The organism is Kribbella sp. NPDC051770, from assembly GCF_040681455.1.
Lineage (GTDB): Bacteria > Actinomycetota > Actinomycetes > Propionibacteriales > Kribbellaceae > Kribbella.
Map to the genome: position 1 here is coordinate 1 of NZ_JBFAYT010000022.1, position 57186 is coordinate 57186.

Here is a 57186-nt window from a genome sequence, read left to right on the forward strand (position 1 = left end):
ACCCCGGCCGGTGTCCCCCCGGCCGGTGGCCCCCGGCGCGGTGTAGCCCGGCGGGCGGCCCCCCCGGCCGCTGGATCCCCGGCCGCGTCAGGCGAAGCCGACGCGCCGGCGGCCGGCCCCCTCTCCCCCGCCCTTCTCCAGCGCGATGGCGCCGAAGGCGCCGAGCCGTCGGCCACCCGCGTGCTCGCCGAGCAGTTCCGCGCCGAGATCGTCTCCCTGCGGCGAGCGCTGCACGAGGTGCCGGAGTACGACCTGGAGCTGCCGAAGACCCAGGCGCTGGTCCTCGCTGCTCTCGAGGGGCTCGACCTGGAGGTGACGGTCGGCAAGGAACTCTCGTCGGTCACCGCGGTGCTCCGCGGGACCGCACCGACTGACGGCTCAACCCGCCCGGTCGTCCTCCTGCGCGGCGACATGGACGCCCTCCCGGTGACCGAGCGCACCGACGTACCGTTCAAGTCCCAGCACGACGGCATGATGCATGCCTGCGGCCACGACCTGCACGTCGCCGGCCTGGTCGGCGCGGTGAAGATCCTGCACGCGATCCGCGACCAGCTCGCCGGTGACGTCGTCTTCATGTTCCAGCCCGGCGAGGAGACCTCCGGCGGCGCTCCGATCATGATCCGCGAAGGCGTCCTGGAAGCCGCCGGCCGCCGCGTCGACGCGGCGTACGGTCTGCACGTCGGCTCGGCCGGCCAGCCGTTCGGCATGTGGAGCAGCAAGCCGAACTCGTTCATGGCCGCCGCCGACCAGCTCCACGTCCGCGTCGTCGGCGCGGGCACGCACGGCTCCACGCCGTACCGGGGCAAGGACCCGATCCCCGTCGCCTGCGAACTGGTCACCGCGCTGCAGACGATGATCACCCGGCAGTTCGACGTCTTCGACCCGGTCGTGCTCACCGTCGGCCGGATCGCCGGCGGCACCAAGGAGAACATCATCCCCGACGACGCGTTCTTCGACGCGACGATCCGGACGTTCTCCGAACAGACCCGCAGCAAGGTCCAGCAGGCGTCGACCCAGCTCGTCGAGCAGATCACCGCGGCGCACGGCCTGGTGGCCGAGGTCAACTACCTGATCGGCTACCCGGTCGTCGTCAACAACCCCGACGAGTACGCCTTCGCCCGCGACACCATCGTCGACCTCTTCGGCCCCGACCGCTTCCACGAACGCGCCAACCCGCGCTGCGGCGCCGAGGACTTCTCCTACGTCCTCAACGAGGTCCCCGGCGTCTACCTCAACCTCAGCGCCTGCGCAGGCGACGACCCCGACGCGGCCGCCGACAACCACTCGCCGCTGGCGAACTTCGACGACACGGTCCTGCCAGACGGCGCGGCCTTGCTTGCGGAGCTCGCCGTACGCCGGATCGCCCGCGGGGTCTAACCCACGGGCTTGCGTGGCCGCCGACTCGACTCGGCGGCCACGATCGCGCCGAGCAACCCCGGGTGGACCTGCTCGAACTCCTCGTCCCGCAGCGAGTTCATCCGCGACGTGCCCACGTAGTACTGCCGGATCAGCCCGGCCTCGCGCAGCACCTTGAAGTGATGGGTGGCGGTCGACGCACTGACGTCGAGGTCGAATCCCCCGCACTTCACGTCCTCCGCCGCCTGCGCGAGCTGGGTGACGATGCTGCGGCGGACCGGGTCGACGAGCGCCTCCAGCACCTGTTGGAGCGCGATCTCCGCGGGGTCGGGGTGCGCTGGGATCCGGTTCACGACCTCATAGTACGACAGCCATCATAGTTTGACAGCCATCAAACTTGCAGGGTTCACTGTCGGGATGACAGCTGAGCAGGCGACGGTCGTGCGGTTCCACTCGCTCGGTGGGCCGGAGGTGCTGCAGGTCGAGCAAGCGCCGATCGGCGCGCCCGGCGCGGGCGAGGCACGGATCCGCGTCGAGGCGATCGGCGTCAACCGCGCCGAAGCGCTCGTCCGCAGCGGCCACTACATCGAGCCCGTCCGTGAGTTCCCCGCCGGCCTAGGCTCCGAGGTCAGCGGCGTCATCGACCTCGTCGGCCCCGGCGTCACCGGCCTCGAACCCGGCGACCCGGTCAGCGTCGTCCCCGCGTTCTCCCAGAACGACTACCCCGTGTACGCCGACCGCGCGATCGTCCCCGCGGCTGCCGTCCTCCCCCGCCCGGACGGCACCGACGCCATCACCGGAGCCGCCACCTGGATGGCCTACCTCACGGCGTACGGCGCCCTCGTCGAACCCGGCATCATCCACCCCGGCGACACGATCGTCCTCAACGCCGCCTCCAGCAGTGTCGGCCTGGCGCTCATCCAGATCGCCAACCACCTGGGCGTCCACACCATCGCCCTCACCCGAACCGCCACCAAGGCCGCCGCCCTCGCAAACCACGGCGCCACACACGTGATCACCACTGGCCCGGAAACAGACGCCGGCTCACAATTCCCCGCGGCTCCCGGGCGCCGCGGCGTGGAAGTCGGCACGGGACTACCTGCGACCGCCGGGCAGCCCGGCCTCGAAGCGGGCGCGGGACTCCCGGCTGCCGGGCAGCATGGGCTGCATGTCGGCGCGGATGCACCTGCCGCTCCCGGGCAGCGCGGCGTGGAAGTCAGCGCGCGACCAACTGCAACTGCCGGGCAGCGCGGCCCCGATGGCAGCGCGGGTCTCGGCGCCGTCCCGTCCGGGGACCTGGCCGCCCAGGTCAAGGCGCTGACCTGCGGCCGCGGTGTCCCGCTCGTGCTCGACGCCGTTGCTGGCCCCGGGATCTCCGACCTCGCCCAGCTCGTCTCCCCCGGCGGCACGCTCCTCGTCTACGGCGCCTCCAGCGGGCAGCCCACGCCGTACCCGGGTGTGGACCTCGGTCTCCCCGCGCTCACCATCCGGTCGTACACGATGCACGAGCTCAGCCGCGACGCCCGGCGGCTGGCCCGGGCGGCGGCCTTCATCACCGCCGGGCTGCGGAGCGGCGCCTTCCGACCGGTGGTGGCTGCGACCTATCCCCTGAGCGACGCGGTTGCCGCACACAAGCACCTGGAGAGCAACTCGCACCTCGGCAAGCTCGTCCTGACCGTCCCGTGAACGACGATCAGGTGACGCGCTCCTCCAGCCACCGCATGAACGCCGCGTAGTCCGCCCGCACCGACATCGCGATCTCGATGCCCTCGGCATCGATCCGCATCCGGGCGAGCTCGTCCAGCGCGACCCGCTCGCGCACGAACCGCACCCCGGGCCAGAACATCGCCGCGGCCAGCGTCAGCGCGTCGTGCTGCATCGAGCCCGGGTAGCGCTCCATCCAGCGGTCGAAGTGCGCTTTCAGCACCGGCCCCCACGGCGGACTCCCCGGCGCGGCCCACTTCTCGTAGATCGCCGACCCGGGCAGCAGCTCCATCGCCGGGTTGAACGTCACGTCCGACACCACGAACGACGGCACGGACAGCTCCAGCACCGGCAACATCCGGATGACCGCGGCAGGGTCCATCCGGAAGTTGTGCTCGGCCCGGGAAGGATCGCGATAGTTGATCGCACCCCCCATCTGCGTCACCACCATCTTGGCGACCAGCTCCGGCCGGGCCTCCTGCAGAGCCGCGAGGTTCGACAACGGTCCGATCCCCACCCACCGCACCGGCCCCGGCGTCGAAGCACACACCGCAGCCACCGCGCCGATCACGTCGTCACTCTGCTTCGGCACGTCCGCAGGAAACAGCCCGTCCACGAAGTACAACCGGTCATTCCCCAGATCCGACCCCGCGACGACCGGAACCTCCGGCCGCCCCGCCAGATCCAGCAGATGCCGAACGAACCGCGCCCGCTCCCCGCCGTACTCGTCGGACGTCACCACCAACCCCAACTCAGGCACGGCCCGAGCCGCCACCACCAGCGCCACATCATCATCCGGATCCCCACCCGCATCCGTGTCGATGATCATCGGCGCCCGCGCCACCACCTGCGGCCCGAGCCCAGGCGGCGGCCCGCCGACCGCGTCCGCGGGCTCGCCGAGCTCCTCAAAGCTCTCGCTCATCCCCACGATCGCCAGCCACTCGTCCGTCGGGCTCTCGTCGCCCCGTTCGCCGCCCATCCGAACCTCCGCCTGTCTGCTCCGCGTTGAGGACATTCTGTACGAACACCGCTTTGTCTCCGTCGGCGCAACGGTCGTACGCCGCCCAGATCGCCGCCGCGCGAGCCTCCGGCACCCGCGACCTGTCCAAGGCCTGCCCGAGCGCCTCGGCCTCCTGCTTGTCGGCCCGGTGCACGAACCCGTCGAGGAACTCCTTCAGCCGCGGCTCGACCGCCTCGCCGCCGATCCACGCCCGGATCTCCTGCCGGAACCGCGCAGCGCCGTGCTCCAGCCCGGTCCGGTAGTCCTTGCCCGTGTCGCGCAGCACGGCAGCATGACGCGCCCGATCCGCGACGGCGTACAGGTTCACCACCTTGACGCCTTCCCGCACCGGCAGCGACCGGAGCCGGTCGGAGATCCGTCCGCGGCTCAGACCGACCAGCATCTCCGGGCGGTGCCGCTGCCCGGTCTGCTCCGGCCGGCCATCGGCGATCCTGATGGAGGTCGCCATCGGCCCGTCCAGCAGCTCCTCGACCGCGTTGATCCCGAGCTGGTGCGCGAACGTCTTCGACTCGTCCGCGGGAAGCTCGTAGAACGGACGTCCCTGCCGCGTCTCGTCCGCACTCAGATGGACCTCGTAGCCACGCTTGCTGCCCGGATGCGGATCGTACGGCGACTCACCGAAGAAGGCGTACCGCCCGTTGAACGTCGTCTCCGGATACACCGCGGACAGCAGCTCCTGCACCGTGCCCTTGAAGCTCGTGTCGAACACGGTCACCCGGCTCCCCGGCCGGTCGACCGGCACGCGCCCTGCGTGCAGATACTCGGTCAGCACCCGAAACCCAGCGACCGTGTCGCCCGGATCCACCCGCGGCGCGACTCGCCGATAGCCGTCCACCTGAGGGAACTGCAACTTCAGATGATGCTCGAGATCCTGCAGAGCGTTCTCCACCAGCGCACGCGAAACCACCAGGTTCGACACGTGCTGCTGGTAGAAGTCCGGCTCGAGCCGGCGCATCGCGATCGCCAGACTGTGCCCGTCCCGCCCGAGCGCCAGCACCCGATCCGTACGCCGCGACCCGACGTCGGCCCGCAGATCGGCCAGCATGTCGTCGGCGATCCTGACCATCAGCGGCGCCGAGAACTCGTACGTCACGGCGTACGCGTCGGCGAGCGTGCTCAGGTCGCACTCGTCGTGCAGCCCGAGCTTCGCTCCGAAGTGGCGGGCGACCTCGAGACCGCGGCGGCGAATCGCATCCGAAGGTTCCATCCACCAAGTAGCTCACATTCCGCGCGATCGCCGCGGAAGATATCCACAGGCGCCGCCCCAGGTGGAGCGGCGCCTGTGAACTGTCCTACGGGGTGAGGGCTGACTCGTCCTCGTCGTCGGCCAGGAGTTGCGCCGTGGTGGGGACCGGTGGGACCGGCGTGGGAGCCGGGGCGCCGGTTGCGTCGTGGTCGACGACCGCGGCGGTGAACTGGGCGTTGTAGAGCCGGGCGTAGGCGCCGTCGACGGCCAGGAGTTCCGTGTGGTTGCCCTGTTCGACGATTGCGCCGTTCTCCATCACCAGGATCAGGTCGGCGTCGCGGATGGTGGAGAGGCGGTGGGCGATGACGAAGCTGGTGCGGTCGGACCGCAGCGCGGCCATCGCGCGCTGGACCAGGACCTCGGTGCGGGTGTCGACCGAGCTGGTGGCCTCGTCGAGGATCAGCAGCTGGGGGTCGGCCAGGAAGGCGCGGGCGATGGTGAGGAGCTGCTTCTCACCGGCGCTGACGTTGCTGCCTTCCTCGTCGATCACCGTGTCGTAACCGTCGGGGAGGCTGTGGACGAAGCGGTCGACGTACGTCGCCTTGGCCGCGGCCAGCATCTCCTCCTCGGTGGCGTTCAGGTTGCCGTAGAGGATGTTGTCGCGGATCGTGCCGCCGAAGAGCCAGGTGTCCTGCAGCACCATGCCGATCCTGGACCGCAGGTCGTGCCGGGTCAGTTCGGTGATGTCGATGCCGTCGAGGGTGATCCGGCCGCCGTTCAGCTCGTAGAACCGCATGATCAGGTTCACCAGCGTGGTCTTGCCGGCGCCGGTCGGTCCGACGATCGCGACCGTCATCCCGGGTTCGGCGACCAGCGACAGGTCGGTGATCAGCGGGACGTCGGGCTTGTACGAGAACGACACGTGCTCGAACTCGACCCGCCCGCGGGCCTGCGTGACCTGCTCCGGCGTCGCGTCCTCCGGGACCTGCTCCTCGGCGTCCAGCACCTCGAAGACCCGCTCGGCCGAAGCGACTCCGGACTGCAGCAGGTTGGCCATCGACGCGACCTGAGTCAGCGGCTGCGTGAACTGCCGCGAGTACTGGATGAAGGCCTGTACGTCGCCCAGCGACATCGTGCCGGACGCCACTCGCAGGCCGCCGATCACCGCGATCACCACGTAGTTGACGTTCCCGATGAACATCATCGACGGCATGATCAGCCCGGAGATGAACTGCGCGCCGAACGACGCCTGGTACAGCTCCTCGTTCTTGGTCGCGAAGCTCGCCTCGATCTCCTTCTGCCGGCCGAACACCTTGACCAGCTCGTGGCCGGTGAAGGCCTCCTCGATCTGCGCGTTCAGCGCGCCGGTGTGCCGCCACTGGGCGACGAACCGGGTCTGCGACCGCTTCGCGATCGCCGCGGTCAGGATCATCGAGACCGGGATCGTCACCAGCGCGATCAGCGCCAGCAGCGGCGAGACCACGAACATCAGCGTGATCACGCCGACCACTGTCAGCAGCGAGGTGAGCAGCTGGCTCAGGGTCTGCTGCAGGCTGGTCGACACGTTGTCGATGTCGTTGGTGACCCGGCTCAGCAGTTCACCGCGCGGTGCGCCGTCGAAGTAGCTGAGCGGGAGCCGGTTCAGCTTGTCCTCGACCTCGGAGCGCAGCTCGAAGACGGTCCGCTGGACCACGCCGTTCAGGATGTAGCCCTGCATCCAGGAGAGCAGGAACGCTCCGACGTACAGGCCGAGGACCAGCAGCAGCACGTTGCGCAGGGCATCGAAGTCGATGCCGACGCCCGGGATAAGATCGATCCCGGTGATCAGGTCGGCGAACCGATTGTTGCCCTGGGCCCGCAGGCCCTCGATGGCCTGCTCCTTACTGACGTCGGCCGGCAGCAGCTTGCCGATCGCACCGGAGAAGATGATGTCGGTGGCCCGGCCGAGCATCTTCGGCCCGAGCACGGACAGACCGACGCTGGCGATCGCGAGCAGGATCACGCCGAACACCTGGACGCGGTGCGGCCGGAGCCGGCGCAGCAGGCGCTTGGCCGACGGGCCGAAGTTCATCGACTTGTCGCCGGGGATCCCGCCGGGCGGACCGAACGCGCGGCCACCGGTCGGCCGCTCGGTCGCCTTCACCGTCGCCGTACCCTCGGCCGGCTCGTCGGCAGCAGCAGTGGTGGTCTGGTTGTCACTCATGCTGCCTCCTCCGCGGACCGCTGGGACTCGACGATCTCGCCGTACGTCGGACAGGACTCGAGCAGCTCCTCGTGCGTCCCGCGGCCGACGACCGCGCCGTCCTCGAGCACGATGATCTGGTCGGCGTCGATGATCGTGGACACCCGCTGGGCGACGATCACCACGCACGCGTCGGCGGTGACCGGCGCCAGCGCGGCGCGCAGCCGCGCGTCGGTGGCCAGGTCGAGCGCCGAGAACGAGTCGTCGAACAGGTAGATCTCGGGTTTGCGGACCAGCGCCCGCGCGATCGCCAGTCGTTGCCGCTGGCCACCGGACACGTTCGTCCCGCCCTGGGCGATCGGCGCGTTCAGCTGCTCCGGCATCGCCTCGACGAAGTCCTTGCCCTGGGCAATCTCCAGCGCGTGCCAGAGCTCCTCGTCGGTGGCGTCGGGGTTCCCGTACCGCAGGTTGCTGGCCACGGTCCCGGAGAACAGGTACGGCCGCTGCGGCACCAGGCCGATCCGCTTCCAGAGCGCCTCCGGGTCGATCTCCCGGACGTCGACGCCGTCGACGAGCACCCGCCCACCGGTGGCGTCGAACAGCCGCGGCACCAGCGAGAGCAGCGTCGTCTTCCCTGCGCCCGTACTCCCGATCACAGCCGTCGTCTGCCCCGGCGACGCGGAGAAGCTGAGGTCGCGCAGGACCGGTTCGGCGGCTCCGGGGTACTGGAAGCCGGCGTTCTCGAAGACCAGCTCGCCCTGACCGGTGAACGCACCGATCGGCGTCACCGGCGGACGGACCGAGGATTCGGTGTTCAGCACCTCGGTGATCCGGTCGGCGCAGACCGCGGCCCGCGGCACCATGATCATCACGAAGGTCGCCATCATCACCGAGAACAGGATCTGGATCAGGTAGCTGATGAAGGCGGTCAGCTGACCGACCTGCATCGCGCCGCTCTCCACCCGGGACGCCCCGAACCAGAGCACCGCCACGCTGGAGGCGTTCAGGATCAGCATCACCACCGGGAAGACCAGCGCCATCAGCCGGCCGGCCCGGATCGCGGTGTCGGTGACGTTGGCGTTGGCCTCGCCGAAGCGCTCTGTCTCGTGCGGCTCGCGGACGAAGGCGCGGACCACCCGGATACCGGTGATCTGCTCGCGCAGCACCCGGTTCACGCTGTCGATGTTGACCTGCATCTTGCGGAACTGCGGCACCATCCGGCTGGCGATCAGCCCGATCGACGCGGCCAGCAGCGGTACGGCGACCGCGACCAGCCAGGACAGACCGGCGTCCTCGCGGACCGCCGCCACGATGCCGCCGACCATCGTGATCGGCGCGGCCACCAGCATCGTGCAGGAGGTGACCACCAGCATCTGGACCTGGGTGACGTCGTTGGTGCTGCGCGAGATCAGCGTCGGCGCGCCGAACTGGTTCACCTCGCGGGCCGAGAAGCTGCCGACCTGGTGGAACACCGCGGCCCGGACGTCGCGGCCGAACAGCGCCGCGGTCTTGGCGCCGAAGTACACGGCGAAGATCGTGCAGAGGATCTGCACCAGGCTGACGCCGAGCATCCAGCCGCCGGTGCGCACGATGTAGCCGGTGTCGCCGGTGGCGACACCGTTGTCGATGATGTCGGCGTTCAGGCTCGGCAGGTAGAGGGAGGCGATCGTCCCGACGAACTGCAGGACCACCACCAGGGTCAGGTTGCCGGCGTACGGACGCAGGTGCGTGCGTAACAGGCGAAGTAGCATCAGTTGTCCCCAAGGTCGTGAAGGCGGACACCGTCGAGTGCGAAGTCGACGATCTCCTCGGCGGTCATCGGCCGACCGTCCGAAATCATTGGGTGGGTCGCGGAGAAGGTGATCATCCGGATCCGGTGCGCGACGTCCTCGGGCGAGAACCGCAGAGCGTGCGCGTCGGGCCGGATCAGGTCGACGAAGACGGCGCTGGCCGCCTCCGCCTCGGCCTTGCGGCGCTTCTCCTCGGCGGGATCGCTCTTCCAGTCCGGTGGCCGGTGCATCCGCATCGTCAGCAGCAGCCGGAAGACGCTGCGCAGCCGGCTCTGGCTCACCTCGACCGAGGCGATCAGGCGTTCGCGCAGCGGCAGCGACGGGTCGATCTGGTTCAGGGCTGCGATCAGCGGCCCGGACTCGAAGGCCGACCCGATCGCGGCGTCGATCAGCGCGTCCTTGCTGCCGAACGCGCGGAAGATGGTGCCTTCGGCGACACCGGCCGCCTCGGCGATTTGCCGGGTGCTGACATCGGTGCCGTACTCCTCCAGCAGGGGCAGCACGGCGGCGACGATCGCGGCACGGCGCTCGTCGGGCGGCATCGGGGTCGCTCGTGGACTCACCCGGCCGAGATTAACTGAGTGAGTACTCACTCACAACTGTTTTGTGGCCAGCAGCGCCGCGATCCCGTCCAGCACCCGGTCCAGCCCGAACGCGAACCCGTGCTCGGAGTCGTACGCCGCGTCGAACTCCTCGCCGACCGCGGTCCCCACCCGGCTGGCGAGCGGGAACTTCTGCGCGTCCCCGATCTTCTCCAGCAACGGCTCGTGCGCCAGCCACCAGTCCTTGTCCGTGATACCAGACGACTGGATCACCAGCTTGGCGTCGACAGCACTTCGTACGGCGCCGTGCACGTACCCGTTGACCAGCGCGATGGCCGCGTCCATCTCGACGTCGGTCAGCCCGATCCCCTCGACCGCCTCCAGCTCGTACTCGTACTTCGCCATCAGCCCCGGTCCGAGCGGCGGGCGGCTGCTGGCGACGTACAGCATCCACGGGTGGGCCAGGTAGAGCTCGCGGTTCTCCAGCGCGACCTCGCGGAGCTTGGCCCGCCAGTCGCCGTCGACCGGGCGGCGCGGGAACTCGGCGTACACGCTGTCGAGCATCACGTCGAGCAGCTCGGCCTTGCCGGGCACGTACCGGTACAGCGTCATCGCACCGACGCCGAGCTCGTCGGCGACCCGGCGCATCGACAGCGCGACCAGGCCCTCCGCGTCCGCGATCCGTACGGCGGCCGCGCAGACACCGTCGACGGTGAGCGCGGGTTTCGGCCCGCGGGTCGGCTTGGACTGCAGCCCCCAGAGCAGCTCCAGGCTCTTCGCGGGGTCGCCGGCACCGCTGTACTCGGAATTCATGAGCGTGATTCTCTCCGACCGGTTATACTCCGTACATCGTACCCAGTTTAAATCCTGTTGACCTCTAGTTAAGTCGAGGTCCTACGGTCGTCGGAAAGTGTCGGTGGTCCGCGAGACCATCGCCACACCCTGGCCCACGATCGACCTCCGGAGCACAACCGTGAGTATGGAAATGACCGCGTGGAACTCGCTGTACCACGCGATGAACGCGCAGGAAGAGAAACGTCCGTTCTCCAAGGCGACGCTGAAGCGGATCCTCGCTTTCGCACGTCCGCACCGGCGGTTGCTGGTCGCGTTCCTGGTGCTCAGTACGGCGGCCGCCGTGCTCGCCGTCGCGACCCCGATCCTGGCCGGCGAGGTGGTCGAGGCGATCGTCGACGGCAAGGCGGTCGGCATGGTGCTGTGGCTGGCCGGGCTGATCGCGGTGATCGCGGTCGCCGAGGCCGGGATCAGCCTGTTCACCCGGTGGCTGTCGGCGCGGATCGGTGAGGGGCTGATCCTCGACCTCCGGACTGCGGTCTTCGACCACATCCAGAAGATGCCGATCGCGTTCTTCACCCGGACCAGGACCGGCGCGCTGGTTTCCCGGCTGAACAACGACGTGATCGGCGCGCAGCGCGCCTTCAGCGACACGCTGTCCGGGGTCGTCAGCAACCTGGTGATGCTCGTCCTCACGCTCGTGGTGATGCTGAGCCGGTCGTGGCAGATCACTGTGCTGGCGCTCATCCTGCTGCCGGTGTTCGTGATCCCGGCCCGGCGGATGGGCGCGCGGCTGGCGTCGCTGGAGCGCGAGGCGGCGAACTACAACGCCACCATGAGCACGCAGATGACCGAGCGGTTCTCCGCGCCCGGCGCGACGCTGGTGAAGCTGTTCGGCCGGCCGGTGCGGGAGTCGAAGGAGTTCGCCGACCGGGCGCGCCAGGTGCGCGACATCGGTGTCCGGACCGCGATGGTGCAGTGGGTCTTCGTGACCGCGCTGACGCTGGTCTCCGCGCTTGCGCTCGCCGTCGTCTACGGGCTCGGCGGGTTCTACGCGCTGCGCGACCAGCTCGATGCGGGCACGGTGGTGGCGATGGCACTGCTGCTGACCCGGCTCTACGCGCCGCTGACCGCGCTCGCCAGCGCGCGGCTCGAGGTGATGACCGCGCTGGTCAGCTTCGAGCGGGTCTTCGAGATCCTCGACCTCAAGCCGCTGATCCAGGACAAGCCGGACGCCGGGCGGGTGCCGGAAGGGCCGGTCGCGGTCGAGTTCGACGACGTACGGTTCGCGTACCCGTCGGCCGACAAGGTGTCGCTGGCCTCGCTGGAGGAGGTCGCGAAGCTCGACACCCGCGGTGGTGAAGAGGTGCTGCACGGGATCTCGTTCCGGGCCGAGCCCGGTCAGATGATCGCCCTGGTCGGTACGTCGGGAGCGGGCAAGTCGACGATCGCCCAGCTGATCCCCCGCCTGTACGACGTGGACTCGGGCGCGGTCCGGCTCGCGGGCGTCGACGTACGGGACGTGACGGCCGAGTCGTTGCGGGACACGCTCGGGATGGTCACGCAGGACGGGCACCTCTTCCACGACTCGATCCGGGAGAACCTGCTGCTCGCGCGGCCGGAGGCTTCGGAAGAGGAGCTGTGGGACTCGTTGACGCGGGCTCGGCTGGGTGACCTGATCCGGTCGCTGCCGGACCAGCTGGACACCGTGGTCGGTGAGCGCGGGTACCGGCTGTCGGGTGGTGAGCGGCAGCGGCTGACGATCGCGCGGTTGCTGCTCGCGCAGCCGCGGGTCGTGATCCTCGACGAGGCGACGGCGGCGCTGGACTCGACGTCGGAGGCCGCTGTGCAGGCGGCGCTGGCGGAGGCGCTGGACGGTCGTACGGCGGTCGTCATCGCGCACCGGTTGTCGACGATCCGGGCGGCCGATCTGATCCTGGTGATCGAGGCCGGCGTTGTGGTCGAGCGGGGAACTCACACGGAGCTGCTGGCGTTGGGTGGGCGGTACGAGGAGTTGTACCGGACGCAGTTCGACCAGCCGACGGCCGAGGACGAGGTGGTGGTGGCCGGGAGGTCGTGACGCGCAGGGGTGGGTGTGAGTGCTGCTGGTGGCGAGGGAAGGTACGGGGTTGGTAGTAGCGGTGGGAGTTTCGGCCGAGGTTGCTCAGTTGGTGGCGGTGTTCCGGCCGGCTGATCCACCACGGTCGGGGACCGTGGCGTTCTGGTCGCCCGACGGGGAGGCGCTGCCGCTGGGGATCGGTGAGCATGTCGATCTCCAGGTGGTGGCGCCGGTCGACGGCGTTGTGCGACCGCAGGTTGTCCGGGCGATGGAGCTGCCGGTGGGTGAGGCGGTTCCGTTGCTCGGGCGGGCGCGGAAGTCGGCCGAGGCTCATCCGTCGGTGGGGTTCTGGGGTGCGGTGTCCTTGGTCGCGCTGCAGCTGGTCGCGCGAGGGCGGTTGCTGCCAGGAGTTTCGGCCGGTGGGCATGACGCGTGGCGGGTTGGGCCGTACGACCAGCCGGATGTCGAACGGGTGCTGCAGTTGGCTGAAGCGATGCCTGCTGAGGCACGTGCAGTACCTGATGAGAACCTTCGGCTTCCTGTTGCCGAGGATCTTGTTCGGGCGTTCCTCGACGCGGTTGCCGATGGCATGCCCCGGTCGGCGGCTGCCGCCAAGGCTCATGGGACTGATCTGTTCACCGCGAAGGCACCGCAGCGTGTCGAGCGGTTGCGGTCCTGGGCGGACGAGGTGTCGGCGGGGCTCGACACCGGCGTACGGATCTCCCTGCGGATCGACCTGATCGAAGGCGACGACCTCGGGCTGCGGGCCAACGTGCAGCTGCACAGCCTGCAGGACCCGACGCTCGTCGCGGACGCCGCCGACGTGTGGGCGGGCGACGTACCCGGGTTCGGCCCGCGGGCGCGGATCGACGCGACGCTGGCGATCCGGCGCGCCGCCCGCGTCTGGCAGCCGCTGCATCAGCTGCTCGACGCCGCCGTACCGGATCGGCTGGAGCTGTCCGACGACGAGATCGCCGGGCTGCTCGCGCACGGTGCGCAGCGGCTCGCGGCCGCGGGGGTCGACCTGCACTGGCCGCGCAGCCTCGGGCGGGCGCTGACCGCCCGGGCCGCGATCACCACCACGCCGGACACTCCCCCGTCCGACCTGCCGAGCTTCTTCGGCGGCGACAGCACGCTCGACTTCAGCTGGCAGGTTGCGCTCGGCAACGACCCGCTGACCACCGAGGAGATGGACCGGCTCGCCGAGGCGACCCGTCCAGTGGTCCGCTTGCGCGACCAGTGGATGCTGGTCGACCCCGAGGTGGCCCGCAAGGCGCGCGAGCGGATCCTCAAGCCGGTCACGCCGATCGACGCGCTCGGTGCCGCGCTCACCGGTACGGCCGAGATCGACGGTCAGCACGTCGCGGTGACACCGACCAAGTGGCTCGACGACCTGCGCGCCCGGATCGCCGACCCCGACCGCTCCGACGAACCGCTCGAAGCACCCGAGGCCCTCCAGGCGACCCTGCGCGACTACCAGCTGCGCGGCCTGCAGTGGCTGGCCCGGATGACGTCGCTCGGTCTCGGCGGCTGTCTCGCCGACGACATGGGTCTCGGCAAGACGATCACGCTGATCTCACTGCATCTTCACCGCCAGACCAACGACGCGACCGCCGGCCCGACGCTGGTCGTCTGCCCGGCGTCCCTGCTCGGGAACTGGGAGCGCGAGGTGAACAAGTTCGCTCCCGGTACGCCGGTCCGCCGTTTCCACGGGACCAGCCGCTCGCTCGACGACGCCGACACCGGGTTCGTGCTCACGACGTACGGGACGCTGCGGCGGGACGCGAAGAAGCTCGCCGGGCATCGCTGGGGTCTGCTCGTCGCCGACGAGGCGCAGCACGTGAAGAACCCTGCATCAGGGACGGCGAAGGCGCTGCGCACGGTGCCCGCGCAGGCGCGCGTCGCGCTGACCGGTACGCCGGTGGAGAACAACCTGTCCGAGCTGTGGGCGATCCTCGACTGGACGACGCCGGGGCTGCTCGGCCGGCTCGGCACGTTCCGCAGCCGCTGGGCGACGCCGATCGAGGCCGACAAGGACCAGGAGATCGCCGACCGGCTCGCGACGCTGGTCCGGCCGTTCCTGCTGCGGCGGAAGAAGTCCGACCCGGGGATCGCGCCGGAGCTGCCGCCGAAGACCGAGACCGACCAGACCGTGTCGCTCACCCGCGAGCAGGCGGTGTTGTACGAGGCAACGGTCCGCGAGCTGATGGAGGAGGTCCGGTCGAGCAGCGCGATGGCGCGGCGTGGGCTGATCGTGAAGCTGCTGACCGGGCTCAAGCAGATCTGCAACCACCCGGTGCAGTACCTGAAGGAACCGACCGGCGCGAAGCTCGCCGGGCGGTCGGGCAAGCTCGAGCTGCTCGACGAACTGCTCGGCACGATCCTCGCCGAGGACGGCGCGGTGCTGATCTTCACCCAGTACGTCGCGATGGCGCGGCTGCTGGAGCAGCACCTCGCGGACCGCGGCGTCGGCTCCCAGCTGCTGCACGGTGGCACGCCGGTGCACAAGCGCGAGGAGATGGTCGAGCGGTTCCAGGCCGGGGAGGTGCCGGTGTTCCTGCTGTCGCTGAAGGCGGCGGGGACCGGGCTGAACCTGACGCGGGCGGATCACGTGGTGCACTTCGACCGGTGGTGGAACCCGGCGGTCGAGGACCAGGCGACCGATCGCGCGTACCGGATCGGGCAGACCCGCCCGGTGCAGGTGCACCGGTTGATTGCCGAGGGCACCATCGAGGACCGGATCGCGGCGATGCTGACCAGCAAGCGAGCACTGGCGGACGCCGTACTGAGTGCGGGTGAGGCGGCGCTGACCGAGCTGTCGGATGCCGAGCTGGCGGATCTGGTGGAGCTGCGGGGTGGGGTGCGATGAGTACGGCGAAGGGGTTCGTGCCGTTTCCCGCGCAGCGCGGGCGGAGTACGCGCGGGCGGTCGTGGTGGGCGCGGGCCTGGGTGCAGGCGATGGAGGACACGTCGCTGGACAACAACCAGCTGAAGAAGGGCCGCCGGTTCGCGAACTCGGGGCAGGTCGGCACGATCACCGTCAGCCCGGGCCGGATCGCGGCGCTCGTCGAGGCGCCCGAGGACCGGTACGAGTCGGCAGTCCTGGTCGAGCAGCTGACCGACGACGAGTGGAGCCGGTTCCTCGACGAGGTCGGTTCGCGCGCCGGCCACATCGCGGCGCTGCTCGACGGCGACATGCCGCACGATCTGGTCAGCGCGGCCGAGGACGCGGGCGTGCAGTTGCTGCCGGGGATCGGCGATCTCGACCCGTCGTGCACGTGTGATGCATGGGAGCTGCCGTGTCAGCACGCGGCTGGGTTGTCGTACCAGGTGGCGTGGTTGCTGGACGACGATCCGTTCGTGCTGCTGCTTCTGCGCGGACGGTCGCGCGAGGACCTGCTGGACGAGCTGCAGCGGAGAGCGATGGAGGAAACCCTCGCGCCAACTTCAGAAATCCAGCAAGAGGTCAGTGTCGACGCGGCCACTGTGTTTGCAGCACAGGTCGGAGTACTACCGGCTTCTCCGGAGTTGCCAGGCAAGGTGTCCCTCGAGGATCTGCCGATCACCGGCACGGCACCCCTGGAGTCTGTCCTGTTGCCGTTGCTCGTGCTCGATGCCGCCCGCCGAGCGCGTGGGTTGCTGAACGCCTTGCTGGCGGGCGCTTCCGAGCCGTGGGAGCTCGACGAGTGGCAGGACTCGGTGCGCCTCGCGGCCGAGTACCCGGAGCTGCGGGACAGGCTGGCCGGGACCGAACGCCTCGCGGTCGGCGTACAGGCGTGGGAGTACGGCGGTGCGCCGGGGCTCGACGTACTCCTCAACGCGTGGGCCCCGCAGGGCGGTGAGCTCGTGCGAGCGCGCACCGAGCTGCAGGCGGCGAACGACGAGGACATCGACCTGGAGATCTCCGGGAACTGGCTCACCGCATCGACCGTGCAGCTGCGGCTCGACCGGGTCGGCCGCTGGCACCCGTACCGCCTGGTCGACGACGAGTGGCTGCCGGCCGGCCCGGCCGACCGAGACCCGACCGCGGCCTTCGCCGGTCAGTAATTCGAACGACAGCAGGGACACAGCAGCACTAGTGTGACCACCGACGACCAGGGAGAGAGGAGTTGAGGCGTATGACCGCGCAGTGCTGGTCCTTGCCCAGCTCCTCCTGGTCGAAAGGTCTTTCCGTTGTCCACCACCTGGATCACCCGCGCCGAGTCCGGCGCTGACAGCACCGCCGTCGACGCGGTCAACTTCCACGCGTTCGGCCGCCGGCTCGAGCCCGACATCGTGCTGCGGCTGCGCACCTCGAACGCCTGGATCCCCACCCTCTCGTACGTCGCGACGCGGGCCGGCGAGATCGTTGCCCACGCACTGCTGAGTCGTTGCCACATCGACGAGTCCCCGGCGCTCGTGCTCGGGCCGGTCGCCGTCCTGCCGCAGTACCAGGGCGCCGGCGCCGGCAGCGCGACGATCCGGGCCGCGCTCGCGGCGGCCCGGGCCGAAGGCGAGCACGCGGTCGTCGTACTGGGGCATCACGAGTACTACCCGCGGTTCGGTTTCCGGCAGGCGACCGATTCCGGCATCCACAGCCCGTACGACGGCCCGAACCAGATGGCCCTCGGGCTGGTCGCGGAGCGCATACTCCCCCGCGGCACCATTCGCTACCCCACGGCCTGGGAAGCCTGAAAGACGGAGGAAATCCTTCACCGGGCCGGGACGCAAATCGGTAAAAGCTTGCACCAAACACTCCGAACCGCTTGCGCGCCGCCCTTGTATACATGAAACAGTCGACGGAACCGCTCATCCCCTGGAGGACGAAATGTTCCGTCGAACTCCGTCGCCGCTGAATCGTTCCACTCGGTGGCAGACCGCTCCCCCGGCCGCCCTGCTCGCCCTCGTCCTCGCGGCCACCGCCTGCTCACCGGTCCAGTCCGGCGACAACCCGTCCGGCGGCGGCGACCAAGCCGCCGCCGGCCAGGACGTCTTCGGTGACGCCGCCGACGCAGCGCAGGTCAAGCCCGGTGGGACGCTGACCGTTGCCCTGTCGGCCGATCCGGACAAGCTCGACCCGACGCTGTCGCGCAGCCTGTACTCGCGCTACGTCTTCCACACCATGTGCGAGAAGCTGTACGACCTCGGCCCGGACGCCAAGATCGTGCCGCAGCTCGCGACCGCGCTGCCGACCGTCGCGGCCGACGGCCTGAGCCTGACCATCCCGCTGAAGGAAGGCGTCAAGTTCGCCGACGGCGGCACGCTGGACTCGGCCGCGGTGAAGGGCTCGATCGAGCGCGGCCTGACGCTGGCCGGTTCCGGCCGCAAGAGCGAGCTCGGCCCGATCAGCGGGATCGAGACGCCGGACCCGAAGACCGTCGTGATCAAGCTGTCCAAGCCGTTCGCGCCGCTGACGGCCGCTCTGGCCGACCGGGCCGGGATGGTGCTCAGCCCGGCCGCCGTCGCCAAGCTCGGCGCGAACTTCTCCACGGCGCCGGCCTGCGTCGGCCCGTTCAAGTTCGCCAGCCGGGTCGCGCAGAACTCGATCAAGGTGGTCAAGGACCCGCTGTACTACGACGCCGCCAAGGTGCACCTGGACGCGATCGAGTACCGAATCATCACCGACTCCAGCATCCGCTCGGCCAACCTGCGCTCCGGTGACGCGCAGATCGCCGACTCACTGTCGACGCAGGACGCGCCGGAGCTGCAGAAGGACAGCAGCATGACCGTGCTGCAGTCGCAGTCGCTGGGCTACCAGGGGCTGACCATCAACGTCGGCAACGCCGAGGGGATCGGCAAGCCGGTCAAGCAGCTCGACACCCCGATCGCGAAGGACCCGCGGGTCCGGCAGGCGCTGGAGGCGTCGATCGACCGGGACGCGCTGGTGAAGACGATCTTCAACGGGCTCAACACCGTGGCCTGCTCGCCGATCTCGCCGAAGAGCGAGTTCACCAGCGAGGCCGCGCAGGTCTGCCCGGGGCACGACCCGGCCAAGGCCAAGGAGCTGCTGCAGCAGGCCGGCGTCAGTACGCCGTACAAGGTGGAGATGATCACCTCGAACAACCCCGACTCGCTGCGCCTCGCCCAGGCCCTGCAGGCGATGGTCAAGGAGGGCGGGTTCGATCTCGTGATCAAGCCGGTCGAGTACGCGTCGCTGCTGGACCAGCAGGACCGTGGTGACTTCGAGCTGCTCCAGCTCGGCTGGTCGGGCCGGGTCGACCCGGACGCGAACATCTTCAACTTCGTCGGCACCGGCGGCAGCCAGAACGTTGCCGGGTACAACAGCCCCGAGGTGGACAAGCTGCTCACCGACGCCCGGCAGGCCAAGGACCAGGCCGAGCGGGTCAAGCTGTACGGCGACGTGGTGGCCAAGCTGCAGCAGGACGACCCGCTGATCTACCTGTACCGCCAGCGCAACCTGACCGGGGTCAGCAAGAAGGTGCTCGGCGTCCAGACCTACCCGGACGGGGTGATCCGGACCGCCTTCGCCGGTTTCGCGAAGTAGGCGGTGGCGATGCGCCGCTACCTGCTGGGCCGGCTCTGGCAGTCGGCCGTGACCTTGCTGCTGGCAACGATCGTGGTCTTCCTCGGCGTCCGGGCCCTGCCCGGCGACCCGGCCCTGGCGCTGGCCGGGGAGGACCGCGATCCGGAGTCGCTGCGGGCGATCCGTGAGCAGTACGGCCTGGACGACTCGCTGCTGGTGCAGTTCTGGCAGTTCGTCAGCCACGCCGTCCGGGGCGATCTCGGGGTCTCGATCAGAACGGGAGAGAGCGTGACCGGGATGCTCCGGAGCGCTCTGCCCGTGACGCTGGAGCTGTCGCTGCTCGCGATCGCCGTCGCCGGCGTGATCGGCATCGGCGCCGGCGTGGTCGCGGCGGTGCAGCGCGGCCGGCCGGCCGAGTGGGCGGCGAACGCGCTCGCCCTGCTCGGGCTGTCGGTGCCGAACTTCTGGCTCGGCCTGATGGCGATCCTGTACCTGTCGGTCGCGCTCGGGCTCTTCCCGGCGTCCGGTTTCGTGCCGTTCTTCACCGACCCGGTCGCCAACCTGCACCACCTGGTGCTGCCGGCGCTGATCCTCGGGACCGGCCTCGCGGCGGTCATCATGCGGCAAACCCGGTCGTCGATGCTCGACGCGCTCTCGGCCGACTACATCCGGACGGCGGAGGCGAAGGGCCTGCGGCCGAGCGCGGTGATCGGCCGGCACGCGCTGCGCAACAGCCTGATCGTCGTGGTCACGATCGTCGGGCTGCAGCTCGGGGCGCTGATCTCCGGCGCGGTCGTCACCGAGCGGATCTTCGCGCTGCCCGGTTTCGGCAAGCTGACCGTCGACTCGGTCTTCCAGCGCGACTACCCGGTGATCCAGGCCGTCGTACTGGTCACCGCGACGGCGTACATCGTGATCAACCTGCTGGTCGACCTGCTCTACTCGGTGATCGACCCGCGGATCCGGGTGCGAGGTGAGTCCTAATGGCTGTTGCCGATGTCAACGTTTCGGCCGGCGCCCCGCTGTCGTCGCGGCGCCGCAAGGTGGTCAAGCGGATCCTGCGCAACCCGCTGGCGATCGCCGGGCTGGTCGTGCTGGTGCTGGCCGTCGTGGTCGCGGTCCTCGCCCCCTGGATCGCGCCGCACGAACCGACCGACACGCACCTGAACGAGGCCTTCGGCCCACCCGGTACGCCGGGTTACCTGCTCGGCACCGACGACCTGGGCCGCGACGTGCTGGCCCGGATCATGTTCGGGCTGCGCGCCTCGCTCCACGTCGGGCTGCTCGCGGTCGCGACGTCGCTGGTGGTCGGCGTACCGCTCGGGCTGATGGCCGGGTACTTCCGCGCCGTCGACGCGCTGATCTCGCGGTTCACCGACCTGGTGCTGGCGTTCCCGTTCCTGATCCTGGCGGTCGGGCTGGCCGCGATCCGCGGCGCCAGCCTCGGCAACGCGGCGATCGCGATCGGGATCGCGCAGATCCCCGGCGTGATCCGGATCGTCCGCTCGGAGACGCTGCGGCTGAAGTCGCTGGACTTCGTCGCGGCGGCGGTCGTCGAGGGCGCCGGGGACCTGTGGGTGCTCGGCCGGCACATCCTGCCGAACGCCGCGTCGGTGGTGATCGTGCAGGCGACGGTGGCGATCCCGGCCGCGATCCTCGGCGAGGCGGTGCTGTCGTTCCTCGGGCTCGGCATCCAGCCGCCCGCGCCGAGCCTGGGCACGATGCTGTCCGACGCCCAGCAGTTCGCAACGCGAGCGCCGTGGGCCGCGGTGATGCCGGGGCTGGCGATCATGCTGCTGGTGCTCGCGTTCAACATCGTCGGCGACAGCCTACGCGACGCCCTCGACCCGAAAGCGAGCCGCCGATGAGCACGATCCTCGAGGTCAAGCAGCTGTCGGTCGGCTTCCGCACCGAGGACGGGTACGTCTCGGCCGTCGACAAGGTCGACTTCTCGGTCGAGGAGCAGGAAGTGCTGGCCGTCGTTGGTGAGTCCGGTTGCGGGAAGAGCGTCACCGCGATGAGCATCGCCGGGCTGCTCCCCCGCTCGGCGAACGTCGACGGCTCGGTGAAGCTCGACGGCGTCGAGCTGATCGGCGCCGACAAGCGCACCCTGCGGTCGATCCGCGGCCGCGAGATCGCGTACATCTTCCAGGAGCCGATGACGTCGCTGAACCCGGTCTTCACCGTCGGGCGCCAGATCGGCGAGGTGCTCGGCGTGCACAACGGGCTGTCCCGTGCGGCGGCGCGCAAGCGCGCGATCGAGCTGCTCAAGCTCGTCGGCATCCCGTCGGCCGACCGCCGCGTCGACGACTACCCGCACCAGCTGTCCGGCGGGATGCGGCAGCGGGTGATGATCGCGATGGCCGTCGCCTGCGACCCGAAGGTGCTGATCGCCGACGAGCCGACCACCGCGCTCGACGTCACCATCCAGGCCGGCATTCTCGACGTACTGCGTGGTCTGCGGGAGCGGCTCGGCACGAGCATCGTGCTGATCACCCACGACCTCGGCGTCGTCGCGGACCTCGCCGACCGGGTGGCCGTCATGTACGCCGGCCGCGTGGTCGAGACCGCCGAGGTGCACGACCTGTTCGCCCACCCCACTCACCCCTACACCGCCGGGCTGCTCGGAGCATCGCCCGCGGCCGGACGGCACGCGGGCAGCGACCGCCTCAACGAGATCCCGGGCCTGGTCCCGGTGCTCAGCGAGCAGCCCGACGCCTGCACGTTCGCCGACCGCTGCCCCCGAGCACTGGACACCTGTACGACGGAGCAACCGCTCCTGACGGCAGGCGCTCACCAGGTGGCGTGCTGGAATCCGGTCCGTGAGCCGGTGGAGGCCCGATGAACGCGTTGGAGATCGAGGACCTGGTCATGCACTTCGGCCCGGTCAGAGCCGTCGACGGAGTCTCGCTGCAGATCCGCAAGGGCACAGTGGTCGCCCTGGTCGGCGAGAGCGGCTCCGGCAAGTCCACAGTCGGCCGCTGCATCGTCCGGCTCCTGGAGCCCACCGGTGGGACAGTCCGGCTCGCAGATGCCGATATCACTCACCTCAACCGCCGACAGCTCCGCAAGCACCGGCGGGACGTGTCCATCGTGTTCCAGGACCCCGCCGGTTCGTTGGACCCGCGGCTGTCGGTCGGCGACATCGTCAGCGAGCCGCTGCGGCTGCAGCGGCAGCGGGACACCGCCGGAGCCGTTGCTGACTCGCTCCGGCGAGTAGGGCTCCGCCCGGAGGTCGCACACCGCTCGCCGCACGAGCTATCGGGTGGCCAGCGCCAGCGGGTCAGCATCGCGCGGGCGCTGATCTCCAAGCCGAGCCTGCTCGTCGCCGACGAGCCGACCAGCGCGCTGGACGTTTCGGTTCAGGCGTCGGTGCTCAACCTGCTGGCTGACTTGCAGCGGGACCTGGGCTTCGCCTGCTTGTTCATCACGCACGACCTGTCCGCTGTCGAGTACCTGGCTGACGAGGTCGCGGTGATGTACCTGGGTCAGTTGGTCGAGCAGGGGCCGCGGGAGCGCATCTTCGGCGTACCGAAGCATCCGTACACGCAGGCGCTGCTGTCTGCTGCTCCGGTGCCCGACCCGACGACGCAGCGGGCGCGACAGCCCGTGCTGCTCGGCGACGACCTGCCGTCACCGATCGACCCGCCCAGCGGCTGCCGGTTCCACACCCGGTGCCCGGTGGCGGTGGACAGATGCCGGACAGTCGTCCCGGAGTCGCGGGTGATCGGAGAGGGTGGACACCGGGTCGCGTGCCACCTGGTCGCCGACGACGGCACCGGCCCGGACGTACGGCGTACGCAAGACACGACTGACACAGGAGCTGCCCGATGACCTTCACCACCCGGCCCACGCTGCGCGGCACGTTCGGGATGGTCTCGTCCACGCACTGGCTGGCGTCGCAGTCGGCGATGCGGATCCTGGAGCTCGGCGGCAACGCGTTCGACGCGGCCGCCTGCGCCGGGTTCGTGCTGCACGTGGTCGAGCCGCACCTCAACGGGCCCGGTGGGGAGGTCCCGGCGATCGTCGCGACCGCCTCCGACCCGACGCCACGGGTGCTCGCCGGACAAGGTGTGGCACCGGCCGGAGCGACCATCGAGCACTACAAGTCGCTGGGCCTCGACCTGGTGCCTGGCTCCGGCCCGCTGGCTGCAACTGTGCCCGGTGCGGTCGACGCCTGGCTGCTGCTGCTCAGGGATCACGGGACGCTGCCGCTGCGGACTGTGCTCGAGCCGGCGATCGACTACGCCCGCAACGGGCACCCGGTCGTACCGCGGGTCGGTGACACGGTCGAGACCGTGCGGGAGCTGTTCACCGAGCACTGGCCGACGTCTGCGGAGCTGTGGCTGTCGCACGGACAGGGGCCCAAGGCGAACCAGCTGTTCAAGAACCCTGCCTACGCGGACACGCTGGAGAGACTGGTGGTTGCCGGCGAGTCAGCCGGGTCAGACCTGGTCGCACAGGTCGAGGCCGCCCGGCTGGCGTGGCGGGAGGGTTTCGTCGCGGAGGCGGTCGACGAGTTCTCGAAGAAGCCGCACCGGGACTCCAGCGGCGAGGACCACGCCGGGCTGATCACCGGCGCCGACATGGCGGCGTTCACCGCGACCTGGGAGGACGCGGCGACGCTGGACTGGCACGGGCACACCGTGGCGAAGACAGGTCCGTGGGGCCAGGGGCCAGCACTGCTGCAGTCGCTCGCCGTACTGGCTGAGCTGGGTGACCCCAGCGAGCTTGACCTGACCAGTGCTGAGGCCGTGCACACCACTGTCGAGGTCATGAAGCTGTCGTACGCCGACCGCGAGGCCTGGTACGGCGACGGCGCCGACGTACCGCTGAAGACGCTGCTCTCCCCCGCGTACGCCGCTGCTCGGGCTGCGCTGGTCGGTGCAGAGGCGTCGCTGGAGCTGCGGCCTGGTCAGCCGGACGGGCGGAAGCCGCAGCTGCCTTCGGTGACGACCAGTGGTGCCGCTGTCGACGCGACTGTTGGGGAGCCGACGGTGGCACCTGACGGTGGGACTCGTGGCGACACGTGTCATGTCGACGTGATGGACCGGTGGGGCAACGTCATCTCGGCGACGCCGAGTGGTGGGTGGCTGCAGTCGTCACCGGTGATTCCGTCGCTCGGGTTCCCGCTGGGGAGCCGGGCGCAGATGTTCTGGCTGGAGGAAGGGCTCGCGTCGTCGCTGGCTCCTGGCAAGCGGCCGCGGACGACGCTCACGCCGACGCTGGTGCTGCGGGACGGCGTACCAGTGCTGGCTTGTGGGTCGCCCGGTGGGGATCAGCAGGACCAGTGGCAGTTGCTGTTCCTGCTGCGGACGCTGGCTGGTGGGCAGGACCTGCAGGAGGCGATCGACGCGCCTGCTTGGCACACCACTGGGTTCCCGTCGTCGTTCTACCCGCGGGCGACCGAGCCGGGTGGCCTGGTGCTGGAGAGTCGGCTCGGTGCTGGCGTGCGGGATGAGCTGGTACGCCGTGGGCACGTGGTGACGGAGTCGGATCCATGGAGCCTCGGCCGGTTGTGTGCGGTGGCGCGTGAAGCCGACGGCGTACTGGCAGCGGCCGCGAACCCCCGCGGGATGCAGGGGTACGCAGTGGGCCGCTAGGCGCTTAGGCGAGCGCGGCGGCGGCTGCGGCTTCGATGTGAGCCGTGGCCGCCGCGACAGCGGCCTCCACGTCGCCCTCGGCGATGGCGTCGACCAGGCGGATGTGCTCCTCCCACGAGTGCGGCGCCCGCTGCGCTGCGCCGACCCGGAACACCCAGTGCACATGGTGGTACATCGCCGACGCCAGCGAAGCCAGCCAGCGGTTTCCGCTGATGTCGATCACCGCGACGTGCAGCTCGCTGTTCAGCTCGGCGACCCGCGCGAAGTCCTCCGCGTCCGTCGCGGCGTTCGCCTCCGCCAGCAACCCGCGCAGCCGCGCGACGTCCTCCTCGGTCGCCCGCTCGGCAGCGAGCCCGGCGGCCAGCGTCTCCAGCTGCTTCCGTACGGCGAACAGGTCGCGGATCGCCGTGTCGTCGAGCGTCGCCACCACCGCACCACGCCGCGGCAGGATCTCGACGAACCCCTCGCTCTCCACCACCCGCAGGGCCTCGCGGACCGGGTTGCGCGACACCCCGAAGTCGTCGGCCAGGCGGTTCTCGGTCAGCCGCTCGCCCTGGGCGTAGTCGCCGTCGACGATGCGGCGCCGCAGTTCGCTCAGCACCTGCTCCCTGAGCGCGATGTGGTCCGCACCGATCGTGCGTACCTGCTCGCCCCCGTACTGCTGGTCCACCCCGGACTCCCCTCTGCTTTCGGCCGGTGCCGTTGCGAGGCACCGTACCGGACCGCAGGGCGCAGAACCTGTTTGCCGCCTACCGGTGCGCCTCGGTACGTTGACGCCTTGTCCATCACGATCACACCGTTGACCGACCCCGACTACCGGCCGTTCAGCCGCCGGCTGGTCTGGCTGGCGTCCGGTGAGCACCCTGTCGGTTCGGCGTACCTGCGGCTGAACAGCAAGCCCTCCCAGCAGCACCTGGCCGAGCTGGAGCTCGCGGTGCATCCGGCTGAGCGGCGGCAGGGTGTGGGGACGCGTCTGCTGGAGGCGGCGCTGCAGGGTGCTGCTGAGAACGAGGCGACGACGCTATTGGCTGACGCGACAGCTGGCTCTGCTGGAGACGCGTTCCTGGCTGCACGTGGGTTTGCTGTCGGGCTGCGGCTCATCTACACGCGGCTGGCGCTGGGTGATGGCTGTGTGTCGGTGGCGCCGGTTGCCGGCTACCAGCTGACCTCCTGGGCCGGTGCACCGCCGGACGGGTTGATCGAGAGCTTCACCGCCGTCCGCAACGCGATGAACGACGCACCGGTCGGCGACATCGACTACGGCGAAGAGGTGTGGGACATCGAGCGCACCCGGTACGTCGCTGACGTCGTGGCGCAGCGCGGCGAGCTGCTGGAGACCGTCGCCGCGCTGGACGCGTCCACGGGTGAGGTGGTCGCGTACACCGAGCTCGTCGTACCGGGTGATGGTTGTGGCGACGCGCAGCACTACGGCACGGTCGTCGCGGCTTCTCATCGCGGACGGGGCTTGTCGCGCTGGATCAAAGCCGAGCAGGCCCGGCAGACGCGAGCCCGGCATCCGCAGCTCGCCGGGCTGCTGACCGACACTGCAGCCAGCAACGAGGCGATGCGGCGGACCAACGAGTCCCTCGGCTACCGAGAGACCCACCAGGTCCACCGCTGCCACCTCTTCCTCAGCTGAGCCCCGCCAATCGGTAGCCCACGAGGGAGCCGGCCACGGCGACGTTGAGGCTGGCACCGGTACCGATCATCGGGATCTCGACGACGAGGTCGAGCTCGTCGAGGGCTTCGGGTGGGATGCCGGTCTGCTCGTGACCGAGTACGACGATCGTCCTGCGCCTCGCAGGCTGGAGGTCGGCCAGGCGGACGGCGTCCTCGGCCAACTCGACGCCGAGGATCGTGGTGTCGTCGCGCTTGCGCTGGTCGGCGAGCCACTGGACGGAGTTGTGGCCGGTCCAGTGGACGCAGCTCCTGGTCCGGAGGGTGTTGCCGCGGGCGAGGGCTTCGGGCACCCACGGGAGCTTCGGTACGGCGAGGCAGGCGCCGGTGGCGTCGCAGGTACGGAGCAGGGTGCCGAGGTTCACGTCGTACATCGGCCAGAGGGGTGCGATCAGGAGGTGGTCCCAGCAGGTGTGGGCGCGACGGCGGCGCTGGCGACGCAGGTCCTTGCGGGTGCGGACGCGGGGGGCGCTCATCGTGCGGTGGGAGCGATCCTCCCTGTGTTCTTCCTCATCTGAGCGGCGCTTCGCGGCGCGCCGGGGCCATCGTCGGGGCGCCTCGACGGGCGCTCTCGGGATCAGCTTAGGCGAGGCCGGCGTCGTGCGCGAGCAGCGCGATCTGGACGCGGTTGTTCAGGTCGAGCTTGGTGAGGATGCGCGTGAGGTGCGTCTTCACGGTGGCGACGCCGAGGTCGAGGGCGTCGGCGATCTCCGCATTGCTCTTGCCTTCGGCAACAGCCGCGGCGACGTCGCGCTCGCGATCGGTGAGCTTCGCGAGCGCCTCGACGGCCTGCTCGCGGCGAGTTCCTCCCGCGTCACCGGCGACGAAGTCCATCAGGTGCCGGGTGACGCCACCGGACAGGATCGGCTCGCCGTCCGCGACCCGCACGACCGCGTCGACGATCTCGCGCGGCGCCGAGTCCTTCAGCAGGAAGCCCGCCGCTCCGGCGCGCAACGCCTGCAGGAGATGCTGCTCGGACCCGAACGTCGTCAGGATCACGACCTCGGGCGCGTCCGGCAGACGGCGTACGGCCTCGGTCGCGGTCAGGCCGTCCATCACCGGCATCGTGATGTCCATCAGTACGACGTCCGGCCGCAGCTCGGTGACGGTGGCGATCGCCGCCTGACCGTCGGCCGCGTCACCGATGATCTCCAGCTCGCCCGCTCCCCCGAGCATGCTCTTCAGCCCAGCCCGCACCAACGGATCGTCATCAACCAGCACCACCCGGACAGCCATGCCGCACAGCCTAGGCGGTCGGCCAGGGCAGCCATGCGGTCAGCTGGAACTCTCCGGCCTTCACACCATGTTCAAGTCGTCCGCCTGCGAGTGTCGCCCTCTCCACCAAACCGACTAGACCGACCTGCGATCCCGGCTGCCCACCTGCGCCCAGTCTGTTCCGTACCTCGATCGTCAGCCCGTCCCCCGGCCCGCCGCTCAGCTCCACATGCACCAGCGACCCCGGCGCGTGCTTGCGGGCGTTCGTCAGCCCCTCCTGCACGATCCGGTAGCCGTGCCGACCAGTCGCCGCCGGCAGCCCGACAGCCTCACCCTCCAGCGGCTGGAACCGCACCTGCATCCCCGCCGCCACCGACTCCTCCACCAGCGCGGCGATCTCCCCGATCCCCGGCTGCGGCCGCTGCCCGCCCGGATCGCTCAGCCCAGGCCCACGCAGTACGCCGACGATTGCCCGCAGATCGTCCATGCTCTCCCGCGCACTCGCGCGGATCACCCCGGCCGTCACCGCCAGCTCGTCCGCCGGCATGTCCGGCCGGAACTCCAGCGCCCCCGCGTGCACGCTCAGCAGCGACAGGCGATGCCCGAGCGCATCATGCATCTCCCGAGCGATCCGCTCCCGCTCCCGCTGGCGCCCCTGCTCGACGCGCATCTCCTGCTCCGACTCGGCCCGCCGCGCCCGCTCCTCCAGCGAGATCATCAGCTGCCGCCGGGTCCGTACGACGATGCCCCAGGCGACCGACGCCAGACACATCAGCGCCACGAAGCCCACGACGAACTGGTACCCGTACGGGATGTCGAGCTTGATCGGGTAGAGCCAGAACTGCAGCGCGGCGGACCCGATGGCCAGCAGCAGGATCGACAGGCTGATCGCCGGTCGCCGGTGCACCGCGACGGTGAACAGCGCCAGCGCGCTCGCCGTGCCCACCGCCGGGAAGAACACCGAGAGCAGCGTCAGCACGACGACCAGCTCCACCGGCCACCGCCGTCGCAGCAGCAACGCTGCGGCAGCCGCCAGCCCGAACGCCATGGAGACGTCCTCCGGCGGCAGCGGCAGCTTCGGGTCCGGTCCCGGCGCCGCCGGCGGCAGCAGACTGCCGCCGATCGCGAGCAGCACGAACAGCGTGTCGACCACCCAGTCCCGCGGCGTCCGGCGACCCTGCCCAGGCGCAGCCCGCGACCCCGGCCGGAACAGCGCCTGGACGACTCCTGGGCGATCGAGCTCCGCTGACATACCCCAGACGTTAGCGGGCGGCCGCCAGGATCTTCTGGACCGCGGCGGTCGTGATCGGGTGGTAGCCGGGCTGAGCAGTCGCAAACACCCGGGCCGCGAACTCCCGGCCCTCCTCCGACGCGCTCAGTGCCCTGTAGACCGGCAGCACCAGCTTCATCCGGCCGACGCGGGTCAGGAACGTCGCCAGTTCGTCGTACGCCGGGGTGTAGGCGCTGGCGGCAACGATCGAGTACCAGCGGCGGGCGATCTCGCCGTTCGCCGTACCGGTCAAGGAGAACTCGCGGTCGAGCTCCTGCAGCTGCTCGGCGCTCAGCACGTCCGGAGCAGCGTCCAGGAAGCGCAGCCACTCCTGCGTCGTCCAGCTCTTCCCGCCGGCCGGCAGCTCACCAGTGCGCAACCAGTTGTCTCGCAGCTGGTCCACCACCTCAAAGCGGGCCGACTGCGCCCGCGCGGCGAACTGCGGGATGCCCGGCTCGTCCAGCCACGCCGCGACCTCATCCGCCGTCACCACACCGGGCCGCGGCGTCAGCAGGTGCTCCTGCAGGTGCGCGACGAAGTCCTCGGAGTTGATGCTGCGGAACGCGAACCGGTCGAAGTACCCGCGCAGGAACGGGTCGAAGACCTCGCGCCCGAACCGCTCCTCCAGCCAGGACAGGAACCACGAACCCTTCAGCGGTCCGAGCGAGGTCGTCCCGTGGTACTCAGTACCGTGATTGAGACCCGGTAGCTCAACCGCCAGCTGGGCCGGAGTCAGCGGATCGAGCTTGAGCACGGTCGAGTGCTGCTTGATCGCGGTCTCCATCACCGCCAGCTCGGTGCCGTAGACCGCCTCGACGATCCGGTTCTCGACGTACGACGTGAAGCCCTCGTTCAGCCAGATGTCGTCCCAGCTGTCCTGGGTGACCAGGTTGCCGGACCAGCTGTGCGCGAGCTCGTGCGCGATCACGCTGACCAGCGACTTGTCGCCGATCACCACGGTCGGGGTCGCGAACGTCATCCGCGGGTTCTCCATCCCGCCGTACGGGAAGGACGGCGGCAGCACCAGAACGTCGTACCGACCCCAGCGGTAGGGGCCGAAGAGCGCCTCGGTGACGCGCATCATCTCCTCGGTGTCCCTGAACTCGGTGGCGGCCCGCTTGGCCATCTCCGGCTCGGCCCAGACGCCTGCCCGCTCACCGATCGGCTCGAAGACCAGGTCGCCGGCCGCGATCGCCAGCAGGTACGACGGGATCGGCTCCGGCATCACCACGTCGTACGAACCGGTACGACGGGACTGAGTGCCGTTGTCGGCACTCATGAGCACCATCAGTTCCGGCGGCGCGGTGACGTGTGCGCTGTAGCTGAAGCGGACGCCGGGAGTGTCCTGCACCGGCACCCAGCTGCGTGCGTGGATCGCCTGCGACTGGCTGAACATGAACGGCAGTACGCCGCCCGCCGTCATCTCCGGCTCCAGCCACTGCAACCCGGTCGCGGTCGGCGCGGTCCGGTAGCTCACGCGGACCTGCTCGTGCCCGGCGGTGCGGATGGTCAGTGCGGAGCCCAGCTCGTCGTCCGGGAAGGCCAGGTTGTGCTCCAGCGGCTCCCAGCCGTCAGCGGTCGAGCCCTCCACCTGCAGGACGGTCAGGTCGCGACTGTCCAGGATCAGGCGGTCGCCGGGCCCACTCCAGGCCAGGGTGTGCGTGGCGGTGCCGACCAGCACCTTGGCGGTGAAGTCGAGATCCAGCTCCAGGTCCAGATGGGTGGTACGGACCAGGGCCGGTTCGGCGTAGGAGTGGCGGTCGTGGGTCACAGGGGGCTCCCGAGGCATTCAGGGGGTCATTCGCCGCGGTCGTTCGCAGACGTCGTTCGCTGGACACTACCCAGCGGACAGGCCGATGACGCGGCCGATTAGAGCCAGGGGCAGCACCGTGCCAAGTTGCCCAACCTGGGCAGGATGGAGGCATGCGCATCGCTGTTCTGCTCACCGCGCTGGCGGCCACCGCCTGCACCAGCAGCACGGTGTCACCTGCGCCCACGACCCCTCCTCCTGTTCGCCCCAGCGCTCGGACCACCCCGGCTCCAACGCCTACCCCGACTCCCCCGCCGGTAGTGGACGACCCCATGTCCACCGTGCGACACCTGGCCGGGCTCGGCCCGCGGGAAGCGACCAGCAGCACCTATCTGCAAGCTCTGACGTGGTTGGAGGGTCGGTTCAAAGCTTCCGGCTATCAAGTCCGCCGCCAGAAGTTGCAGGTTCCTGCGGGTGTCTCCTGGGGAGTACCGGTCCGTGCAGGCACCACCTGGAACCTCATCGCAACCAGACCCGGATTCAGCCCCCGCAAGCCGCACCTGGTCGTCGGCGCCCACCTGGACACAGTCCCGCAGGCACCAGGTGCCGAGGACAACGCGTCCGGCATCGCCGTCCTGCTGCGCACTGCCCAACTCGCCTCCCCGCGTCTCCCGACCACGTTCATTGCCTTCGGCGCCGAGGAGCCGCGTGGCGACGGCGACGCCAACCACCACTACGGTTCACGCGCTTACGTCGCTTCCCTGCCCGCCGCACGACGCCAGGCGGTCCGCGGCATGGTCTCGCTGGACCGGGTCGGCGTCGGCACCGTCGTACCGGTCTGCTCGGCCAACGACTCCCAGCTGACCACCCGCAACGAATTGCTGGCAGCAGCAGCGCGCGTCGGCGTACGGACGCGTAGCTGCGTGAACAGGTCGAGCGACCACTGGTCCTTCGTCCGTGCCGGACTCCCGGGCGCCCGCCTCGGCAGTACGCCGTACGCGGCCTATCACAGCGCCCGCGACCTGCCCAACGTCGTCAATCCTGCTCAGCTCGACCGGATGGGCAAGGTGCTCGTCAGCTGGCTCGGCTAGCTGCTAGCGCAGGTCGGCGAGGATCGCCTCCGCTCGCGCACCGCTCACCACCCGCGGGCTGAAGTCCGCACCGATCACGTACGGAGTCAGCCGCGCCGCCTTGAGCGTCTTGCCCCAGTAGGTCAGCTCCAGCAGGACCCCCTCCTGCGTCTGCTGCGAGAAGTCCATGTCGAAGACCAGGTTGCCCAGCGAATGCACCGTTGCCTTGCTCGCCGAGAACTGGGCACTCTGCACCCAGTGCGGGTGCCCGCCGATCACCAGGTCGGCGCCGGCTCGACTCAGCGCGTCCGCGACGGTCCGCTGCGCGGGGACCGGGTCGTGGGTGTACTGCTGACCCCAGTGCGGCAGTACGACGACCACGTCGACGGTCTTGCGCAGCGCCTGGATGCGGGTGGTCAGCGCTGCGAGGTCGGCCTGGTTGAGCGGGCCGGTGCGCGGTGGCATCCGCAGCTCGAACGCGCCCGGACTGGTCGCGGCGGCGCGCGGGGTCTCACCGATCGCATTGAAGGCGAGAAAGCCGAAGCGCACGCCGTCGCGGGTCACCACGACCGGGCGGGACGCCTCGGTGTAGTTGCTTCCGGCACCTACTGGTTGGATGCCGCCGGCCCTTACCTGGCGGACGGTCTCGACCAGGGCGCGGTCCTGGAAGTCACCGGTGTGGTTGTTGGCCAGCGAGACGACGTCGACGCCGACATCGCGCAGGCCGGCGACGACGCCGGGCGGAGCGGCGAAGGAGTCGCCGCCCTGCTGGGGGTTTCCGGCCCGGGAGAGCGTGCTCTCGAGGTTCACGACGGTCAGATCGGCGGCCTTGAGGCGGGGGCCGATCGCGCGGAGCGGGCGGGAGACGTCGCCGGTGCGGGCGGCGGCGGTGGCGACGCGGCGGCCGAGCATGACGTCGCCGCCGATGGTCAGGTTGACGACCTGCTGGGGTGTGCTGCCTGGGCTCGTCAGTGCGTACTCAGCCGGGTCGGCGAGTGGGTCGATGCCGTTCACCGTCCAAGGGCGGACGGTCGGGGTGACCTTGGAGGCGGGGACGACGGCCAGGGCGCCGAGGTCGCGGGCTACTTGGTCGGCGCCGCTGACGATGCGGAAGCCGCGCCAGGTGTTCACGCCACCCGCGGCCACACGGCGGGCGGTGGCGAGGTCGACGTCCTGGGCCGCGCGAGTCGGGTGAACGACGAGGACCAGCGGCTCACGTGGAGCGGGCGGTTGACTGGTCGGCCGGCTGGTCGCGACGGACGGTGGTGGCGCATCGCTCCGGCTGGTCGCGGTGGACGGTCGTGGCGCATCACTCCGGCTGGTCGCGGTGGACGGCGTTGGCGCATCACTCCGGCTGGGTTCCGTGCACGCGGCGGCCCCGGCGATCACCACCGCTGTCAGCGCCCACGGTCTCCACCGCACACCCATGCGGCCACGGTAGCCACCGCGCCCAACCGCGGGGCGGTGCTCCGCTCACGCAGCGCGACCCAGCAGACTGTAGGCATGATGCCGGAGAGCAGCAGCCCCGAAGTGGTGCTGCAGCGCAGGCCCTTCGGGTCGTGGTTGCTGGGGCCGGTCGACCAGAGCCCACGCATGCTGCGGATCCGCGTGCAGCTGCTGCTGACCTTCTTCTCCATCGGCACCAACGTGATCGGCGCGGTCGTCGTGTTCGTGCTCGCGGTCTGGGTGCTGCCCGGTCCCCCAGTGGGTGACGAGCTGAGCCTGGTGCGGTGGATCGCGTTCCCGTCGTACTTCCTGTTCGCGCTGCTGGTCGGCGCGGTCTGGAGCACGCGGCTCGCGCTGCGGGTGACCAACTGGGTGCTGCAGGACCGCCCGGCGATCCGCAAGGAGCAGATCGCGACGCTGCAGCTGCCGTTGCGGCTGACCATGATCGAGGTCGTCCTGTGGTTGCTCGGGACAATCTTCTTCAGCCTGCTCACGCTCGCGCTGCAGCCGGAGAGCGTGCTCCGCGTCATGGTCACGACCTTCGACGGCGGCATCGTCACCTGCGCGGCGTCGTACCTGCTGACCGAGTTCGCGCTCCGGCCGATCGCCGCGCGGGCGCTCGCCGACGGCGCGCCGCCGCGTCGCCTGCTCGCGGCCGGGCTGAAGGCGCGCACGGTGTTCTTCTGGGCGGCCGGCTCTGCCGTACCGGTGCTCGGGCTGATGCTGACCGCGGTGATCGCGCTGATCGAGAAGGACGTCTCGGCGACCCGGCTCTCGGTGATCATCCTCGTCCTCGGAACCGTCGTCCTGGTCTGCGGGTGGTTGCTCACGCTGCTGTCGGCCAAGTCGGTGGTCGCGCCCGTGCGCTCGGTGCGGAACGCGCTTGCGGTGATCGGCGACGGGGAGCTGAACGTGCGCATCCCGGTCTTCGACGGCACCGAGCTCGGGTCGCTGCAGTCCGGCTTCAACCAGATGGCCGCGGGGTTGCGCGAGCGGGAGCGGATCCGCGACGTCTTCGGCCGGTACGTCGGGCCGGACGTCGTCCGGGAGGCGCTGACGAGCGACTCGCTCGGCGGTGAGGAGCGGTTCGCCGCCGTGCTGTTCGTGGATCTGGTCGGGTCGACGGAGCTGGCCGCTGGGCGGCCGCCGGCCGAGGTGGTTCAGCTGCTCAACCGCTTTTTCGCGGTCGTGGTCGACGAGGTGGATCGGAACGACGGGTTCGTGAACAAGTTCGCCGGGGACGCGGTGCTCGCGGTGTTCGGGGCGCCGACGGAGCTACCGGATGCCGCAGGGAGCGCTCTCCGGGCGGGCCGGGCGCTCGCCGAGCGGCTGGCCGAGGAGTTGCCAGAGGCAACGGCTGGGATCGGCGTGACGGCCGGGACGGTGGTCGCCGGAACGGTCGGCGACGTTCGGCGGTACGAGTACACGGTGATCGGCGACCCGGTGAACGAGGCGGCCAGGCTGAGCGACCTGGCGAAGCAGACCGATCGGCATGTGGTGGCGTCGATGACAGCGGTGGATGAAGCGGCACCGTCGGAGGCCGCGCACTGGCACGCCGGTGAGGAGATCACGGTGAGAGGCCGACCGACCTCAACCCGCCTGGCTCACCCCAACTGAGTTTCAGCGACCACCAGCGACATCGACCATCGAGCCCGTCATGTACGACGCGCGGTCCGAGGCCAGGAACGCGATCAGCCCGGCCACCTCCTCGACCTTGCCCGGCCGGCCGAGCGGCGGTGTGGTGCCGATCCGTTCCAGCCGGCCCTCGGCGTGGATCTCGGTCTCGATCAGTCCGGGCCGGATCCCGAGCACCCGGATCCCCTCCTTGGCGACCTCGTTCGCGAGCCCGAGGGTCAGCGTGTCCACCGCGGCCTTGCTCGCCGCGTAGTCGACGTACTCCCCCGCCGACCCGAGCACCGCACCCCGCGACGACACGTTCACGATCACCCCACCCGCGCCACCGTGCGCCGTCGACATCCGCCGCACCGCCGCGCCCGCGACCAGGAACGCCCCGATCGCGTTCACCCGGAACACCTGCTCGAGCCGCTCCACGTCGTATTCGTCGACCCGCCCGGCCGGCGAAACGATGCCCGCGTTGTTGACCACGGCCCCGATCGCGCCCAGCTCCCCCGTCACCGCGTCGAAAAACGACTCGATCTCAGCAGCCTCGGCGACATCCGCCCGTACGGCGACCGCCCGCCGCCCCGCCGCCTCACACGCGGCGACCACCCGCGCAGCCTCGTCGTCCCGCGTCCGGTAGCTGATCCCAACGTCCCACCCATCAGCAGCCAACGCGACCGCGGCCGCGGCGCCGATCCCGCGACTCCCACCCGTCACCAGCGCAACCCCACGCGAACCAGTCATACGTCCTACCCTTTCACGCCCCTACGGCGCAGGCTTGGTCAGCTGGATCTGCGTCTCGGTCCCCTCGAACCCCAGCGCCCGGTAGATCCGAATCGCCAGGTACTCCGGATCCGCCACCATCACCAGCGTCTCCGCCGCCAACTCCCCGAACCCGTACTCCGAAGCCGTGTGCACCAACGTGCTCGCGATCCCCCGCCCCCGGTCCTCCGGACGCGTCTGCACGTCCTGGAACCGCGCCACCCCCGACCCGTCGGTCAGCAACCCCAGCGACGCCTGCAGCCGCCCATCCTCGAACGCCCCGAACCACTGCCCGTGCCCCGCCTCGACAACCGCCCGATGGCCGGCCTCGCGCCGCCGTACGAAGTCCTCGTAGCCGTCCAGATCCATCGGGTTCGCCGCGAGAGTCAGCCCGATCAGCTGTTCCCAGTCGTCGTCGCTGCTCAGGAACCGGTACTCCGACGTCGTGTTCGGCCGCGCCGGCGGAACGACCGAGCGTGCGGTCATCACCGTGCTCCGCTCGATCCGTAGCCCGGCCGCCGCCAGCTCGTCCTCGTCCACCGCCGAACCATCCACCGAGTCGATGCCCAAGGCAACATGCTTGGCGTCCGGGAAGGTCCGCGCGAAGACCTCCAGCCACCCCTCCAGCTCCCCCGCGCCGATCGCCGACCGGAGCAGCAGGAAGTTCCCCCACCAGAACGTCGGGTTGTGCGGCGTCCGCACCACGACGTGATCGCCGGCGTCGCTGACCACGCTCCCGCCGAGCGCCAGCAGCAACAGGTCGGTCCGGTAGCCCAGGCTCTTGATCTCCACGCCTCTATGGTCAGGCCCGCGTCAAGACGATTGTTGCTCCGCCGCCTCGGCGACGTTGCGCTGCATCCCGCCGAAGACGATCCCGTGGAACGGCTTGATCGCCCACCAGTAGAGCTGCCCGGGCAGCCCGCGCGGGTGGAACAGCGCGCGCTGCCGGAAGACGGTCCGCCCCTCGGCGTCCTCGTCGACGATCAGCTCCAGCCAGGCCAGCCCCGGCAGCCGCATCTCGGCGCGCAGCCGCAGCAGCTTCGGTTCGTCGATCTCCTCGACCCGCCACCAGTCGAGCGGGTCACCGACCGACAGATCCTTCGGGTTCCGGCGGCCGCGCCGCAGACCGGGCCCGCCGAAGATCCGGTCCAGCAGCCCACGCGCCCACCAGCCGAGCCGCCAGGAGTACCAGCCGTTGCCACCGCCGATCCCCTCGATCACCGCCCAGAGCTGCTCCGGCGTCGCCGAGATCGCGCTCTCCCGCTCGTCGATGTACAGGGAACCGCCGGCCCAGTCCGGATCGCTCGGCAACGGATCACTCGGTACGCCGGGAGTCGCCGCGGACGCCCAGCTCGTCGTCACGTCGAGATCCTGGATCCGCTTCAGCGCCAGCTCGACCGCGCGGTCGAAGCCGATCGGCCCCGGCGCCGGATCGGGTACGTACCGCGCGATGTCGTGCTCCTTGCGGACCACCTCGTGGATCAGGCTGTCGACCAGCGGCCGCGCGATGCTGTTCGGCACCGGCGTCACCAGGCCGACCCAGTGGCTCGACAGCGACGGGGTCAGCAGCGGGAGCGTGACGATCCGGCGGCGCTTGAGGTGCGCGACGTCGGCGTACCGCTGCATCATCTGCCGGTACGTGAGCACGTCCGGGCCGCCGATGTCGAAGCCGCGGTTCACCTCAGGCGGCATCGCCGCGCTGCCGACCAGGTAGTGCAGCACGTCGCGGACGGCGATCGGCTGGATCCGGGTGTCGAGCCAGCGCGGCGTCACCATCACCGGCAGCCGGTCGGTCAGGTAGCGCAGCATCTCGAACGACGCCGACCCGGAGCCGAGGATCACCGCCGCCCGCAGTACGGTCGTCGGTACGCCGGACGCGAGCAGGATCTCGCCGACCTCACGGCGCGAGCCGAGGTGCGGCGACAGCACCTCGCCCTCGGGATAGAGCCCGCCGAGGTACACGATCCGCCCGATTCCGGCCTGGCGCGCGGCCGCGCCGAAGGTCCGCGCGCTGTGCCGGTCGCGGGCCTCGAACTTCTTGCCGGTGCCGAGCGCGTGGATCAGGTAGTACGCGACGTCGACGCCCTCGAGCGCGGCCTCGACCTGGTGCTGGTCGGCGGCGTCGGCCTCGACCACCTCCACGTCGTCGTACCAGTCACGGCTCTCCAGGCGGCGCGGGTTGCGGGCCATCGCGCGGACGCGGTAGCCGGCCTTGAGCAGCTCGGGGACGAGGCGGCCGCCGATGTAACCGGTCACTCCGGTGACCAGGACGAGTTTTCCGGGGTCTGTCACAGCCAGACGAGTGCCCTGAGCGCGTCGAAGTCATGCCGAAGTTGTGCAGCGCTTTGTCAGGCAGCCTTTTGGCTGCCTATCGTGAAAAGGCAGCCGATGAGCTGCCTGTTAGGAGTGCACAGCGTGATGGACGACGTGTTCCGCGCCCTCGCGGACCCCAGCCGGCGCCGGCTGCTCGACGAGCTGAACGCGCGCAACGGCCAGACCCTGCGCGAGCTGTGCGCGGTGCTGGCGATGGCGCGGCAGTCGGTGAGCAAGCACCTCGCCGTACTGGAGGCCGCGAACCTGGTCAGCACCGTGCGGCGCGGCCGGGAGAAGTTGCACTACCTGAACGCCGAACCGATCAACGCGATCGCGGACCGCTGGATCACCCGGTACGACCGGCGGCGGGTCCACCTGTTCGCCGACCTCAAGACCGCATTGGAGCAGGAGAGCATGAGCGACAACGACTTCGTCTACACGACGTACATCCGGACCACGCCCGAGAAGCTCTGGCGGGCGCTGACCGAGCCCGAGTTCACCACCGAGTACTGGGGGCTGCACCACGAGACCGACTGGCAGCCCGGGTCGCCGATGGAGTGGAAGATGGGCGACGTGACGATGGCCGGCGCCGGCCAGAAGGTCGTCGAGCACGAGCCGTACCGGCGGCTCGCCTACACCTGGCACGTGGTGACGCCGGAGTTCGCGGCGGCCGCCGGGCTGTCGGCGGAGGACGAGGCGGCGACGAAGGACGAGCCGCTGTCGACGGTGACGTTCACGCTCGAGCCGGTCGACGACCAGGTGAAGCTGACCGTCGTCCACACCGGGTTCGAGCCCGGATCGCGGATCCGGGAGATGGTCGGCGAGGGCTGGGTGCGGCTGATCGCGGACCTGAAGTCGTTCGCCGAGACCAGCGTGGCGCTGCGGAGCTGACAATTCGCTGTGTGTTCAGCTGCTGGCTGTCGGTGTCGCTGAAGCTTTCCCGGGGTGCGGCGCCTGCTGCTCCCCGGTGAGGAAAGGACCACCAGCTGTGCTGCGTACACATTGGCGTGGAAAGGCGGCCTGCGCCGCTGCCGCTCTGTCGGTTCTCGCACTCGGGCTCTCCGGAGCGGCTCCGGCCGCCGCGGCCGAACCCGGTCCGGTCCGGATCAACGAGATCGAGTCCAACGGCGGGTCGCCGGGCGACTGGGTCGAGCTGGTCAACACCGGTACGACGGCCGCGGACGTCTCGGGCTGGGTCGTCAAGGACAACGACAACTCGCACTCGTACAAGGTGAAGTCGGGGACGTCGATCGCGCCCGGTGGGTACCTGGTGCTCGACGTCGAGTCGTCGTACGGGCTGGGCAGTGACGACGAGGTGCGGCTGTACAAGGGCTCGACGCTGATCGACTCGTACGAGTGGAGCGAGCACGCCAGTACGACGTACGGGCGGTGCGCGGACGGCGTCGGCGGGTTTGCGACGACGACTGCTTCGACTCGGGGCTCGGCGAACGCGTGCAGCGGTGGTGGTTCGTCGCAGGGCGCTTGGCCGGGTGGATCGTCGGTCACTGTTGCGGACGCGTCGAACGCATTCGGGGAGAACCTGAGCGGCCTGTCGTTCGAGTCGGCCGGTGTGCTGTGGGCGGCGAACAACGGACCGGGGAAGCTGTACCGGCTGGTGCCGAACGGGTCGACCTGGCGGGCGGATGTGACGAGGACGCTGCGGTACGCCAACGGGAGCGGCGACCCGGACGCCGAGGGTGTGGTGTTCACGCCCGAGGGGTTGTTCGTGGCGACCGAGCGCGACAACAGCAAGAGCGGCACGAGCCTGCCGAAGGTGCTGCGATTCGATCCGTCCGGGTCCTCGTCGAACGCGACGGCGGAGTGGAACCTGAAGCCGGACCTGCCGTCGGTCGAGGCGAACAGCGGCCCGGAGGGGATCTCGTGGATCCCCGACAGCTTCCTCACCGCCCACGGCTTCCGCGACGAGCGCACCGGCGCGCCGTACTCCCCTGGCTCCTATCCGGGTCACGGCTCCGGACTCTTCTTCGTCGGCCTCGAAGCCAACGGGACGATCTACGCGTACGCGCTGTCGCAGGGCGGCGCGGTCGCCCGCGTCGCGACCATCCCGAGCGGCTTCAGCGCGGCGATGGACCTGGAGTTCGAGGCTTCGACCGGTCGCCTGTGGGCCGCCTGCGACGACACCTGCGACGGTCGGACGTCGACGCTCGCGATCAACGCGGCCGGCAAGTTCACATCGACCGCCGTCTACGCCCGCCCGACCGGCATGGGCAACTTCAACAACGAGGGCTTCGCGATCGCCCCGACCTGCAGCGGCGGGCACAAGACGGCCGTGTGGTCCGACGACGCGAACGACGCCAACCACGCACTCCGCTCGGGCACGCTGAACTGCTAGTCCTCACCCTCTACGGACGCCTGTGGATCAGGAGCGGCAGTACGGCGGCCGCTCCTGCTTCGCGGAGTTTGGCTGCTGCGACGGTGATCGGCCACTGGGACGACGACGCGTCCACCACCAGCAGGACCGAGCGACCTGCGATCGCCTGCGTCGTGGTCCCGTCGATCTCGATCGCGTCGCGCCAGACCTTCGCCTCCTCGGCGGATGACAGGCCCTCGTCGAGGGCCGATGGGTGCAGGGTGAGCTCGGTGCGCTCCAGCCGCCCGATTTCGGCGAGGTGGTCGGCGATCGCGGTGGTGAGCGGGCGGTGGCCGGCGGCCGGGAGCGGGACGACGACCTCGGGGCGGCGGGACCAGGCGTCGCGCCAGCGGGACAGGGCGGCGACGCAGCCGGACTTCAGGGCCTCCACGTGGGCGGGGTCGGGGGCGTCGCTGAAGACCGAGCGCAGCACCTCGCGCCACTCCGGCGCGTCGGCGTACACGATCGTGCGGCCGGGATCGGCGAGCAGGGCCGGCGGGATCTTGCCCTTCGCGCCGAAGGCTCCGCCCGGCCACATCTTGCGCGGTTCGAGGACGTGGGTCTCGCCGCGCAGCTGGCGGGTGATCGTCTCGACCGTCGCCGGGTCGGGCGCCGCGGTCAGCGGGTCCGGGAGCAGGCCGAGGCAGACCGAGCAGCGGCCGCACGGCTCGGCGGTCGGGTCGTCCAGCGACTCCTGAAGCAGTTGCATCAGGCAACGTTCTCCGCGGGTGTAGGCGCGCATGATGTCGGCCTCGCGCCGTCGTACGGCGACGATACCGTCGTAGTGGGCAGCGTCGAAGGTCCACTCGGCGTCGGTCCGCACCCAGCCGCGCTCGACCCGCTCGACCGCGCCGTCGACCGCCAGCTGCTTCAGCATCAGCTCGACCCGGCCGCGGCGCAGCCCGGTCTCGGCCTCCAGCGACGGGACGGTCGCCGCCTGGTCAGGCCCGTACGCCGAGAGGCCGGCGAGCAGCCGGTTCACCTGCTCGGGCACGGGGATCGTCGCGGTCGCGAAGTAGTCCCACACGCCCGCGTCCGCGTCGGACGGGAGCAGCGCGACGACGGCGTGGTCGATGCCGCGGCCGGCGCGGCCGACCTGCTGGTAGTACGAGACCGGCGACGGCGGCGAGCCGACGTGGACGACGAAACCGAGGTCGGGTTTGTCGTAGCCCATGCCGAGCGCGGAGGTCGCGACGAGCGCTTTCAGGCGGTTCTCGCGCAGCGCGTCCTCCAGGAACTCGCGCTCGCCGGCTTCGAGACCGCCCGTGTACGCCGCCACCGGCACGGCTGCGCCGTGGACCTCCTGGATCGCCGCGGCCAGGCGCTGGGCGTCGGCGACGGTCAGCGTGTAGACGATGCCGGAACCAGGGAGCTTCGGGAGGTGGTCGACGACCCAGGCGAACCGGTCGAGCGGAGAGAGCGCGTCGACAACGGCGAGTTGAAGGCTCGAGCGCGCGAGCGGTCCGCGGAGGACGAGCGTGGAGGCGCCGAGCTGGTGCGCGACGTCCTCGGTGACGCGCGTGTTCGCGGTCGCTGTGGTGGCGAGGACGGGAGTCTCGGGGTTGAGCTTCTGCAGTACGTCGGAGACGCGCCGGTAGTCCGGGCGGAAGTCGTGCCCCCAGTCGGAGACCGCATGGGCTTCGTCGATCACCAGCAACCCGATCTGCCCCGCGAGCCCGTCGAGCACGCGCCGGCCGAACCCTGGGTTCGCCAGCCGCTCGGGTGAGACGAGCAGCACGTCGATCGCGCCGGACCGCAGATCGTTCTCGATATCCGACCAGGCGTCGAAGTTCGACGAGTTCAACGTCGCCGCCCGCAGCCCGGCCCGCGCCGCCGCGGCCACCTGGTCGCGCATCAACGACAGCAACGGCGAAACCACCAGCGTCGGTCCGGCTCCTTCGGACCGGCGGATCGCGGTCGCGGCCCAGTACACCGCCGACTTGCCCCAGCCGGTCGCCTGCACGACCAGCACCCGCGCGTTGGGCTCGCACAAGGCCGCGACCGCAGTCTCCTGGTCCTCCCGCAACCGAGCCGACTCCCCCGCGATGGCGGAGATCACCCCAGCAGCAGTCGCCGCACGAGCCTCGGACAGCTTCAACGCATCACCCATGACAAAGACCCTAGACGCCCCCACCCCCAACGCGTTGGCTCCATCGCCCAACCTGTGGAAAAGCGGGAGGGAGAGGAGCCGGCCGCCCCGGGCCTTCGCTTCGCTCGGCCACTCCGCTCCGGCGAACCCGCCTACGCAGTGGCTCCGCAGGTGTTGCCCTGGCACGCAGCACCCGGGTGACACGGGTTGCCCGCAGGATCAACCAAGCGCTGCGGCCCAGGCCCGTTCTTCGCCAGTACGTCGTACGGGTTGGCCAAACCGCAGCGGTCCAACGACAAGCAGCCGCAGCCCACGCAGTCCTTGAAGTCGTCTCTCAGTTGTTCGAGCTGGAGGATGCGGCGGTCGAGCTCCGCCTGCCAACACTCGGAGATGTGTTCCCAGTCCTGCCTGGTGGGGGTGCGGTTGTCGGGCAGGAGGGCGAGGATGGCGGCGACCTCGGCGAGTGGGATGCCGACGCGCTGGGCGATCCGGATCAGGGCGACGCGGCGCAGTGTGTCGCGTTTGTAGCGGCGCTGGTTGCCGGCGGTGCGGCGGCTGAGGATCAGGTTCTGGCGTTCGTAGAAGTGCAGCGCGGAGATCGCGACGCCGCTGCGGTCGGACAGCTGTCCGACGGTGAGCTCACCCGGTTCGATGTCCATGACCTGCTCCCTTCGACCAACCTCAACCAAAGTCGAGGCTAACCGATCAGGCAGGTACGACCAGACGGCGCCCGATGCTCGCGGACATCAGCGCAGCGGCAGCACACAGTCCACCCGCCAGGTACCACGCAAGGTTGTAGCTCCCCTGCACGTCGCGGATCGCGCCGGCCCCGGTAGCAGCGAGCGCAGCGCCCACCTGGTGCGACGCGAACACCCAGCCGAAGACGATCGGCCCGTCCACGCCGAACCACTCCCGGCACAGTGCGACGGTCGGCGGCACAGTAGCGACCCAGTCCAGCCCGTAGAAGATGATGAACACCCACACGCTCGGCTGCGCGGTCGGCCCGAGCAGCGACGGCAGCACCAGCAGCGACAGCCCGCGCAGCGAGTAGTACGCGATCAGCAGGTACCGCGGGTCCCACCGGTCGGTCAGCCAGCCGGAGACAATCGTCCCGCCGACGTCGAAGATCCCCACCAGCGCCAGCAGCGACGCGGCGGTGGTCACCGGCATCCCGTGGTCGTGCGCGGCGGTCACGAAGTGCGTACCGACCAGTCCGTTCGTCGACGCCCCGCAGATCGCGAACCCACCAGCGAGCAGCCAGAACGCCGGACGCTTTGAGGCGTCCCGCAGCGCAGTCAGCGCCCGCAGCGCACTGCTGCCGGTCGTGGTGACCCGCTGCCCCGCCAGGCTCCCCTCCGGGGCGCCGTACGCGCGCAGGCCGACGTCACTCGGGTAGTCCCGCAGGAAGAGCAGCACCAACGGCACCACTGCCAGCGCGGCACCAGCAGCGACCAGCGCCGGCACCCTCCACCCGTACGACGTAGCAAGCGCAGCAATCAGCGGCAGGAACACCAGCTGCCCAGTCGCACCGGCAGCGGTCAGAATCCCCGTGACCAGCCCGCGCCGCTCGACGAACCACCGCCCGGTGATCGTCGCCACGAACGTCATCGACATCGAGCCGGTCCCGACGCCGACCAGCAGCCCCCAGCACAGCAGGAGCTGCCACGACGAGTCCATGAAGATCGTCAGCCCGCTGCCGAGCGCGATCAGCACCAGCGCGCCGCTGACCACCTTGCGCAGCCCGAGCCGGTCCATCAGCGCCGCCGCGAACGGCGAGATCAGCCCGTAGAGCAGCAGGTTGATCGACACGGCGGTCGAGATCGTGGCGTGCGACCAGCCGAACTCGTCGTGCAGGGGGTCGAGCAGCACGCTGGGCACCGACCGGAAGCCGGCGGCGCCGATCAGCGTGACGAACCCGACGGCGGCGACCGGCCAGGCGCGGTGCAGCCGGTACGTCTTCTTCTCCAGGATCTCGGTCACCCCAGGAGTATGCGGATCGATCCGGAGCCAAACCAGTGGCCTGACCGCCACCATGTGTCAAGATGTGGCCATGACCCCGCACCGGATCGCCGTCCTGGCCCTCGACCCGGTGGTCGGCTTCGACCTGACCATCCCGCCGACGGTCTTCGGGAACGCGACCAGCACCGACGGCACGCACCTGTACGACGTCAAGGTCTGCGGCGTCCGCCCCGAACCCGTCCGCGCGTCGGCGGGCTTCACGATCGTCCCCGACTACGGCGCCGAGGTCCTCGCGGAGGCCGACACCGTCATCATCCCCGGCACCTACCTCCCCGAGCCGCGCAGCCTCGGCACGCTCCCCGACGACGTCGCCGAGGCGCTCGCGCTGATCCGCCCGGGCACTCGGATCGCCTCGATCTGCACCGGCGCGTTCGTGCTTGCCGCGGCCGGCATCCTCGACGGCCGGCCCGCGACGACGCACTGGATCCGCGCCGACCTGTTCCGCGCGCTCTACCCACAGGTGAAGCTCGACGAGGACCTGCTATTCATCGACGACGGCGACGTGATCACCTCGGCCGGGCTGGCCGCCGGCGTCGACCTGTGCCTGCACCTGGTCCGCAGCGACTTCGGCAGCGAGGTGGCGAACCGCGCCGCCCGGCACTGCGTCGTACCGCCGTGGCGGGACGGTGGCCAGTCGCAGTTCATCGAGCGCGCGATCCCGGACGAGGGCACTGACGGCACCGGCCCGACCAGGGCATGGGCGCTGGAGCGGCTCGACCAGGAGCTCAGCCTGGCGTGCCTGGCGTCGTACGCGCGGATGAGCGTGCGCACGTTCAGCCGGCGCTTCAAGGCCGAGACCGGCCAGTCCCCCGGCACCTGGCTGCTGCAGCAGCGGATCCGGCACGCCTGCCACCTGCTGGAGACGACAGACCTGCCGGTCGACCGGATCGCTGAAGCAGCAGGGCTCGGTACGGCGGCCTCACTGCGGCACCACCTGCGCAACAGCCTCGGCGTCTCGCCGCTGGCGTACCGGAAGACGTTCAGGTCGGCTTAGACGATCACCAGCTCGTGCGGCTGGTTGTTGACCGACTCCACGCCGTCGCTGGTCACGACGACGATGTCCTCGATCCGCGCACCCCAGCGGCCCGCCTGGTAGATCCCCGGCTCGACGCTGAACGCCATGCCCGGCTCCAGCACCAACTGGTTGCCGGCAACGATGTAGGGCTCCTCATGTACGTCCAGCCCGATCCCGTGCCCGGTCCGGTGGATGAAGTAGTCGCCGAAACCGGCAGCAGCGATCACCGACCGAGCAGCAGCGTCGATCGACTCAGCCGTGACACCAGGCCGCACAGCGTCGACAGCTGCCTGCTGCGCTTCCTGCAGTACGCCGTACGTCGCGCGCACATCCGCATCCCGCGGCTCACCGACGGCATACGTGCGGGTGGAGTCGGAGTTGAAGCCCGACGGCAGCGGCCCGCCGATGTCGACAACCACCACGTCACCGGACTCGATCACCCGGTCCGACACGTCGTGGTGCGGACTGGCGCCGTTCGGCCCGCTGCCGACGATCACGAACTCGGCCGTCACGTGCCCCTCCTCGACGATCGCCGCGGCGATGTCCGCACCGACCTCCGCCTCGGTCCGCCCGGCCCGGAGGAACTCCGGGACCCGCGCGTGCACCCGGTCGATCGCCGCCCCGGCGGCGCGCAGCTCGGCGATCTCCGCTGCATCCTTGCGCATCCGCAGCTCCCGCACGATCGGCCCGGCCAGCACCTGCTCGGCCGCAGGCATCGCCTGCCGCAGCGCCAGCACGTGCAGCGCGATGGCGAAGTCGCTGACCGCCACCTGCTCCGGCTTGCCCAGCCGCTCGCCCACCAGCGCGTACGGGTCGTCGCCATCGACCCAGGTCAGTACGTCCACGCCCAGCTCGGCCAGCGGCACGTCGGCGTACCCAGGTGCTTCCAGCTTCGGTACGACGAGCGCAGGTGCGCCCGCTGCCGGGATGACCAGCGCGGTGAGCCGCTCGAACGAGCCGCCGCCCTGGCCGATCAGGTAGCGCAGGTCGGAGCCGGGCGCGACGACCAGACCGGTCCCCGCAGCGACCTCCTGTGCTCGCTGGAGCCTCCTCCTGAGCACAGCGGGCTCCGGAGCTACTTGATGCAACTGTCGACGACTCATGCAGCCGACCCTATGTCCCTGGAAGCTACCTGCAAGTAATATCGGTCGCATGGACAAACGACCGCCGGGATGGCCGCTGCTCGTCGCGCTGATCAACGGCCGGAGCGGGATCCCGGACGCCCGGCTCGCCGACGCGGTCCGGGACAAGGTCGTGCTGATCACCGGTTCGTCGTACGGGATCGGCGAGGCGACCGCTCGACGGCTGGCCGCGGCCGGGGCGATCGTGCTGCTGGTCGCGCGGACCGCGGAGCAGCTCGACGTGGTCGCCGGGGAGATCCGGGCCGCGGGCGGGCGCGCTGATGCGTACCCGACGAATCTGGCTGATCCGGCGTCGGTGGAGCAGCTGGTGGCCGACGTACTGCGCGACCACGGGCGCGTCGACGTACTGGTGAGCAACGCGGGCAAGTCGATCCGGCGGTCGATCGCGGACTCCTACCAGCGCTTCCACGACATCGAGCGGACGAACTCGGTGAACTACCTCGGGCCGGCCAAGCTGGTGCTCGAGCTGCTGCCGTCGATGCGCGAGCGCGGCGCGGGGCACATCGTGAACGTGTCGACGGCGGGCGTCCGTACGCCGCCGATGGCGCGCTGGTCGGCGTACCTGGCGTCGAAGAGCGCGTTCGACGTGTGGCTGCGCTGCATCTCGCAGGAGCTGCGGCAGGACGGGGTGACGACGTCGACGGTGTACATGGGGCTGGTGCACACGCGGATGAGCGAACCGACGCCGCTGCTGAACAGCCTGCCGGGGTTGTCGCCGTCGCAGGCCGCTGATCAAGTTTGTCGGGCCGTGGCGGAGAAGCCGCACAACATCACGCCGCCGCTGGTAAGACCGGCTGATGCGCTGGGCAACCTTCTGCGGGTGCCGACGGATCGGTTGTTCGAGCAGTACTTCAAGAGGGGCAGCGAGCGGAAGCGGGCGGGATGAGCAGGCGCGAGGCGGGGCGACGCCGGGCGAGAGCGCGGGCCGGGCGAGGAGTGGGCGGCGATTCGTTGGGCGGTTGCGCAGGGGGTGCGCTGTGAACACGAAGGCGACACGGCAGGGGCGACGAGCCGGGGCCATGCGATGAGGCCGCCGGTGCGGCCGATCGGGCCGATGCGGGCGCCGGAGTGGTTGGTGCGCGGTGTGGCTGAGGTCGGTGGCGTTTCTGTCGCGTTGGCTCGGTCCGGGATCTGGCGGTCGGCGGGACCGTTGCAGGTGCCGGGGATCGAGCGGGCGTTGCGGCGGTGGGGGCAGTCGATGGCGGCGCTCGGCGCGATCGCCGCGATCCGGTTCCCGGACCGGGCCGGGGTGATCGACGAGCGCGGATCGTTGACGTACCGCGAGCTGGACGAGTGGGTGGCGGCGATCGCCGCGGGGCTGCACGCCGAGCACGGGATCGTTGCCGGGAGCAAGGTCGCGGTGCTCTGCCGGAACCACCGGTACTTCCTCGCCGCGACACTCGCCGCGTCGCGACTCGGCGCGGACGTGCTGTTCGTGAACACGGAGTTCGCTCCCCCGCAGCTGGCCGCCGTACTGGAGAAGCACCGGCCCGATCTGCTGGTGCACGACGAGGAGTTCACCGGGCTGCCAGGAATCCTTGGTTGGAGCACCGAAGGCAGCGATCTCGACCATCTGTCCTCCAACAGCACTCCACCGTTCCCTGATCATCCCGGCCACATCACCATCCTCACCTCCGGCACCACCGGTACGCCGAAAGCCGCACCCCGCGCCCCCACCGCCCTCGGACTCGCCGGCCTCACCGCCTCCGCGCTCCAGCGCTTTGGACTCCGCGCCGGCGAGCCGATGCTGATCTGCCCGCCGCTGTTCCACGGACTCGGCCTGCTCAACTCGATGCTCGCCCTCTTCCTCGGCTCCCCGCTCGTCCTCGCCCGCCGCTTCGACCCCGCCGCCGTACTCGCGTCGATCGACGCGACCCGCGCCGGCGCGGTCGTCGCCGTACCGGTGATGCTCCAACGCCTCCTCGACCTCGGCCCGACCGAGCTCGCCCGGTACGACGTCAGCTCGCTGCGCGCCGTCGTCTCCGGCGCCTCCGCGCTCCCGCCCTCGCTGGCCGACCGCTTCATCACCACGTTCGGCCCGGTCCTCTGCGACGCGTACGGGTCGAGCGAGATCGGCATCGCGACCATCGCGTCGTCCGCCGACCTCGTCGCCGCCCCCGGCACCGTCGGCCGCCCGTGCCTCGGCTCCTCGGTCCGCATCCTCGACCCGGACGACCGCCCGCGGAAGGCTGGCGAGACCGGCCGGATCTTCGCCGGCGGCGGCCTGGTCTTCGGCGGCTACTCCGACGGCAGCACCAAGACCGTCGTCGACGGCCGGATGAGCACCGGCGACCTCGGGCACCTGGACGCCCGCGGGAGGCTGTTCGTCGACGGCCGCGAGGACGACATGATCGTCTCCGGCGGCGAAAACGTGTACCCGGGCGAGGTCGAAGACTGCCTGCTGACGCATCCGGCGGTGCGGGATGCGGCGGTGATCGGTGTGCCGGACGAGGAGTTCGGCCAGCGGTTGGTTGCGTACGTCGTACTCGATGACTCGGACGCCGGCGCGGACGAACTGATCGAGCATGTGCGAGCGAACCTGGCGCGCTACAAGGCGCCGCGGGAGGTGATCGTCGTGCAGGACCTGCCGCGCACGGCGACCGGAAAGGTGCTGAAGCGGGAGCTACCCGAAACCTGACTGGCTCCCGCCTCTGGCGCGGACTTGCACCACTCACTAACCACCCCGACACGCCGCGCCACCGGCACGCCGGCCGGCGTGTCGGCGAGTTGGTGAGTGCTGGGGATCCGCTCGCCATTCGCTCCGCTCTCCGCAACCCCGACCCGGTCCTGGGCGTCCAGCCGGCACAGCGAGACCACCGGCTGACGACGCCCACCACTGATCAACCTCGCGACACGCCGCGCGCAACGGGGTTGGGCTCGGCGTGTCGTGGGCTTGGACAGTGTTGGGCGTCGCACCCACTGATTGAGCAGCGCTTCGAGAGCCAGGCTCACGCTGCTGCCACGGCGGTTGCTGCCCGACGGCGTTGCGCAACGGCGGTTGCCCGGAAGTGACCGCCGACGGTGACTGCAGGGCGATGATTGCGCGGCGCCGGTTGCCCGACGGTAATTGCCGGGGCGGTGCGTGCGCGGCAGCGCTTGCGCGAGGGTGGAGGCACGCGAGCGGGAGGCAGACGGCGTCCGGGTCCGCAGCCGCAGCTGCCAGGCGGGCGGCGACTCTGGATGTGAGGCTCGACGGCGGTTGCTTCGCGGTGACCGGGCTGCGCTCTGCCGGTCGGCCTGCAGACCGTGAAGAGCGCGTACGGCCTGCAGTACGCGCAGAACATCGCCTCCGCGCTGCTGGCCGCATTCAGTGCGCGCCAGACCTTCTCCGGCGGGTGCGCCAGCCGGCGCTCCATCCGCAGCACGGTCCATCGGACGCCGGCCACCGACCGGTGGATCGCCGGGATCAGCTGCACTGTGCAGCGGCGAAGGTCCGCGAGTGCGAGGCGGATGGCGTGGGAGTCCGCGCCCGCGGCTCGAGTGCCAGGCGGGCGGCGACTCCGAACGTGAGGCTCGGTGGCGGACCCCAAGTTGAGCAGGAGTGGGCTCGTGGGGCTTCGGGTGGTGGTTATCGGTTGGGAAGCGACCGGGGGGCCGGGCCCGTGTACGTCGGGTTGATGCCCTTCGGGAGCGGGCCCTTGATGCGGGTCGGTTCCTGCTGCTGCTCCCAGGCGTGGGCGAGCAGGCCGACCGAGCGTGAGAGGACGAACAGGCCGCGCGCCAGCTCGGGGGCGAAGCCGAGCTCGGCGTAGATCGCCGCGGTGGCGCCGTCGACGTTCATTGGGACCGGTTTGGTGCCTTCGGCAAGCACCTTCTCGAGGGCGACGGCCAGCCGCAGGTACTCACCTCCGACGGTTCCGGCATCCGCAGCTTGTTGGAGCGCGATGATGAGCGGGTCGCGGCGCGGGTCGCGCGGGTGCCAGCGGTGACCGAAGCCGGGGACGAAGGCTTTGCGTTGCTTGTACTCGGCAACCAATGCACGTGCTGCATCCTCCGGCGGTTCGCCTGATGCGTGGAGGCGCTGCAAGACTTCGAGGCACTGCTGCCCCGCGCCGCCGTGTACGTCGCCGAGCAGGTTGACGCCGGTCGCCATCGCGTTGTTCAGGTCGAGCCCGCAGGACGCCGCCATCCGGGCCGCGGCGATCGACGGCGCCTGCGGGCCGTGGTCGACAGCGGCCACGAGGGTGAGTTCGAGCAGCGCGGCCTCGGCCGGGGACGGCAACTCGCCGCGAGTCATCAGCCAGACCATCTGCGGGTAGCTGACCGCACCGATCAGCTTCTCGACGGCGTACCCGCGGAGGCGGATCACGCCGGGCTGGATGTCGGTGATCGCGGTCGACCACCAGTCGGCAACGTCGCTCATACGACTCCCTCGGCTCGCAGGTCGGCGATCTCGTCGGCGCTGTAGCCGACGCCGGCGAGGATCTCGTCGACATGCTCACCGAGGACAGGCGGCGGACCCGTCGGCCCGACCGGCCGTCCGTCGACGTGAACACTGCTCCCGAGCACACGCAGGGAGCGTGCCGCGCCCCCGGAGCCGCCCCCGTCGTTCGCGCGGAGAGAGCGCTCACCGGTGTTCTCGGAGGATCTTGGCATCGGCACCTCGTGCAAGAGAGCGCGCTCCGAGACCTGGGCGAGGGCGAGGGCCTGCGGCACTGTCAGCACCGGAGCGACCGGTACGCCGCTGGTCGCCAGGAGCTCGTCCCACTCGACGGCCGAGCGCTCGCTGAGGGTCTTCTCCAGCTCGCGCGTCAGCTCGGTCCGGTGCTGCTTGCGGGCCTCGCGGGTGGCGAAGCGGTCGTCGGTGATCAGCTCGGGGCGACCGAGTGCGGTGCACAGTTCGACGTACTGTTCCTGCTTGTTCGCCGCGATGTTCAGTGCGCCGTCGGCGGTCGCGAAAGTACCCGATGGTGCTGAGGTGACGTTTTCGTTGCCCATAGCCCGTGGTTCACGGCCGGCGACCAGGTGGTCGGAGACCACCCAGCCCATCGCGGCGACGGCGGTCTCCAGCATCGAGACGTCGAGGTAGCTGCCGGTGCCGGTCCGTGCGCGCTTCACCAGTGCGGCCGAGATCGCGAACGCGGCGGCGTACCCGCCGAGCGTGTCCGCGATCGGGAACCCGGTCCGCGTGGGCGCGCTCTCCGGCGTACCGGTGACGCTCATCATCCCGGACAGGCCCTGGATGATCTGGTCGTACGCCGGACGCCCGCGCATCGGCCCGGTCTGGCCGAAGCCCGAGACCGCGCAGTACACGAGGCCTTCGTTGAGTGTGTGCAGCACGTCCCAGCCGAAGCCGAGGCGCTCGAGGACGCCCGGGCGGAAGTTCTCCAGCAGTACGTCGGCGTCGCGGACCAGCCGTTCGAAGACCTCGCGGCCGGCCGGTGCTTTGAGGTCGAGCGTGAGAGAGCGCTTCCCGCTGTTCTGAGCGAGGAAGGAGACGCCGAGACCGCGCGCGCTCAGCTCGGGGTCGCCGCCGAGATTGCGGGCGAGATCGCCGGTGCCGGGGACCTCGATCTTCACCACGTCGGCGCCCATCAGGCCGAGTTGGTAGCCGGCGAACGGGCCGGCGAGGACGTTGGTCAGGTCGAGCACTCGTACGCCGGCGAGCAGGTCGGCCGAGGGGGTGATCGCCGGAGCGCGCTCTCCCTGGGTCTCAGGAGGCACTGAAACCGCTCCAGCCCGTTGCGCTGATCGTGCGTGCGCAGCGCCGTACGGCCTGGACGTACGCCGGGAGGCGCTCTTCGTTGAAGCGGGTCGTGGGGCCGCCGATGCCGACGGCCGCGACCACGCGGCCGTCGGAGCGGAGTACGGGGGCGGAGACGCCGGAGGCGCCGAGTTCGCGTTCTCCGTGGGTGATCGCGAAGCCGCGCTCGCCGGTTGCGGCGGCGATCGCGCGGAGTTTCTTGGGGAAGTCGCTGCCGTACGGCGACTCGCCTGCGACGTCGTCGATCACCGATGGGTCGGCGGCGAGCACCGGTGGGTCGCTGAGCAGCACCTTCGATGCGGCGCCGCCCCAGAGCGGGAGCGCTGAGCCGACGGCGATCGAGTGCCGCACGCTCAGCGTGCCCTGGGCCTGGGCGAGGCAGACGCGCGTCCGCCCGACCCGGATGTACAGGTTGGCCGTCTCCCCTGTGTCGGCGGCCAGCTTGCCCATCGCGGACCGGACGGCCGGCGGGATCTCCATGCTCGCGCTGCTCAACCGCGACCAGCGCAGGAAGCCCGGGCCGATCGCGTACCGGCCGGGTCCGATCGCGGCCACCAGGCCGCGCTGCTCCAGCGTCGTGACCAGCCGCAGAACTGTTGTCTTGGGCAACTTGCTGGCGGCGGTCAGCTCGGCCAGCGTCCAGGTCGGGTGCTCGTCGTCGAACCGCTCGAGCAGATCCAGCGCCCGGTGCACACTCCGTACGCCGGCCAGCTCCCGCTCGCCGCCAACCTCAGCCGACGCGGCACCGCTCCGCACCCCGGGAACTCCCGCAGCATCCGCGCCGGTTCGCGCTCCGGCGTCTCCCGCCGACTCCACACCGCTCCGCGGCCCCGTGCCGCCCGCAGCGCCGCCCGTGTCCGCTCGTCCCCCAGCAGCTTCGCCGCTGTCCGTCATGCTGCCCCTCTCGCCGGGTTCTCCTCTCGAAGATAACCCGCCGGTCCGCAGAACGGAATCTCTGTACCTCCTGGTGGAATGCTGCTACGGTCGCCGGAGATCCAGGGCATCGCCGCGCCCTCCGCGTGCCTGAAGGAGGTACCCCATGTCGCGTCCTGTCACCCGTAGGTCCTTTCTCGCCGGCGGGTTGTCGCTCAGCGTGCTGGCGACCACCGGCTGCGCCGCCCTCGAAGGCGGCAGCGTGGCCGGCGACTTCCCGTCCCGCAACGTCGAGATCATGGTCCCGGCCGCCCCGGGCGGCGGGTGGGACCTCACCGCGCGCCAGTTCCAGCACGTCGTACAGGAGGACGACTTCCTGCCCGGCCGCTCGACCTCGGTGGTGAACGTGACCGGTGCCGGCGGCGCCGTCGGGATCTCCAAGCTGGTCACCAAGAACCGCAAGGACCCGCACACGCTGATGATCACCGGCCTGGTGATGGTCGGCGCGCTGACCCTGAACCAGTCGAAGATCACCATCTCCGACACCACGCCGATCGCCACCATCACCGCCGAGCAGGAGGTGTTCGTGGTGAAGGCCGACTCGCCGCTGAAGACGCTGAAGGATCTGGTCGGCCAGTACGAGAAAGACCCCGCGTCGGTCAGCTGGGGCGGCGGCACGATCGGCGGTACCGACCACATCGCGGCCGGCGTACTGGTGAAGACCGCGGGCGGCGACCCGTCGAAGGTGAAGTACATCAGTTACTCCGGTGGTGGTGAGGCGACCGCCGCGATCCTGTCCGGCGACGTCACGGTCGGGATCTCCGGGCTGAGCGAGTTCGAGGAGCAGATCACCGCCGGGAAGATGCGCGTGCTCGCGACCACCGGCACCGACCCGATGACGGTCGACGGCCAGCAGCTCCCGACGCTCAAGTCCGAGGGGTACGACACCGAGGTGCTCAACTGGCGCGCGATCGTCGCGCCGCCGGACATCCCCGAGGCCGACCGGCAACGGCTGATCGAGTTCGTCACCAAGGTGAACAGCTCGCCGGAGTGGGACGAGATCCGCAAGAAGCAGGGCTGGACCGACTTCTTCCAGACCGGCGACGAGGCGAAGAAGTTCATCGCCGACGAGACGACGCGCGTCGAGGGACTCCTGAAAGAGCTGGGGATCGTATGAGCAACGAGCAGACGACAGTCCGTACGGCGGACGTCGAGGTCGAAGCGTCGCGGCTGGTGCGGATCATCGCCGCGGTGGTGCTGGTCGTGCTGAGTGCGACCTTCCTGGTGGGTGTGTTCGACATCCGCAGCCCGAAGGGCCTCGATCCGGCCGGGCCGCGGTTCTTCCCGCTGCTCGTCACCTCCGCCTGGTTGCTGCTGAGCATCGCCGACCTGATCGAAGGTCTGCGCTCACCTCGTACCGCGAAGTCCGCCGACCGCAGCTGGTTCGAGCCCGTCGCCGTCTCCGCGTTGCTCGTGCTCTACGCGTTCCTCGTCGTACCGCTCGGCTACATGCTCGCGACCGCGCTGCTCTTCTTCGCCGCGGCTCGCGTGCTCGGCAGCCGGCAGCTCGTGCGTGACATCGTCGTGGCCGTCGTACTGGCGGTCGTCGTGTACGTCGCGTTCACGCAGTTCCTCGACATCTCGCTGCCGGAAGGGGTGCTGGGGCTGTGATCGCGATGGCCGTCTTCGGCGACCTGATGCACGGGTTCGGGACCGTGCTCGACCCGATGAACCTGCTCTGGGCCGTGCTCGGCGTGACGCTCGGCATGCTCGTCGGCATCCTGCCCGGGATCGGGCCGGCGCTGACGATCGCGCTGCTGCTGCCGATCACGTTCAACTTCTCCGACCCGATCGGCGCCTTCATCATGTTCGCCGGGATCTACTACGGCGCGATGTACGGCGGCTCGACGACGTCGATCCTGATCAACACCCCCGGCGAGTCGGCGTCGGTCGCGACCGCGATCGAGGGCCACAAGATGGCGCTCAAGGGCCGCGCCCGAGCCGCACTCGCGACCGCCGCGATCGGGTCCTTCGTGGCCGGCACGATCTCGACCGTGCTGCTGACGTTCGTCGCGAAACCGATCGGCAGCCTGGCCAGCAAGTTCCAGGCGACCGACTACTTCGCGATCACGCTGCTCGCCATGGTCGCGGTCACCGCGCTGGTCGGGCACTCGCTGGTTCGCGGGCTGCTGTCGCTGACCGTCGGGTTGTTCATCGGGCTGATCGGGCTCGACAGTCTGTCCGGCGCGCAGCGGTACACGTTCGGCACACTGCGGCTGCTCGACGGTGTGGACGTGGTGATCGTGATCGTCGGGTTGTTCGCGATCGGCGAGACGTTGCACGTGGCATCGAAGCTGCGCAGTACGCCGGACCGCCCGGCCGTGCTCGAGAAGGGCCGGCTGCGGACCGGGTACCTGAACAAGGCCGACTGGAAGCGCTCGTGGGCGCCGTGGCTGCGTGGTACGGCGCTGGGCTTCCCGTTCGGCGCGATCCCGTCGGGCGGCGCCGAGGTGCCGACCTTCCTGTCGTACACGATCGAACGCCGGCGGGCGAAGAAGGCCGGGCGCAAGCACCCCGACGAGTTCGGCGACGGCGCGATCGAGGGCGTCGCCGGACCCGAGGCGGCCAACAACGCGTCGTTCTCCGGCGTACTGGTGCCGCTGCTGACGCTCGGGCTGCCGACGTCGGCGACCGCCGCGGTGATGCTGGCGGCGTTCCAGATCTTCAACGTGCAGCCCGGGCCGCAGCTGTTCGAGGACCAGGGCACGCTGGTCTGGACGCTGATCGCGTCCCTGTACGTCGGCAACCTGATCCTGCTGATCATGAACCTGCCGCTGATCCAGATCTGGGTCCAGGTGCTCAAGGTCCCGCGGCCGCTGCTGTACGCCGGGATCCTGGTCTTCGCGTGTCTCGGTGTGTACTCGCTGTCCGGCTCCGGGTACGAGGTGCTGATGGCGCTGCTGATCGGGGTCGCCGGGTTCTTCATGCGCAAGCTCGACTTCCCGATCGCGCCGGTGATCCTGGGCGTGATCCTCGGGCCGACGATGGAGGAGCAGTTCCGGCGCGCGCTGGTGATCTCCAACGGCGACGGGAGCGTGTTCTTCACCCGGCCGCTCAGCCTGGTCATCATCGTGCTGACCGTGCTCGCGCTGTTCGTCCCGTACCTGCCGCGGCTGGTCGCGCGGGTTCGGGGCACCCAGCCGGCGCGCGACCGGCTGACCTTCGGCGAGGACGACTGATCCGGTACCGAACGACAGGACGTGTCCGCCCTCGCCCGCGGCGTTCGAGCGTGCGGGACGATCCGGGTGGTGGGCGGGGAGGGACACCTCCTGTCGTTCGGTACCGGACGAGGGGTTGAGGTGCGGGAACCGGTGAGACCGACTGATGGGAGAGTGACCTCGTGAAGATCCTCGTCGGCTACGTGCCCACCCCCGAAGGCGAGGCCGCCCTGACCGCGGCCGCCGCCGAAGCCGAGCTGCGCGGCGCCGGCGTGCTGCTGCTGAACACCAGCCGCGGCGACGCCTACATCGACAACCGCTACGCCAACGCCGAGGAGCTCGCTGCCGCGGAGACCAAGCTCCGGGAGGCCGGCGTCGAGGTCACCATCCAGCAGGCTGTCGGCACGGGTGACGTCGCTGCCGAGCTCCTCAAGGCGGCCGCCGCTGAGGATGTCTCGCTGATCGTCCTGGGTCTGCGCCGGCGGTCGCCGGTCGGCAAGCTGATCCTCGGGAGCACTGCTCAGCGGGTGCTGCTGGAGTCGCCGGTGCCGGTTCTGGCGGTGAAGGTCACCTCTCCCCGCGACTAATCGGGGTGAGTGATTGGGGCCGGGCACCTAAACTGGTCGGTGCCATGCCTGATGCCCGGACCGAGTCCTCCAGTCCCACCCCAGCCACCGGTCCCGTCCAGGACCCCGCCCGTACGGCGAACAGCCGTCGGCGGCCTCGTCGTCGCGGCGGGAGGTCGGGCGGCCGCAGCACCCCGCCGGAGCCGGGCTCGGAGGCGGGGGCCGGTACTTGGAACGAGGAGGGCGCGGACGCCCCCGGCGGAGACGCCCGCGGAGGAGGTGCTCGCGATGCGGACGCTCGCGGCGGAGACCCCCGCGGCGCAGCTCCGCGCGGCGCGGACTCCCGCGGCGGGAACGCGGGTGGAAGC

At 70.3% G+C, this 57186-nt stretch carries 47 protein-coding genes; 24 read left to right on the top strand and 23 right to left on the bottom strand.

Annotated features, from left to right (window positions below):
• Positions 1-180: 180 nt before the first annotated feature.
• Complete coding sequence (locus tag AB0M01_RS38350) at positions 181-1377, top strand: M20 family metallopeptidase (protein WP_363677697.1); 1197 nt, start codon at positions 181-183, stop codon at positions 1375-1377.
• On the opposite strand, the gene AB0M01_RS38355 is transcribed toward AB0M01_RS38350, so the two are convergent.
• Complete coding sequence (locus AB0M01_RS38355) at positions 1374-1709, bottom strand: helix-turn-helix transcriptional regulator (protein WP_363677630.1); 336 nt, start codon at positions 1707-1709, stop codon at positions 1374-1376. The genes AB0M01_RS38350 and AB0M01_RS38355 overlap by 4 nt on opposite strands.
• 64 nt (positions 1710-1773) lie before the next feature.
• On the opposite strand from AB0M01_RS38355, the gene AB0M01_RS38360 reads away from it, so the two are divergent.
• Entirely contained in the window at positions 1774-3042 is a 1269-nt protein-coding gene (locus AB0M01_RS38360; protein WP_363677632.1) for a zinc-binding dehydrogenase, read from the top strand.
• Positions 3043-3049: 7 nt separating this feature from the next.
• Here the strand turns inward: AB0M01_RS38360 and AB0M01_RS38365 are convergent, their stop codons facing one another.
• From AB0M01_RS38365 to AB0M01_RS38390, 6 genes are all read right to left on the bottom strand, one after another.
• A complete protein-coding gene (locus tag AB0M01_RS38365) occupies positions 3050-4039 on the bottom strand; it encodes a nucleoside hydrolase (protein WP_363677634.1) in 990 nt (329 codons plus the stop codon).
• The gene (locus tag AB0M01_RS38370) at positions 3966-5288 is read right to left on the bottom strand and encodes a hypothetical protein (protein WP_363677636.1); all 1323 of its coding nucleotides are present in this window, start codon (positions 5286-5288) and stop codon (positions 3966-3968) included. The genes AB0M01_RS38365 and AB0M01_RS38370 overlap by 74 nt, the downstream gene beginning before the upstream one ends.
• Before the next feature lie 85 nt (positions 5289-5373).
• Positions 5374-7470, bottom strand: coding sequence for an ABC transporter ATP-binding protein (locus AB0M01_RS38375; RefSeq protein ID WP_363677638.1), 2097 nt, complete (start codon positions 7468-7470; stop codon positions 5374-5376).
• Positions 7467-9200, bottom strand: a complete 1734-nt coding sequence (locus AB0M01_RS38380) for an ABC transporter ATP-binding protein (RefSeq protein ID WP_363677640.1) — start codon at positions 9198-9200, stop codon at positions 7467-7469. The genes AB0M01_RS38375 and AB0M01_RS38380 overlap by 4 nt, the downstream gene beginning before the upstream one ends.
• Entirely contained in the window at positions 9200-9802 is a 603-nt protein-coding gene (locus AB0M01_RS38385; protein ID WP_363677642.1) for a TetR/AcrR family transcriptional regulator, read from the bottom strand. Before AB0M01_RS38385 ends, AB0M01_RS38380 begins: the two co-directional genes overlap by 1 nt.
• 30 nt (positions 9803-9832) lie before the next feature.
• Positions 9833-10594, bottom strand: a complete 762-nt coding sequence (locus AB0M01_RS38390) for a TetR/AcrR family transcriptional regulator (RefSeq protein ID WP_363677643.1) — start codon at positions 10592-10594, stop codon at positions 9833-9835.
• A gap of 172 nt (positions 10595-10766) precedes the next feature.
• Here AB0M01_RS38390 and AB0M01_RS38395 point away from each other — a divergent pair, with 172 nt between their 5' ends.
• From AB0M01_RS38395 to AB0M01_RS38440, 10 genes are all read left to right on the top strand, one after another.
• On the top strand, positions 10767-12653 hold the full coding sequence (locus AB0M01_RS38395) for an ABC transporter ATP-binding protein (RefSeq protein ID WP_363677698.1): 1887 nt from the start codon (positions 10767-10769) through the stop codon (positions 12651-12653).
• A 133-nt stretch (positions 12654-12786) separates the two neighbouring features.
• Positions 12787-15501 (top strand): DEAD/DEAH box helicase, encoded by a 2715-nt coding sequence (locus tag AB0M01_RS38400; RefSeq protein ID WP_363677645.1) that lies wholly within the window; start codon positions 12787-12789, stop codon positions 15499-15501.
• The gene (locus AB0M01_RS38405) at positions 15498-16679 is read left to right on the top strand and encodes an SWIM zinc finger family protein (protein ID WP_363677646.1); all 1182 of its coding nucleotides are present in this window, start codon (positions 15498-15500) and stop codon (positions 16677-16679) included. Before AB0M01_RS38400 ends, AB0M01_RS38405 begins: the two co-directional genes overlap by 4 nt.
• Before the next feature lie 126 nt (positions 16680-16805).
• On the top strand, positions 16806-17306 hold the full coding sequence (locus AB0M01_RS38410) for an N-acetyltransferase (RefSeq protein ID WP_363677648.1): 501 nt from the start codon (positions 16806-16808) through the stop codon (positions 17304-17306).
• Positions 17307-17439: 133 nt separating this feature from the next.
• Positions 17440-19116 carry an ABC transporter substrate-binding protein gene (locus AB0M01_RS38415; protein ID WP_363677649.1) on the top strand — a complete coding sequence of 559 codons (1677 nt, stop codon included), beginning with the start codon at positions 17440-17442 and terminating at the stop codon, positions 19114-19116.
• 9 nt (positions 19117-19125) lie between these two features.
• Entirely contained in the window at positions 19126-20079 is a 954-nt protein-coding gene (locus AB0M01_RS38420) for an ABC transporter permease (RefSeq protein WP_363677650.1), read from the top strand.
• Positions 20079-20963 carry an ABC transporter permease gene (locus AB0M01_RS38425; RefSeq protein ID WP_363677651.1) on the top strand — a complete coding sequence of 295 codons (885 nt, stop codon included), beginning with the start codon at positions 20079-20081 and terminating at the stop codon, positions 20961-20963. Before AB0M01_RS38420 ends, AB0M01_RS38425 begins: the two co-directional genes overlap by 1 nt.
• Positions 20960-21940 (top strand): ABC transporter ATP-binding protein, encoded by a 981-nt coding sequence (locus AB0M01_RS38430; protein WP_363677652.1) that lies wholly within the window; start codon positions 20960-20962, stop codon positions 21938-21940. The genes AB0M01_RS38425 and AB0M01_RS38430 overlap by 4 nt, the downstream gene beginning before the upstream one ends.
• A complete protein-coding gene (locus AB0M01_RS38435) occupies positions 21937-22929 on the top strand; it encodes an ABC transporter ATP-binding protein (RefSeq protein WP_363677653.1) in 993 nt (330 codons plus the stop codon). The genes AB0M01_RS38430 and AB0M01_RS38435 overlap by 4 nt, the downstream gene beginning before the upstream one ends.
• On the top strand, positions 22926-24698 hold the full coding sequence (locus tag AB0M01_RS38440) for a gamma-glutamyltransferase family protein (protein ID WP_363677654.1): 1773 nt from the start codon (positions 22926-22928) through the stop codon (positions 24696-24698). Before AB0M01_RS38435 ends, AB0M01_RS38440 begins: the two co-directional genes overlap by 4 nt.
• 4 nt (positions 24699-24702) lie before the next feature.
• Here the strand turns inward: AB0M01_RS38440 and AB0M01_RS38445 are convergent, their stop codons facing one another.
• Positions 24703-25368: a GntR family transcriptional regulator gene (locus AB0M01_RS38445; protein ID WP_363677655.1), complete on the bottom strand. Its 666-nt coding sequence runs from the start codon at positions 25366-25368 to the stop codon at positions 24703-24705.
• A gap of 108 nt (positions 25369-25476) precedes the next feature.
• Between AB0M01_RS38445 and AB0M01_RS38450 the strand changes: the two genes are divergently transcribed.
• Positions 25477-26337: a GNAT family N-acetyltransferase gene (locus AB0M01_RS38450; protein WP_363677657.1), complete on the top strand. Its 861-nt coding sequence runs from the start codon at positions 25477-25479 to the stop codon at positions 26335-26337.
• Here AB0M01_RS38450 and AB0M01_RS38455 read toward each other — a convergent pair.
• The 4 genes from AB0M01_RS38455 to AB0M01_RS38470 form a co-directional block, all read right to left on the bottom strand.
• Complete coding sequence (locus AB0M01_RS38455) at positions 26330-26851, bottom strand: TrmH family RNA methyltransferase (RefSeq protein ID WP_363677659.1); 522 nt, start codon at positions 26849-26851, stop codon at positions 26330-26332. The two genes, AB0M01_RS38450 and AB0M01_RS38455, sit on opposite strands and share 8 nt — an antisense overlap.
• A gap of 106 nt (positions 26852-26957) precedes the next feature.
• Positions 26958-27611, bottom strand: a complete 654-nt coding sequence (locus tag AB0M01_RS38460; RefSeq protein WP_363677661.1) for a response regulator transcription factor — start codon at positions 27609-27611, stop codon at positions 26958-26960.
• Positions 27612-27621: 10 nt separating this feature from the next.
• A complete protein-coding gene (locus tag AB0M01_RS38465; protein WP_363677663.1) occupies positions 27622-28842 on the bottom strand; it encodes a histidine kinase in 1221 nt (406 codons plus the stop codon).
• 10 nt (positions 28843-28852) lie between these two features.
• Positions 28853-30631 (bottom strand): M1 family metallopeptidase, encoded by a 1779-nt coding sequence (locus AB0M01_RS38470; protein ID WP_363677665.1) that lies wholly within the window; start codon positions 30629-30631, stop codon positions 28853-28855.
• Between the two features lie 311 nt (positions 30632-30942).
• On the opposite strand from AB0M01_RS38470, the gene AB0M01_RS38475 reads away from it, so the two are divergent.
• On the top strand, positions 30943-31701 hold the full coding sequence (locus tag AB0M01_RS38475) for a M28 family peptidase (protein WP_363677666.1): 759 nt from the start codon (positions 30943-30945) through the stop codon (positions 31699-31701).
• A 3-nt stretch (positions 31702-31704) separates the two neighbouring features.
• Here the strand turns inward: AB0M01_RS38475 and AB0M01_RS38480 are convergent, their stop codons facing one another.
• Positions 31705-32811 (bottom strand): CapA family protein, encoded by a 1107-nt coding sequence (locus tag AB0M01_RS38480; RefSeq protein WP_363677667.1) that lies wholly within the window; start codon positions 32809-32811, stop codon positions 31705-31707.
• Between the two features lie 372 nt (positions 32812-33183).
• Between AB0M01_RS38480 and AB0M01_RS38485 the strand changes: the two genes are divergently transcribed.
• Positions 33184-34743, top strand: coding sequence for an adenylate/guanylate cyclase domain-containing protein (locus AB0M01_RS38485; protein ID WP_363677669.1), 1560 nt, complete (start codon positions 33184-33186; stop codon positions 34741-34743).
• A gap of 3 nt (positions 34744-34746) precedes the next feature.
• Here the strand turns inward: AB0M01_RS38485 and AB0M01_RS38490 are convergent, their stop codons facing one another.
• From AB0M01_RS38490 to AB0M01_RS38500, 3 genes are read right to left on the bottom strand one after another with little or no spacing between them, the layout of a single operon-like run.
• Positions 34747-35490: an SDR family oxidoreductase gene (locus AB0M01_RS38490; RefSeq protein WP_363677670.1), complete on the bottom strand. Its 744-nt coding sequence runs from the start codon at positions 35488-35490 to the stop codon at positions 34747-34749.
• A 21-nt stretch (positions 35491-35511) separates the two neighbouring features.
• Entirely contained in the window at positions 35512-36300 is a 789-nt protein-coding gene (locus AB0M01_RS38495; RefSeq protein ID WP_363677671.1) for a GNAT family N-acetyltransferase, read from the bottom strand.
• Positions 36301-36321: 21 nt separating this feature from the next.
• Positions 36322-37800 carry an SDR family oxidoreductase gene (locus AB0M01_RS38500; protein WP_363677672.1) on the bottom strand — a complete coding sequence of 493 codons (1479 nt, stop codon included), beginning with the start codon at positions 37798-37800 and terminating at the stop codon, positions 36322-36324.
• Positions 37801-37926: 126 nt separating this feature from the next.
• Here AB0M01_RS38500 and AB0M01_RS38505 point away from each other — a divergent pair, with 126 nt between their 5' ends.
• Together AB0M01_RS38505 and AB0M01_RS38510 are read left to right on the top strand one after the other, a co-directional pair.
• Positions 37927-38712 (top strand): metalloregulator ArsR/SmtB family transcription factor, encoded by a 786-nt coding sequence (locus tag AB0M01_RS38505; protein WP_363677700.1) that lies wholly within the window; start codon positions 37927-37929, stop codon positions 38710-38712.
• A 97-nt stretch (positions 38713-38809) separates the two neighbouring features.
• A complete protein-coding gene (locus AB0M01_RS38510) occupies positions 38810-40174 on the top strand; it encodes a lamin tail domain-containing protein (RefSeq protein ID WP_363677676.1) in 1365 nt (454 codons plus the stop codon).
• Between the two features lie 10 nt (positions 40175-40184).
• Here the strand turns inward: AB0M01_RS38510 and AB0M01_RS38515 are convergent, their stop codons facing one another.
• The 3 genes from AB0M01_RS38515 to AB0M01_RS38525 form a co-directional block, all read right to left on the bottom strand.
• On the bottom strand, positions 40185-42302 hold the full coding sequence (locus tag AB0M01_RS38515; RefSeq protein ID WP_363677678.1) for a DEAD/DEAH box helicase: 2118 nt from the start codon (positions 42300-42302) through the stop codon (positions 40185-40187).
• 131 nt (positions 42303-42433) lie between these two features.
• Positions 42434-42940: a redox-sensitive transcriptional activator SoxR gene (soxR, locus tag AB0M01_RS38520; RefSeq protein ID WP_363677679.1), complete on the bottom strand. Its 507-nt coding sequence runs from the start codon at positions 42938-42940 to the stop codon at positions 42434-42436.
• Between the two features lie 46 nt (positions 42941-42986).
• Positions 42987-44261, bottom strand: coding sequence for an MFS transporter (locus AB0M01_RS38525; RefSeq protein ID WP_363677680.1), 1275 nt, complete (start codon positions 44259-44261; stop codon positions 42987-42989).
• 70 nt (positions 44262-44331) lie between these two features.
• Here AB0M01_RS38525 and AB0M01_RS38530 point away from each other — a divergent pair, with 70 nt between their 5' ends.
• Entirely contained in the window at positions 44332-45294 is a 963-nt protein-coding gene (locus tag AB0M01_RS38530) for a helix-turn-helix domain-containing protein (protein WP_363677681.1), read from the top strand.
• Here AB0M01_RS38530 and AB0M01_RS38535 read toward each other — a convergent pair.
• Positions 45291-46418, bottom strand: a complete 1128-nt coding sequence (locus AB0M01_RS38535; protein WP_363677683.1) for a Xaa-Pro peptidase family protein — start codon at positions 46416-46418, stop codon at positions 45291-45293. The two genes, AB0M01_RS38530 and AB0M01_RS38535, sit on opposite strands and share 4 nt — an antisense overlap.
• Before the next feature lie 49 nt (positions 46419-46467).
• Here AB0M01_RS38535 and AB0M01_RS38540 point away from each other — a divergent pair, with 49 nt between their 5' ends.
• Together AB0M01_RS38540 and AB0M01_RS38545 are read left to right on the top strand one after the other, a co-directional pair.
• Positions 46468-47343, top strand: coding sequence for an SDR family NAD(P)-dependent oxidoreductase (locus tag AB0M01_RS38540; protein WP_363677684.1), 876 nt, complete (start codon positions 46468-46470; stop codon positions 47341-47343).
• 150 nt (positions 47344-47493) lie between these two features.
• Positions 47494-49095, top strand: a complete 1602-nt coding sequence (locus AB0M01_RS38545; protein WP_363677686.1) for an AMP-binding protein — start codon at positions 47494-47496, stop codon at positions 49093-49095.
• A 930-nt stretch (positions 49096-50025) separates the two neighbouring features.
• On the opposite strand, the gene AB0M01_RS38550 is transcribed toward AB0M01_RS38545, so the two are convergent.
• The 3 genes from AB0M01_RS38550 to AB0M01_RS38560 are packed head-to-tail and all read right to left on the bottom strand — an operon-like array spanning position 50026 to position 52917.
• Positions 50026-50820 carry a citryl-CoA lyase gene (locus AB0M01_RS38550; RefSeq protein ID WP_363677687.1) on the bottom strand — a complete coding sequence of 265 codons (795 nt, stop codon included), beginning with the start codon at positions 50818-50820 and terminating at the stop codon, positions 50026-50028.
• Positions 50817-52121: a CaiB/BaiF CoA-transferase family protein gene (locus tag AB0M01_RS38555; RefSeq protein ID WP_363677689.1), complete on the bottom strand. Its 1305-nt coding sequence runs from the start codon at positions 52119-52121 to the stop codon at positions 50817-50819. The genes AB0M01_RS38550 and AB0M01_RS38555 overlap by 4 nt, the downstream gene beginning before the upstream one ends.
• Positions 52111-52917 (bottom strand): IclR family transcriptional regulator, encoded by an 807-nt coding sequence (locus AB0M01_RS38560; RefSeq protein ID WP_363677690.1) that lies wholly within the window; start codon positions 52915-52917, stop codon positions 52111-52113. The genes AB0M01_RS38555 and AB0M01_RS38560 overlap by 11 nt, the downstream gene beginning before the upstream one ends.
• 283 nt (positions 52918-53200) lie before the next feature.
• Here AB0M01_RS38560 and AB0M01_RS38565 point away from each other — a divergent pair, with 283 nt between their 5' ends.
• The 4 genes from AB0M01_RS38565 (at position 53201) to AB0M01_RS38580 (ending at position 56839) form a co-directional block, all read left to right on the top strand.
• Positions 53201-54211 carry a tripartite tricarboxylate transporter substrate-binding protein gene (locus AB0M01_RS38565; protein WP_363677693.1) on the top strand — a complete coding sequence of 337 codons (1011 nt, stop codon included), beginning with the start codon at positions 53201-53203 and terminating at the stop codon, positions 54209-54211.
• Complete coding sequence (locus AB0M01_RS38570; protein ID WP_363677694.1) at positions 54208-54705, top strand: tripartite tricarboxylate transporter TctB family protein; 498 nt, start codon at positions 54208-54210, stop codon at positions 54703-54705. The genes AB0M01_RS38565 and AB0M01_RS38570 overlap by 4 nt, the downstream gene beginning before the upstream one ends.
• Before the next feature lie 5 nt (positions 54706-54710).
• Positions 54711-56273, top strand: coding sequence for a tripartite tricarboxylate transporter permease (locus AB0M01_RS38575; RefSeq protein ID WP_363677702.1), 1563 nt, complete (start codon positions 54711-54713; stop codon positions 56271-56273).
• Positions 56274-56434: 161 nt separating this feature from the next.
• Positions 56435-56839 (top strand): universal stress protein, encoded by a 405-nt coding sequence (locus AB0M01_RS38580; RefSeq protein ID WP_363677695.1) that lies wholly within the window; start codon positions 56435-56437, stop codon positions 56837-56839.
• The last annotated feature ends 347 nt before the right edge of the window (positions 56840-57186 follow it).

Coding starts and splice junctions, on each gene's coding strand:
- AB0M01_RS38360 (WP_363677632.1), top strand. CDS start 1,774: ATGACAGCTGAGCAGGCGACGGTCGTGCGGTTCCACTCGCTCGGTGGG.
- AB0M01_RS38365 (WP_363677634.1), bottom strand. CDS start 4,039: ATGGGCGGCGAACGGGGCGACGAGAGCCCGACGGACGAGTGGCTGGCG.
- AB0M01_RS38370 (WP_363677636.1), bottom strand. CDS start 5,288: ATGGAACCTTCGGATGCGATTCGCCGCCGCGGTCTCGAGGTCGCCCGC.
- AB0M01_RS38375 (WP_363677638.1), bottom strand. CDS start 7,470: ATGAGTGACAACCAGACCACCACTGCTGCTGCCGACGAGCCGGCCGAG.
- AB0M01_RS38380 (WP_363677640.1), bottom strand. CDS start 9,200: ATGCTACTTCGCCTGTTACGCACGCACCTGCGTCCGTACGCCGGCAAC.
- AB0M01_RS38390 (WP_363677643.1), bottom strand. CDS start 10,594: ATGAATTCCGAGTACAGCGGTGCCGGCGACCCCGCGAAGAGCCTGGAG.
- AB0M01_RS38395 (WP_363677698.1), top strand. CDS start 10,767: ATGACCGCGTGGAACTCGCTGTACCACGCGATGAACGCGCAGGAAGAG.
- AB0M01_RS38405 (WP_363677646.1), top strand. CDS start 15,498: ATGAGTACGGCGAAGGGGTTCGTGCCGTTTCCCGCGCAGCGCGGGCGG.
- AB0M01_RS38415 (WP_363677649.1), top strand. CDS start 17,440: ATGTTCCGTCGAACTCCGTCGCCGCTGAATCGTTCCACTCGGTGGCAG.
- AB0M01_RS38420 (WP_363677650.1), top strand. CDS start 19,126: ATGCGCCGCTACCTGCTGGGCCGGCTCTGGCAGTCGGCCGTGACCTTG.
- AB0M01_RS38425 (WP_363677651.1), top strand. CDS start 20,079: ATGGCTGTTGCCGATGTCAACGTTTCGGCCGGCGCCCCGCTGTCGTCG.
- AB0M01_RS38430 (WP_363677652.1), top strand. CDS start 20,960: ATGAGCACGATCCTCGAGGTCAAGCAGCTGTCGGTCGGCTTCCGCACC.
- AB0M01_RS38435 (WP_363677653.1), top strand. CDS start 21,937: ATGAACGCGTTGGAGATCGAGGACCTGGTCATGCACTTCGGCCCGGTC.
- AB0M01_RS38440 (WP_363677654.1), top strand. CDS start 22,926: ATGACCTTCACCACCCGGCCCACGCTGCGCGGCACGTTCGGGATGGTC.
- AB0M01_RS38455 (WP_363677659.1), bottom strand. CDS start 26,851: ATGAGCGCCCCCCGCGTCCGCACCCGCAAGGACCTGCGTCGCCAGCGC.
- AB0M01_RS38460 (WP_363677661.1), bottom strand. CDS start 27,611: ATGGCTGTCCGGGTGGTGCTGGTTGATGACGATCCGTTGGTGCGGGCT.
- AB0M01_RS38465 (WP_363677663.1), bottom strand. CDS start 28,842: ATGTCAGCGGAGCTCGATCGCCCAGGAGTCGTCCAGGCGCTGTTCCGG.
- AB0M01_RS38475 (WP_363677666.1), top strand. CDS start 30,943: ATGTCCACCGTGCGACACCTGGCCGGGCTCGGCCCGCGGGAAGCGACC.
- AB0M01_RS38485 (WP_363677669.1), top strand. CDS start 33,184: ATGATGCCGGAGAGCAGCAGCCCCGAAGTGGTGCTGCAGCGCAGGCCC.
- AB0M01_RS38490 (WP_363677670.1), bottom strand. CDS start 35,490: ATGACTGGTTCGCGTGGGGTTGCGCTGGTGACGGGTGGGAGTCGCGGG.
- AB0M01_RS38505 (WP_363677700.1), top strand. CDS start 37,927: ATGGACGACGTGTTCCGCGCCCTCGCGGACCCCAGCCGGCGCCGGCTG.
- AB0M01_RS38515 (WP_363677678.1), bottom strand. CDS start 42,302: ATGGGTGATGCGTTGAAGCTGTCCGAGGCTCGTGCGGCGACTGCTGCT.
- soxR (WP_363677679.1), bottom strand. CDS start 42,940: ATGGACATCGAACCGGGTGAGCTCACCGTCGGACAGCTGTCCGACCGC.
- AB0M01_RS38530 (WP_363677681.1), top strand. CDS start 44,332: ATGACCCCGCACCGGATCGCCGTCCTGGCCCTCGACCCGGTGGTCGGC.
- AB0M01_RS38535 (WP_363677683.1), bottom strand. CDS start 46,418: ATGAGTCGTCGACAGTTGCATCAAGTAGCTCCGGAGCCCGCTGTGCTC.
- AB0M01_RS38540 (WP_363677684.1), top strand. CDS start 46,468: ATGGACAAACGACCGCCGGGATGGCCGCTGCTCGTCGCGCTGATCAAC.
- AB0M01_RS38550 (WP_363677687.1), bottom strand. CDS start 50,820: ATGAGCGACGTTGCCGACTGGTGGTCGACCGCGATCACCGACATCCAG.
- AB0M01_RS38565 (WP_363677693.1), top strand. CDS start 53,201: ATGTCGCGTCCTGTCACCCGTAGGTCCTTTCTCGCCGGCGGGTTGTCG.
- AB0M01_RS38570 (WP_363677694.1), top strand. CDS start 54,208: ATGAGCAACGAGCAGACGACAGTCCGTACGGCGGACGTCGAGGTCGAA.
- AB0M01_RS38575 (WP_363677702.1), top strand. CDS start 54,711: ATGGCCGTCTTCGGCGACCTGATGCACGGGTTCGGGACCGTGCTCGAC.